Source organism: Actinoallomurus sp. NPDC052308, from assembly GCF_040679195.1.
Lineage (GTDB): Bacteria > Actinomycetota > Actinomycetes > Streptosporangiales > Streptosporangiaceae > Actinoallomurus > Actinoallomurus liliacearum.
In genome coordinates this window covers 55,748-113,418 of sequence record NZ_JBFAUM010000008.1, presented here as the reverse complement: position 1 = coordinate 113,418, position 57,671 = coordinate 55,748, and the positions used below count along the sequence as shown (strand labels likewise).

Genomic DNA, 57,671 nt, shown 5'->3' with positions numbered 1-57,671 from the left:
CGCCCCGCCGACGACCTCGGCGTCCATCTTCGCCCAGGGCCGGTAGAGGGTGACCAGCCAGTCGAAGAGCGTGTCGTCCGCGGCCATGCCCTGCGAGGCCCACTGGTAGAGGTGGTGATGGGTGTTCACCAGGCCCGGCGTGACCAGGCAGCCGCGCGCGTCGATCCGCTCCACCCGCTCCGTGCCGGGGAGTGCGGGCGCCGGACCGGGGCCGATCGCGGTGATCCGGTCTCCGTCGATGACCACGTGGCCGTCCGGGATCTCCGCGCCGACCACCGGCGCGAGGTAGGCGTGGTCGATGACGATCATCGGGTCGCGGCCTTCAGCTCGGCCGCACGTCGTACGGCGTCCAGGATCTTCTCGTACCCCGTGCAGCGGCACAGGTTGCCCGCGAGCGCCTCGCGGATCTCCGCGTCGGAGGGCTCGGGCACCCGCGTGATCAGGTCGTCGGCCTGCACGAGCAGGCCGGGCGTGCAGAAGCCGCACTGCACGGCGCCGCACTCGGCGAACGCCCGCTGGACGGGCGCGAGCCCGTCCGGGCCGGCCAGGCCCTCGACCGTCCGGACCTCGCGGCCCTGGGCCTGCCCGGCCGCGACGAGGCACGCGCAGACCGGCAGGCCGTCGAGGTAGACCGTGCAGGAGCCGCACTCGCCCTGCTCGCAGGCGTTCTTCGCGCCGAGCAGGCCGAGGCGCTCGCGCAGGACGAACAGCAGGCTCTCGCCCTCCCACACGTCGTCGGCGACCTGTTCCCGGCCGTTGACGGTGAACGTCACGCGCATTCGCGGGCTCCTCTCCGATGGTCGTGCCACGCCCAGGTCAGCGCCCGGCGCGCCAGCACGCCGAGCGCGTGCCGGCGGTACTCGGCGGTGCCGCGCACGTCGTCGATCGGGCTCGCGGCCGTCCGGACCAGCTCGCCGAAGCGCTCGGCCACCGCGTCGTCCAGGTCGGCGTCCCAGTCCGCCTCGGCGGCCAGGAACTCCTCGGCCGCGTACGCGCGGCGCGGCGTCGGAGCGGCGGAGCCCAGCCCGGTGCCGACCCGCCGTTCGGCCGGGAACAGCGCGACGGCGAACGAGCAGACCGCGATCACCATGGCGTTGCGGGTGCCGATCTTGGAGAAGTACTGCGGGCCCACGGCCGGCGTCGTCCGGAAGGCGCGGATCAGCTCGTCGGGCTCGAGCGCGTTGCGCTTCACGCCGAGGTAGAACTCGGTGGCCGGGATCAGCCGGACGCCGCGCGCCGCCGACTCGACCTCGTAGACCGCGTCCGTCGCCAGCAGCGGCGGATGCGCGTCACCGGCCGGCGAGGCCGCGCCGAGGTTGCCGCCGGCCGTGCCCCGCGTCCGGATCTGCGGGGAGCCCACCGTACGGGCCGCCTGGGCCAGGCCGGGCAGCCGGTCGCCCAGCTCGGTGATCAGCCGGGCGTACGACACCCCCGCCCCGACGCGGACGGTCCCGTCGGGCAGCGTCTCCCAGCGGGCGAGCTCGCGGACCGGTCCCAGGTCCAGCAGCGCCGGCGGGCGGCGCAGGTCGAAGTTCAGCTCGACCATGACGTCGGTGCCGCCCTGGATCGGCAGGGCGTCCGGGTGCTCGGCCTTGGCGGCGAGCGCCTCTTCCCAGGTCGTGGGGTGTAGGAAGTCCATCCGCTACTCCCAGGCGAATCCGGTGTCGGGGGCGTCCTCGGCGAGGACCGCGCCCTCGATCAGGCCGTACGGGCGGTCGGCGGCGAAGAACACCTCCTGCGGGTTGTCGAGGCCGAAAGGCGCCAGGTCGACCGTGAAGTGGTGCTTGTTCGGCATCGACAGGCGGATCTCGCAGATCTCCCCGCACTCCTCCAGTACCCGGCAGCCCATCGCGTACAGCGTCTGCTGCAGAGAAAGGCTGTGCGTCCCGGCGAAGGCCGCCAGCAGCGCCCGGCGCGCCCGCGCGTACGACGCGGCGTACCCGTCGTGCTCGGCTCGGTGCCGCCACGCGGCGCGGACCTCGGTGGCGAGGACGCGGTCGCGCGTCGGCGCGAGCGTCGTGAACTCGTCCTCGGCGAAGCCGTGGAACTCCGAGCCGGTGGAGTTCAGGACGGTCAGCCCCGTCAGGCCGGACACGACCGTGACCCGCCGCGACGGTCCGTCGTAGTGGACGACGCAGGTGCGGGTCTCGCGGCCGGAGCGGACGAAGGAGTGTCCCGTACCGGCGGTGCCGTCCTCGCCCGGGATCCGGTCCCAGAAGTACTCCTCGACCGCGACCCGCGCGCGGTGGACGCTCGGCCGCGAGTCGACGAAGTGCCGCGCCAGCAGCAGCGCGAACTCCTCGATCTCGGCGATGCCGTACTTGCGGGCGAAGGCGAAGACGGTGTTCTTCTGGCTGTCCGTCGGCAGCACCGCCGCGTTGTCGCCGGCCAGGTGGGCCGCCGCCATGTCGCCGGACAGGGCGACGCCGACGTTGCAGTCCTTGATGCCGTGCAGATCGCCGTCCCTGGTGATCCGCACGACGCGGGTCTCGGCCTTGCCGTACCGGTTCGGGCCCAGCAGCATCGTCAGCTCCCCCGGTACGTGGAGTAGGCGAACGGGCTGAGCAGGAGAGGGATGTGGTGGTGCCGCTCAGGCTCGGTGATCCGGAACGCCACCGTCACCTCGGGATAGAACGCGGAGATCTCCTCGGTCTCGAAGATCAGCCGGTGGACGCCCGCGCCCGGGGCCGGCCAGTCCCCGAGCCGGCCGTCGGCGTCCGTACGGCCCGCGGCCACCGGCTGCCAGGACCCGTCGGGCGCGCGGCTCTCCAGCCGCACCGGCACGCCCGCGGCCGGCCGTCCGACCTGGGCGTCGAGTACGTGAGTGGACAGGGACATCCCTCAGCGCCCTTCTTCCGTGACCAACCTGGCGAGGCGGAGATCGACGATCTTCGACAGTTCGGCGCGGACGACCCGGCGTTCGGTCCCGATGTCGTTGCCCAGGCGGGCCCGCAGGGCGGCGAGCAGTTCGGCGGCGCGGCACCCGGTGGCGCAGGCCAGGAAGACGTGGCCGAAGCGCTTCTCGTACGCGAGGTTGCCTTCGGCCAGTGCCCGCCGGACGTCCTCGGCCGCGGTGTCCATCCCGGACTGCTCGTCGCGGGACCACCGGGCCTCCTGCCCGGACCCGGCCACGCGGTCCCCGATCCGGGGGTGGGCGGCCAGTGCCTCCATGACGTCCTCCCAGTCCAGCTCGGCCAGGGCACGGGCGGAGGCGGCGCGCAGCGCGGCCGGATCGCCGTGCCGTCCGGCCGCGACCGTACGGGCCCAACGGCGGGAGGCGCAGCAGGTCAGCAGGTCCGCCTCCCGGGGGATCCATCGCTCCGCTCCCACCATGTCTCCTCTCCCGTTCCGGCCAGTACACACACCGCGGTCTGGGTAGGTCGAGACGCAGGACCTCCGAAGCAGAATCGTCCGGTTTCATGGTCTTCTGTAGGTTCCTCCAGTCTCGGCCGCCGGCGTTCCCGCCGGGTGCCCAGCGATCGACGATGAAGGGAGCCGGGTCGTGCGGCTGCGAACCTTGCTGGCCATCCCGGATCTGCGGCTGGAACTGATCACCGGGCACGACGAGCTGGACCGGACGATCCGCTGGGTGGTCACGACCGACCTGAAGGACCCCGGCCGCTACCTGCGCGGCGGCGAGCTGGTCCTGTCCGGGCTCGTGTGGCGCACGCGGCCCGCCGACACCGAGATCTTCGTCCGGGCCCTGACCCGGGCCCGGGTCTCCGCGCTCGCCGCCTGGGACGCCGAGGCCGCCACCATCCCCGCCGACCTCGTCGAGGCCTGCGACCGGCACGGCCTGCCGCTGTTCCGCGTGCCGGAGGACGTCGCCTTCGCCAGCGTGACCGAACAGGTCATGCGGCGCCTGTCCACCGCCCGCGCCGCCGACCTGACCGCCGTGCTGGGCCGCCACCGCACCCTGGTGGCGGGCGTCACCGAGGGCGCCGGCCTCGGCCCCCTCCTCGACCTGGTCGGCCGCGACCTCGGCATGCGGTGCTGGGTGCTGGCGCCGCCCGGCCGGCTGATCGCCGGCCCCGGTGAGCTGCCGGGCTCGCTGTCCCCCGCCGACCTGACCCGCGGCTTCCTCACGGCGCCCCGGCTGCCGGCCGTGCTGCCCGGCCCCGGCCTCTCGATTTTCGCCGTGTCCCCGGACGGCACCGCGCGGGTCGCCGACTGGATCCTCGTCTGCGAGGGCGACTGCACCGAATGGCCCGCCGAGCGCCGGGCCCTGGCCGCCGAACTGACCGCCATCGTCGCCATCGAACGGACCCGCTCCGGCGAACGCTCGAACGCCGCCAGCCGGCTGGCCCGGGAGCTGGTCCGCCTCGTCCTGGCCGGCGCCCCCGCCGCCGAGATCCTCCCCCGGCTCGAACTCGCCGGGCTGGACACCGCCGCCACGCTCGTCGCCGTCGTCGCGGGCACCCGGGACACGGTGCGCCCGGCCGAGCTGCACCGGCTGTTCCGCGAGATCCTGCCCGCCGGGTCCGCCGTGGGCCTGCTCGAGGACGAGGTCGTCGCCCTGGTCCCGGCCGCCGGGCCCGACCACGACCTCGCCGCGCAGGTCCGGCGGGCCCTCTCGGTCCTGGCCCCGGGCCTCACCGGCGGGGGCATCGCGGTCGGCGTCGGCGAGCCGGCCACCGTGGAGGGGCTGCGCGGCGCCGTCACCGAGGCCCGCCACGCCCGCAGGCTGGCCGCCGACGGCACCGGCCCGGTCCGCGTCGTCGGCCCGGACGCGCTGGCCACGCACGCGCTGCTGCTCGCGAGCGTCCCCGACGACGCCCGCATCACGTTCCGCGACCGCCTGCTCGGACCGCTGCACGCCTACGACGAGGCCCACCACGCCGACCTGATCCCCACCTTGGAGACCTTCCTGCAGATGTCGGGCTCCTGGACCAGGTGCGCCGCCCGGTTGCACCTGCACGTCAACTCGGTCCGCTACCGCATCCAGCGCGTCGAGGAGCTCACCGGCCGCGACCTCGCCCGCCTGGAGGACCGCGTCGACTTCTTCCTCGCCCTCCGTCTGCGCTGACGCGACCTACGCTGGAGTGATTTCGCGGGCGAGGGCGACCGCGGCCTGACCGAGGCTGATGCCGCCGTCGTTCGGCGGCACACGGTGGTGGACCAGCACGGCGAAGCCCGCGGCCTCCAGGCCGGTGACCGCGCGCTCCAGCAGCAGAAGGTTCTGGAACACCCCGCCGGACAGGGCGACCGTGGTCAGGCCGGTCGCCTCACGCAGCCGTACGGCTCCGGCCACCACCAGGTCGCCGACCGCGTTGTGGAACCGCCCGGCGATGGCCGGGACGAGCGTGCCGGCGAGCAGGTCGTCGACGACCGCCTGGACGAGTTCGGCCCCCGGCACGACGAACGACGGACCGCCGTCTCCGGCGTCGTCGAGCCGGACCGGGTAGGCCGAGCGCTCCCGTGGGTCGGCGCGCTGCTCGAGTTCGACGGCGGCCTGGCCCTCGTAGTTGATCCGATCGCGCACGCCGAGCACGGCGGCGACCGCGTCGAAGAGCCGGCCCACGCTGGACGTCGGCGGCGCGCCCAGGCCGGCCCGGCCGACCGCGACGACCTGATCCCACGTGGCGGCGTTGCGCCGGGCGACGTCCAGCGTGGCCGGCACGCCGTACGCGGCGGCCATCCGCCACGGCTCCCTGATCGCCGTCGCGCCGCCCGGCAGCGGCACCGGCCGCAGGTGCCCGGCCCGCTGGAAACCGGTCAGGTCGGCGAGGAGGAACTCCCCGCCCCACAGCGTGCCGTCCGCGCCGTACCCGGTGCCGTCGAAGGCGACCCCGATCACCGGTCCAGGGTGCTCGTTGTCGGCCAGGCAGGCGGCGATGTGCGCGTGGTGGTGCTGCACACCGATCAGCGGCAGTTCCCGCTCCTCGGCCCGTTCCACGGCGTACTTGGTGGACAGGTACTCCGGGTGCAGATCGTGTGCGAGCACGGCGGGCGCGATGTCGAAGAGGCGCTCGAAGTGCCCGACGCCCTCGCGGAACGCTCGCAGCGTCTCATAGTTCTCGAGGTCGCCGATGTGGTGCGAGACGAAGGCGCGCCCGCCCTCGGCGAGGCAGAAGGTGTTCTTCAGCTCCGCCCCGCAGGCCAGCACCGCCGGACCGCCCGCGGGCACCGGCAGCGGCCGCGGCACGTAGCCGCGGGACCGGCGCACCGGCAGTTCCCTCCCCCGGAAGACCCGGACCACCGAGTCGTCGGTGCGCACGTGGATCGGCCGGTCGTGGGTCAGAAAGGCGTCGGCGATGTCCCGCAGGCGGGTGAGGGCGTCCTCGTCACGGTAGGCGATCGGCTCGTCGGAGACGTTCCCGCTCGTCAGCACCAACGGCTCCGACACCAGCAGGTGATGCAGCGGCGTGTACGGCAACATCACGCCGATCGACCGGTTGCCGGGAGCGACGGCCTCGGCCAGCGGCGCGCCGGCCCTCCGCCGCAGCAGCACGATCGGCCGGGCGGCGCTCGTCAGCAACGTCTCCTCGGCGGGCTCCAGGTCCGCGAGGAGGCGCACCGACGGCAGGTCGGGGGCCATCACCGCGAACGGCTTGTCCTCCCGGTGCTTGCGGGCCCGCAGGGCCGCGACCGCGGTCCGGTCCGCGGCCGTGGCGGCGAGGTGGTAGCCGCCCAGGCCCTTCACCGCGACGATCCCGCCGCGCCGGAGCAGCCCGTGTGCCTCCTCGATCGGATCGCCCGCCCGCTCGCGCCCCTCGCGGTCCCGCAGGACGAGCCGCGGCCCGCAGGCCGGGCAGCACACCGGCTGGGCGTGGAACCGGCGGTCGGCCGGGTCGTGGTACTCGGCGGCGCAGTCGGCGCACATGGCGAACCCGGCCATCGTGGTGTTCGGCCGGTCGTACGGCACGTCCGTCACGATCGTGAACCGCGGCCCGCAGCCGGTGCAGTTGACGAACGGGTAGCCGTGGCGCCGGTCCGCGGGGTCCCGCAGCTCCCGCAGGCACGCGGGGCAGGTCGCGGAGTCGAAGGACACCAGCGCGCTGCGCCGGCCGCCCGTGTCGCTCCCGACGATCGCGAATCCGCCGCCGCCCTCCGCCGGGAGCGGCCGGGTCGTGATCCGCTCGATCACGGCCAGCGGCGGCGGGGCGCGCAGCCCGCGAAGGAACCGATCGACGGCGTCGTCCTCCCCCTCGACCTCGATGAACACGCCGCCCGCGTCGTTTCCCACGAGCCCGGCCAGACCGAGAGTCGTGGCCAGACCGTGCACGAACGGCCGGAACCCGACCCCCTGCACGACGCCCTCGACCCTGACACCGGTCCGAACCCGCACTCCTCCGATTCTCCCATCCGGGGCCGGCGAGTCCCCTCTCCTACGGGAAGGCGGGTCGCCCGGCAGATCGCCCGGTGTCGTCTGCGACGATCTACGAATGCCGCCGATGAAGAGGACGGAGCCGTTGCCGCACCACACTCGATCCCGTACCGGCCGGCTGGTGTGCGTCGGCTCGTACACGAAGGAGGCCGGCGGGCGCGGGATCGGCATCACGACGTTCTGGCAGGACCCCCGGGACGGGACTCTCGAGCCGACGGGCTCGGTCGCCGTGCCGGCGCCGTCCTACCTGGTATGGCATCCCACTCTGCCCGTGCTCTACGCCGCCAACGAGCTCACCGAGGGCGCGGTCACCGCGCTGCGCGCCGAGCCGGACGGCCGGTTGCGGCCGATGGGCGTCCTGCCGAGCGGCGGCGCGACGCCGTGTCATCTGGCGCTGACGCCGGACCGGCGGTTCCTGTTGTGCGCCAACTACGGCGGGGGCAGCCTCGCCGTCTTCGGACTGAACGACGCGGGCCGGCTGGTCGAGCGGGTGGACCTGGTGCGCCACCGCGGTCACGGACCGGACCTGGAGCGCCAGGAGGCCCCGCACGTGCACATGGCCGTGCCGCATCGGGCCGGCGACTCGGTGAGCGCGGTGGATCTGGGCACCGACGAGGTCCGCACCTACCGGCTGTCGGCCGCCGACCGGCTCGAACAGGTCGGGTGCCTGTCGCTGCCGCCGGGGTTCGGACCACGCCAGCTGATCCACCACCCGTCGCTGCCGTGCGCGTACGTGGTGGGCGAACTGGCGTCGGCGCTGATCACTCTGAGTGAGACGGCGGACGGCCCGCGTGTCATCGGCACCGTGCCCGCGACGATCGCCGCGGCCGACGGCAACCTCCCCTCGCATCTCGGCCTGTCGGACGACGGTCGTTTCCTGTACCTGGCGAACCGGGGCACCGACCGGATCAGCGTGTTCGCCACGAAGCCGGACGGCCTGCGCCCGGTGGGCGAGTGGCCGAGCGGTGGAGCGTGGCCACGGCAGTTCGCGCTGGCCGGACGGTGGCTCTATGTGGCCAACCAGAACAGCGATCTCGTGACCGCGTTCACCGTCGACCCGGCGAGCGGCGCGCCGTCACTCGCGGCGCACTACCCGGTGTCCACGCCCACCTGTGTCGCGGTCGCGCCCCGGGAGCTCGAAGGTCACTGATCCCGGGGCGCCTGGCACGAGCCGATCACGTGGCGGAGCTGAACGCGGCGTCGAACGATGCGGCAGGAGGCTCGATCGCGGTGAGTGCGCGAACGTAGGCGAGGGCGTCGGCGGCCCCGACCAGGCGGTCCATGCCCGCGTCCTCCCATTCGACGGAGATCGGGCCGTCGTAGCCGATGCTGTTGAGCATGCGGAAACAGGCCTCCCACGGGACGTCGCCGTGGCCGGTGGAGACGAAGTCCCAGCCGCGGCGGGGGTCGCCCCAGGGCAGATGGGAGGCGAGGCGTCCGTTGCGCCCGTCGAACCGTTTCACGGACTCCTTGCAGTCGACGTGGTAGACGCGGTCACGGAAGTCGTAGAGGAAGCCGACGGGGTCCAGGTCCTGCCACACGAAGTGGCTGGGGTCGAAGTTCAGGCCGAACGCCGGCCGGCGGCCGACCGCGTCGAGCGCGCGTACGGTGGTCCAGTAGTCGTAGGCGATCTCGCCAGGGTGCACCTCGTGCGCGTAGCGGACGCCGACCTCGTCGAAGACGTCGAGGATCGGGTTCCAGCGCTCGGCGAAGTCGGCGAATCCGCGCTCGACCATCTCGGCGGGCACCGGCGGGAACATCGCCACCGTGTGCCAGATCGACGAACCGGTGAATCCAACGACGGTACGCACCCCGAGCCGGGCCGCGGCGCGGGCGGTGTTCTTGATCTCCTCGGCTGCGCGCTGCCGCACGCCTTCCGGCCGCCCGTCGCCCCACACGCGATCGGGCAGGATGCGCCGGTGGCGCTCGTCGATGATCGAGTCGCACACCGCCTGGCTCGTGAGATGGCAGGATATCGTCCAGACACGCAGGCCGTGCCGGTCGAGGGTCTCCCGTAGCCGGGAGATGTACTCGTCGTCGCGAAGTGCCGCTTCGACGTCGAAGTGGTCGCCCCAGCAGGCGATCTCCAGCCCGTCATACCCCCACTGGGCGGCGAGCCGGCAGACTTCGGCGAACGGCAGATCGGCGAACTGACCGGTGAACAGGGTGATCGGTCGGGGCATGGCAGCCTCCTGAGGTGCGTCAGCGGGACTCGGTGACGGGGGTGTGAACGCCGGATGCCTCCGCGCTCGCCTTGACGGCCGCGAGGACGCGCTGCACCTGGAGGCCGTCGGCGAACGACGGCCGCGGATCGGTTCCGGTGGCGACCGCCGTCACGAAGTCCCGGACCTGATGGGTGAAGGTGTGCTCGTAGCCGATGAGGTGGCCGGGAGGCCACCAGGCGTCCATGTACGGGTGGGTGGGCTCGGTCACCAGGACGCGCCGGAACCCGGCGGTGCCGGCGTCCTCGGTACCGTCGTAGAACGCCAGCTCGTTCATCGACTCGACGTCGAAGGCGATGCTTCCGGTGGATCCGTTGACCTCGATCCGCATGGCGTTCTTACGGCCGCCCGCGAAGCGCGTCGCCTCGAACACGCCGACCACACCGCCGCCGAAACGCGCCGTGAACAGCGCCGCGTCGTCCACGGTGACCTCGCCGCGTCCGGCGCCGCCCGTCGCCGACAGCCCGCTCGACCCGGCCGGCAGCGGACGCTCGGCGACGAACGTCGTCAGCAACGCGCCGACGCTGGTGATGGGCCGGCCGGTGAGGTACTGGGCGAGGTCGATGCTGTGCGCGCCCAGATCGCCCAGCGCCCCGGAGCCCGCATGCTCCTCGCGCAGCCGCCAGACGAGCGGGAAGTCCGGGTCGACCAGCCAGTCCTGGAGGTACTGGGTGCGCACCTGGCGGATGTCGCCGAGTCGCCCGGCGGCGATCAGCCGCCGCGCCAGCGCCAGGGCGGGGACCCGCCGATAGTTGAACCCGACCATCGAGCTCCCGGTGGCGTTCTCGGCCGCGGCCGCCATCGCCTCCGCTTCGGCCACCGTGTTGGCGAGCGGCTTCTCGCAGAGGACGTGCTTGCCCGCTTCCAGGGCGGCGATGGCGATCGGGGCGTGACTGTCGCCGGGGGTGCAGATGTCCACGACGTCGATGTCCTCGCGGGCCACGAGCGCCCGCCAGTCGGTCTCGTAGGACGCCCAGCCGTAGCGCTCCGCCGCGGCGCGCACGCGTTCCTCGGACCTGCCGCAGAGAGCGGTCATCTCGACGGCGGCGGGAAGATCGAAGAAGCGGCCGGCGGTGCGCCAGGCATGAGAGTGCGCCGCGCCCATGAAGGCGTACCCGACCATGCCGACTCTCAGTGGAGGTTTCACGATATTCCCCTCACGCCTGTTCGGGACGGACACCTGCGGCGACCGGCGCCGGGCGGGCGCACGTGCTGCCCACCTCGACGGCGGCACCGGCGTCGGCCGATGCGAGGAGCGACTCGATGACGTCGAGGACGTGGTAGGCGAGCTCGCCGTTGGCCCGGTGGGGGGTGCCCTCGGCGATGGCACGCGCCATGTCGGCCAGGCCGTAGCCGCGGGCCGCGCCGCGGTAGCCGCCGTTCTCGGGTACGTCGGTCCATTCCGACCGGCCCGCCTCGAAGATCCGCACCGTACCGTCGAAGCCGTTCGGGTCGGGCACCGACAGGCTTCCCCCGGTGCCGTAGACCTCGATCCGCGGCAGCTGCGCGCCCCAGACGTCGAAGCTCATCATCAGCGTCGACAGGACGCCGTCGTCGTGCTCGAGGACACCGGTGACGTGGGTGGCCACCTGGACGGGAAAGCGGGTGCCCTCGCGGGGTCCGCTGCCGATGACGCGCGTCGCACGCGGGGTGGCGGACATGCCGACGACCCGCCGTACCGGGCCGAGCAGGCTGACCAGCGCCGTGAGGTAGTACGGCCCCATGTCCAGGAGAGGACCGCCGCCCGGCTCGTAGTAGAACTCCGGGGCGGGATGCCAGCGTTCGTGCCCGGGAGTGACCATGAAGGCGGTCGCCGCGACGGCTCTGCCTATGTCGCCGGCGTCGAGGCTCGCCCGCGCGGTCTGGACGCCGGTGCCCAGCACCGTGTCGGGCGCGCAGCCGACGGCGACGCCCGCCTCGGCCGCGGCCGTGAGGATCGTGCGTGCCTCCTCGGTGGTCGCGGCCAGGGGCTTCTCGCCGTAGACATGCTTGCCCGCGGCGATCGCCGCGTGGGCGACCTCTGCGTGCGCCCGCGGGATCGTCAGGTTGAGGACGAGATCGACGTCGTCCGCCGCGTAGAGCTCTTCCGGGGTGACAGCCCGGACGTCGGGCAGCCGCGCGGCCACGGCCGCGGCACGGGAACCGTCGAGATCGGCGACCGTCGTCAGCGTGACGTTGGTCAGGCGCGGCAGCGTCTTCAGGTACGCACCGCTGATCTGGCCGACTCCGACCAGCCCCAGCCTCAGCGAGTCGCCCACGTCAGCCCCCTGGTGACCATCGCGTGGGTCTGCCGCACCTCGAGATCGGCCGGCGCGTGGCCGAGCGTGGTGACGAATACCCGCCCCGCTCCCCACCGCCTGGTCCAGGCGACCGGCACCGTGGTGCCCGCCGCGCCGGGCAGGTCCGGGTCGTCGACGAAGTCGGTGACCGCGAGCACGTCGATCGTGGGATCGGTATGGACGTAGTACTGCTCGGTGCACACCGTGAAGGCTTCGAGTCCGGCGGTGACGGGGTGCTCCTCCTTCCCCGGAACCGGGCGCACCTCGTATTCGACGAAACCCCTCGGATGGTGAACGAACTGCCCGCCGGTGATGAGCTGGTAGGCGGTCGAGTCACGGAAGGCGTCGATGACGCCCCCGTGCCAGCCGGCGAATCCGGTGCCGGCGCGGACCGCGGCGGACAGCCCGGCGACCTGCTCGCCGGTGATCGTGCCCATCGTCCAGCACTGGACGATCAGGTCGGTGTTCCGCAGCAGGTCGGCGTCGAGATAGCTGTCGAGGGTCTCGGACGTTGTCACGTCGTATCCCTCTCGCTCGAGTACCTTCGCGTACCGGTCGCTCGCCTCGACGGGGAAGTGGCCGTCCCAGCCGCCTCGCACCACGAGCGCCGTCTTGTCGGTGGATGGGGTCATGCTGTGCCTTTCGTCGTACGCCAGGCGTGGACCGGTGTGAAGCCGAGCAGTTCACGGCTGCGCCGGGTGGAGAAGGGAACCTCGAAACCGTCGAGCGGGGCGTCGACCCGCGTGGCCGGGTGGTAGCGGCGCAGCAGTTCGGCGGTCGGGACGAGCGCGGTGGTGTCCGGAGCGGCGACGTTGATCAGGACATGACCGTGCAACGGGCGGGTCAGCGCCGCGGCCACCGCACCGGCCGCGTCGCGGGTGTCCAGCCAGCCCCAGAGCGTGGCGGCGTCGGCGCCGGGATCGGCGTGCACCCGCGCGAGGTGATGCCGAAGCCGCTCGCCCGTACCCAGAAAAGGGAAACGCAGGCTCGCCACCGTGGTCCCCCAGCGCCGGCTCACCGTCGCGGCAATGAGCTCACCCACGTATTTGGACAGGCCGTAGACGTCTTCGCCGACGTACTGATGGGCCTCGGTGACCGGCGCGGACTCCGGCGAGACGGGACGCCGCGCCCACGCCAGCCCGATCGCGGACAGGCTGGAGACGTTGACGATCCGGCCGATCCTGGAACGGCCGGCCGCATCGAGCACGTGGTAGGCCGACTCGACGTTGTTGGTGAAGACGCGGTCTTCCGTGTCGCTCAACGGCGATGGCAGCGCCGCGGCGTGGACCACGGCGTCCACCCCGCTCAACACCTCCGCTAGATGCGCGTCGTCCCGCAGGTCGCCGACGATCACCTCGTCGGCCTCCTCGGCCTGATCCGTCACCGCCACGCGGTCGTGCGCACGGACGCTGTGCCCGTCGGCGACCAGCCGGACCACCACCTCGCGCCCGAGCATTCCGGCGGCACCGGTTACCAAGATCTTCAACTGGACTCTCTCCCCGATTGAGAACCGCCCCGACGCGCGGGATTCACCCCTTCACCGCGCCCTGCAGCCCGTTGACGAAGTACCGCTGGAGCAGGACGAAGAGGATGATGACCGGCACCACGATGATCAGTGACGCGGCCATGAGCACGTTCTGCTGCGGAGACGTGGTCGAATTCAGACTCTGCAGGGCGATCGGCAAGGTGTAGGTGGACGGGTTGTTGAGGGAGACGCGGGTCAGGACGTACTCGTTCCAGGTGGGGATCGCTGTCAGCACCGCGATGGTGATCAGCGCCGGCCGGCAGCACGGCAGGTAGATCGACCAGAACGTGCGCAACTCCCCCGCGCCGTCGCACCGCGCCGACTCCCTCAGTTCCCGCGGCACACCGCGGAAGCTGTTGGTCAGCAGGAGGATCGACAGCGGCGCCGTACCGTTGATGAACGGCAGGATGATCCCGAGGTGGGTGCCGAGCAGGCCGAGCTTGCTCTGCAGGAGGACGATCGGCAACTGCACGGTGACGCCGGGCACGAACAACAGCGCGATGAAGAGGCCGTAGAGGGCTCTGCGGCCGGGAAATCGCAGCACGCCGAAGGCGTAGCCGGCCAGGGAGTAGATCACCAGCACCCCGATCGTGGTGAAGGCGGTCACCTCCAGGCTGTTGCCGAAGTACCGGAGGAAGTGCAGCTCGGTCCAGGTGTGGCCGAGCGTCGACAGCGACGGGTGGTGCGGGACCAGATGGCCGCTGAGGCGGATCTCCTTGCCGTTCTTGAACGCCGCGGAGGCCATCCAGAGGAACGGGTACACGCTGACGACCGCGTACACCAGCAACAGCAGGTACGTCACCGTCCGAGCGGAGAAGCGCACACCGCGGCGGGTGGACGAGGTCCGGACCGCGTCGGCCGAGGGAGCGGTCCGGTCGGCGGAGAGGGTGGGGGCGGTCATGTGCGCCTCCGTAGTACGCGAACATTGATCCCCGCCAGCAACAGGGCCGCGACGAACAGCATCCAGCCCAAGGCACTGGACAGGCCGAGCGTGGGGGTCAGGTTGGAGAAGAAGGCGAGTTTGTACGTCTCCAGACCCAGCACGTTGGTGTGCCCGCCGGGCCCGCCGAAGGTCATGACGAGGAAGATCTGGAAGCCCTGCAGCGCGTCGCGCATGTTGAGCATCACCACTGCCGCCGTGATGGGACGCAGCAGTGGCCAGATGATCGCCGTCGCGGTGCGGAGGTTCCCGGCACCGTCCGTGTGCGCCGCGTCGATGATCGAGGGGTCGATCGCCTGCAGGCCGGTCAGGTACAGGAGCATCGCGACCGGGATCGCCCCCCACGACATCACCACGATCAGGGTGGGCAGGGCCGTCGTCGGGTTTCCGAGGAATCCCTGGGGCTGTGAAAGGGTGCCCAGCCCCAGGTGCCTGAGGATGTAGTTGAGCGACCCGTCCGGCTGCAGCACGTACGTCCAGGCGTAGTACACCGCGATGCCGGTCGTGACGTAGGGCAGGAAGAAGACGGTGCGGAACGCCGATCGCAGGAACGTGATGCGGTTGAGCGCGACCGCCAGCGAGAAACCGACGGCGACCGTCAGCAGCGGTACCGCGATGACCACGACGAGGGTGTGGACCGCGGCGCTGTGGACCGCCGGGGCATGGGCGGGATCGCGGTAGAGCAGGTCGAGGTAGTTGCCGAAGCCGACCCAGGTCCAGGTCGGGCTGAATCCGTTCCAGCGGGCGAAGCTGAGCGCGAGGCCGTAGCCGACCGTGTAGACGCCCATGAGGGCGAACAGGGCCAGGGCCGGCAGCACGAACGCGTAGCCGGTGACGGCTTCCCGTACGCGGCGCCCCCGGATGAGGGCGGCGGACGAGGCCGGCCGGTTTCCGCCGGAGGTCTTGCGCGGCGTCACAGTGTCACTTCCACGTGCTGGCGGCGTACGTGCCCAGTTGGGTGTTGAGCGTGGCCGGGCTGAGTTCCTTCAGCGGTGACATCTTGACCAGCAGGTCGCCGGCCTTCTCGATGTCCCAGGACGAGCTCGAGAAGGTGCTGTCACTCGCGTCGTAGGCGTTGTCACCGGTGCCGAACACGGCCTCCAGCGAGCTCAGATCCTTGCCGACGAGCCTGCTCGCGTCGGCTCCCAGGTCCGTGGCGGGCAGGTCGAGCGAGGCCTGCGCGAACGCCCCGGCCTGCTCCTTGCCGGCCAGATACCTGACCCACTGCAGCGCGGCCTTCTGGTTCTTGCTCTGCGCGGAGATCCCCAGGCCGGTCAGCGCGATGGGGGCGAGCTTGAAATCCTTCACCGTGCTGTCCTGCGCGGCGGGCAGCCCGAAGGACACGATGTTGCCGGGGTCCATGCCGTCCTGCTTGATCGAGGCCAGGGTGAAGGTGCCGCCGATGTCGAAGGCCGACTTGCCCTGGGCGAAGGCCTGGTCGGCGTCATCGATCCCGAGTGTCTGGCTGCCGGCCGTCCAGTACGGCGTGATCTCGTCGTACAAGGTGAGCGCGCGCTGCCCGTTCGGACTCCCCCACGCCTTGGAGCGGTCCTGGCCGAACAGCGCCTGGTACGCGGGCTTGCCCAAATAGGCGTAGGTGAGCGGCTGCAGTGCCCAGTCGAATCCGGTGGAGGTGGACTTCAGGCCCAGGGTGATTCCGCCGGCGGCCGGGTCCTTGTCGTGGGTCGCCTTGATCCAGGAGATCAGCTCCTCCCAGGTCTTCGGCGGCTTCGTCGGATCGATCCCGGCCGCTCGCAGCTTGCTCTTGTTGGCAAAGACGATCCCGAACGTGCCCGCAGTGAACGGGACGTCGAACACCTGGCCCTTCTTGATGCCCTTCCAGGGCGACTTCGGCTTCTGGGAGGCCTGATAGACCGAGTCGGTGATGAGACCGGCGTCGGCCGTGCCGTTGAGGTACTGGCCCTTCCAGCCGGCGTCCACGCTCGGCGCGAGGTCGGTCAGGATTCCGGCGGCGCCGAAGACGCGGTCCTCACCGGCAGCATGCACTTCCAGCACGTCCGCGAGGTTGTGGGCGGCCGCCGCGCTCTGCACCTTGCTGGTGAACGTGTCGTCCGGCGTGTACGCGGTGATCTTGACCGTGATGCCGGTATTCGCCTTGAAGCCCGCGGCGGCGGCCTCCAGTGCCTTGACGTGAGTCTGCTTGAACGTCCACATCGTCAACGTCTTGCCGCCGCCGGTGCCGCCGCCACCGCCGCAGCCGGCGGTGGCCGCCAGCAGCGTCGCGACCGCCGCGACCGCGTGTACGACTCGTCTTCTGCTTGTACGCAGCCCTGTGCCCACGCGTCCTCCTTGCATCACTGCCGTACGAAGGTCGCCCCGAAAGTCCCTCGCTGGCCAGGCCGATCTCGGATCGAGTGCGTTGACCATAGGTGCGCAAGATTTAACATGTCAATAGCTCAAAGTTAACCAGCGTCTACGAGGGGTACCGCCTCTTTTGACATGCTAAAGTCGGTTTCATAGCCGCGCGGGTCCGATATCGCGGTGCGCCCGGGCAAGGAGATCGATTGACGTCAACCAGCAACGCCGACGGCCCCCTGTATCAGCAGGTCAAGCGAGACCTGCTGGCGGCGATCGCAGCCGGTGAGTATGCCCCGGGGCGCCCGTTCGTGACCCAGCGGGAGATCTGCGAGCGCTTCAACGTCAGCCACGCGACGGCCGTGCGGGCCCTCAACGAGCTCGCCGCCGAGGGGCACGTCGTGCGCCGCAGAGGCCAGGGCACCTTCGTCGCCGAGCGCCCGCCGGAGCCGGCCGCCGACGCGGCGGACCGCACGATCGCGTGTGTGCTGCAGTTTCAGGGCCCGCACGTCGGCCAGATCCTGGCGGGCATCGAGGAGGTCTGCGCCGAGCTCGGCTACCGACTCTTCCTCTCCCACAGCGAAGGCGACCCCGGCCGCGAGGAGAAGGCCCTGCTTCAGGCGCTGGACCACCAGGTCCACGGGATCATCGTCTACCCCGCCGACGGCACCGACGTCCTGTCCCCCTACGCCGAGGTACGCCGACGCGGCGTACCGCTGGTCATGGTCGACCGCTATCGCCTCGACCTGGCCAACGACGCCGTGGTCGCCGACAACTTCGCCGCAGGCCGCGACCTGACGACCGCCCTGATCGACGCCGGCCACCGGACCATCGCCACGCTGTGGGACGAGACCGACGTCACCAGCGTCCGCGACCGTCTCGCCGGACACATCCAGGCACTGCGCGAGCATGACATCCCGGTCCGGCAGGATCTGACGGTGCTGCGCCGCTACCACGGCCAGTCCGATGAGACGCGCCGTACGCTCCTCGCCGAGCTGCTCGAGGGGCCGCAGCCGCCGACGGTGCTGCTGTGCGCCAACGGTTACACGCTGGCGACCGCCGCGGAGGACCTCATCGCACTCGGCCGGGAGATCCCGGGCGACGTCGACCTCGCCGGGATGGACACCGCCGGCCCGTTCAACGTGCTGCCGCTGACGGCTGCGGCGGTATCGCTGCCGTCGCGGGAGATGGGCGGACGCGCCATGCGCCTGCTGCACGAGCGGATCAGCGAGCCCGGCGGCGCGGCCGGACCCGAGCTGGTCGTGCTGCCGGTGACCGTCCAGACCCGCCAGTCCGCCATGGGCCACCTCCAGGTCATCGGAACCGGGCGGTCCGCCGGCCGCCGTACGGAACGGCGGGCCAAGTGACGGCGGCGCCGAAGCACGACGCCGACCGCCTGCTCGGCCCGTCCGGCGGGCTGCCGCAGGCGCTGCCACCGTGGCCGGCCCGCGACGGCCTGCGGGTCACCGCCGTCCGCGCGATCGTGACCGCGCCGGAGGGCACTCCGCTGGTCGTCGTACGTGTCGACACTTCCGAGCCGGGTCTGTACGGACTCGGCTGCGCGACGTTCACGCAGCGGTACGCCGCCGTGGCGGCGGCGGTCGACGATCATCTCGCCCCGCTCGTCATCGGCCGGCACCCGGCGGACATCGAGGACATCACGCGGCTGATCCACTACTCGTCCTACTGGCGAGGCGGCCCGGTGCTGAACAACGCCCTGTCCGGAGTCGACCAGGCTCTGTGGGACATCGCCGGCAAACGAGCCGGCATGCCCGTCTACGAACTTCTCGGGGGTCGCAGCCGAGCCGCCGTCGAGGTCTACTCCCACGCGGCCGGGGCGACGATCGACGAAACCCTCGAACAGGCCGAGGCGCTCATCGACCAGGGCTACCGCAACGTCCGGCTCCAGGTCGGCGGCCCCGGCCTCGGCACGTACGGAGCCCCGGGCACCCCCGGAGGTTATCCGCGGTCGCCGCATCCGGACGGCTGGGACGCCGAACGCTATCTGCGCGCGACACCCGGCCTGTTCGCGGCGGCACGCGACCGCCTCGGCGACCGCGTGAACCTCATGCACGATGTGCACAGCCGGCTGACTCCCAAGCAGGCCGTGGTGCTCGCCCGCGCGTTGGAGCCCTATCGGCTGTCGTTCCTCGAAGACGTCGTCGCCCCGGAGTACTACGACCGGCTCCCGGAGGTACGCGCCACCTCTCCGGTGCCGATCGCGGTCGGCGAGCAGATCGGCGCGGTGACCGACGCGGCGCGGTTGATCCGCGACGGCGGCGTCGACCTGCTGCGCCTGCACACCTCCGCCATCGGCGGGTTGACTCCGACGCGCAAGCTCGTCGCGCTGGCGGAGCTGTTCGGCGTGCGTACGGCGTTCCACTCCCCGGGCGACATCTCCCCCGTCGGCGTCGCCGCCAACATGGCGGTCGACATCTCGACCCCCGCCTTCGGCTATCAGGAATCGCACGACTACAACGACGCGACCCATGAGGTCTTCCCCGGGACACCGGTCGTCCGCGACGGCCACCTGTACCCATCGAACGCTCCGGGCTGGGGTGTCGATCTCGACGAGAAGGCGGCGCTCAGGTACCCGCCGACCAGATTCCTCCACGAGCGATGGGCGGCCCAGGTCCGCCGTCCCGACGGCGGCCTGGAACCTCCGTGATCGGGGCCGGCCCCCGCGACCCGCTCAGGTGGCGCGGACCGGATCGTTACGGTCCCCGCCGCGTTCCGCGGAGACGAGCCGGTCGGCGAGTATCCGGGGGGCGTGGGCGAGGACCATCCCGGCGGCACCGCGCACCTCGGCCTGGTCGCCGAGTTCTCCCGGTACGACGGTGACGGCCTCCGCGGCGGGCGCTAGGGCGTAACGCCGGATCGCCCGCTCCATCGGCTCGAACAGCTTTGGACCGACGGCCGCGAGCTCACCGCCGACGACGATGAACTCGGGATTCAGCAGGGTGACGAGGTCGGCCAGGACACGGCCGACGTGTTCGGCCGCGTCTTCCAGGGCGCGGACGGCGCCCCGATCGTCCTCGTCGATCAGCCGCAGGAGATCGGGGACGGTGACGCGGTGGCCCCGGCTGTGCTCCAGGAGCTCGGCGACGGCGGCCGGGCCTGCCACGGTCTCCAGGCATCCGCGATTTCCGCATCGGCAGATACGGCCGCGCGGGTCGACCGCGATGTGGCCGAATTCGCCGGCCAGGCCCCCCGCGCCGGTCAGCGGCCGACCGCCGCTGACGATGCCCGCGCCGACGCCGGTGGAGAGCCTGATGTAGATCATGTCGGCCGTGCCGCGCCCGGCGCCGTACAGGCGCTCGGCGAGGGCGCCGGCGTCGGCGTTGTTGGCGACCCAGGTGGTCAGGCCGGTCCGCTGCTCCAGCTCACGACCCGGCCGAAGTCCCACCCAACCGGGCATGATGCCGCGCGCTTCCAGGGCTCCGTCGGCGGTGCGGACCGGAGCGGCGATGTCGACCCCCAACCCCAGGACGTCGCCGATGGGGATGTCCTTCTCCCGGAGGGCTTGCTGGATCAGGTCGGCGGTGCGGTCGAGGGTCTCGTGAGGTGCCCGGTCGGTGTCGTTGGCCACGACGGTGTCCCAGATCGGGTGTCCGTGAAGGTCGCATACGGCGACCCGGACGTGCTGGTGGCCGATGTCGGCGGCGACAGCGTAGGCGGCGGAGGAGATGAGCGTCAGGGGCTGCGCCGGCCGGCCCGTCGGCCGGTCCCGGGAACCCGACGTGTCGGTCTCCTCCCTGATCAGGCCCGCGGTCAGCAGGTCGCTGACGATCGAGGAAACGGTAGCCCTGGACAGCCCGGTGAGCCTGGTGAGCTGCGAACGGCTCGTATGGCCCACGTGGTGCAGCGCCTCGAGAACCCGGAGCCGCCCCACCTCTCGAAGGTTCAGCGGGGTATCGATCACTGGCTCCTCGGCGTCGGCATGTCTCCCTCAGGTTAGCAACCATGGTCGGCGGAATCGCCCGCCAATCGTGCGCCAGGACTTGATTCAAGGCTCAAAATCGGAGAAATTCGTCCCGAGAGCCGCCACCCACCCCCTGCCGATCCCGCATTTCGTCCGACATCGATCAATACCGCGGTCTACGTGGTGACGCCTGCCGGCTGGGCGGTGGCCCGCTCTCGGGAACCGCACCGGCGCGTGCGGTGGCGCCTGCCCGACGGATCGTGACCGTGGAGGTCGACAGTGGCGAGATGGAACTTCGTACGTCGCCGGACACCCGCTCGGATGGCCTCCGGGACGGTGACCGAACGCGACACACCACCGAGACGCCCGCTCCGCGGCGCCCTGGCGGTGCTCTCGCTGATCGCCGCCGCCGCCGGCGTGGCGATGCCGACCCCGACCCGGGCCGCGACGGGTCCGACGACGGCATGGCGCCATGGTTCCTTCGCCGTCGACACCGCGAACGTGGTGCGCCGATCCGACGTCGTCCTCACCAGGGCCAACACCGACCCCACGCAGTTCGTGCCGGTGGGAAACGGGACCTTGGGCGCCGCGGTCTGGGCCGCGAACGGCTTCACCGCCCAGCTCAACCGCTCCGACACCTTTCCCGACCGCAAATCGCCGGGGCAGCTGGTCATCCCCGGATTGGCGAAGCTGACCGGCGCACCGGACTTCACCGGGTACCTCGACCCGTACGACGGGATGTTGCACGAGTCCGGCGGCGGGATGTCCCTCACCGCGTACGTGCGCGCCCGTACCGCCCAGCTGGTCGTCGACGTCACCGGCGCCGACCCGAACGGCACGCAGACCGCCGCGGTGAAGCTGTGGAGCGGCCGGAATCCGTCGGTGCGGGCGTCCGGTAAGGTCGCGACACTCGCCGAGACCTGGGTGGACGACACCGCGACCGGCGCGTCCGGCAGGACCTTCGGCTCGCTCGCCGGGGTGAGCGCCGGTGGGCGTGACGTCACCGCGTCGAACCCGGACGACCGCACCGCGCAGGTGTCCTTCACCCCCCACGCCGACGGATCCTTCCGAGTGATCGTCGCGGTGCCCGCCTGGACCGGGGGCGACGCGCTCGCCACCGCCGAGTCGCTGATCAGGCACGACACCACGAAGCCCGCCGCCGCGCTGACCGGCGCCCATCTGGCATGGTGGCACGACTACTGGAGAACCGCCGGGCTGATCAAGATCACGTCGTCGGACGGTTCCGGAGAGTACGTGGAGAACCTGCGCACCCTCTACCTCTATGACGCCGCGGCGGAGCGCGGCGGGCCACTGCCCGGTTCGCAGGCGGGTCTGGCGGACCTCTTCGACTTCTCGCAGGACCGGCAGGACTGGTACCCGGCCGGGTACTGGTTCTGGAACCTGCGGATGCAGGTCCAGGCGAACCTGTCGGCCGGCGAGTCGTTCCTCAACGACCCCGTCTTCCGCCTCTACCGGAGCAACGTCGCCGCGATCTCGGCCTGGACCGCAGCCCACATGCCGGGCAGGAAGGGCCTCTGCGTTCCCGAGACCATGCGGTTCAACGGCAACGGGTACTACGCGGGCGACGCCGCCGCGAGTAACGCCTCGTGCGACTCGACCATCGCCCCGAGCTGGAACTCGCTCACCATCACCAGCGGCGCCGAGATCGCGCTGTGGATCTGGCAGGAGTACCTGACCACCGACGACAGGTCGACGCTCAAGGCGAACTACCCGTTGATGAGCGGCGCCGCCCGGTTCCTGCTCTCCGCGGCGACCACGGGATCCGACGGATACCTGCACACCCGGGCCAACGCCCATGAGACGCAGTGGAACGTCAACGATCCGACGACCGACATCGTCGCGATGCAGGCGCTCTTCCCCGCCGTGGTGAAGGCGGCCCAGACCCTGGGCGTCGACGGTGGTCTGGTCGCCGAGCTCAAGGCCGCGATCCCGAAGATCCCGCCGTTCCCGCGCACCGACACCGCGACGAAGACCGAACTGCTGCCTCCCTCCACGGACGCCGACGGGGCGGACATGATCGGCCCATCCGCGGAGCCGGCCGCGCCCAAGCACAACTCGGAGAACCTCGGCCTCGAAGCGGTCTGGCCGTACGACCTGATCGGTGACAGCGGAGCCTTCACCGACCTGGCGAAGCGCACGTACGCCGCGCGCAGCTACGTCAACGCCAACGACTGGAACTTCGACTCGCTCCAGGCCGCCCGGCTCGGGCTTGCGAGCGAGGTGAAGGCCGATCTGCTCGCGGCGACCAAGTCGTACCAGATCTATCCGTCGGGACTGGCCAGCCTCAGCGGGTCCAAAGGCGGCGAACCGTACGTCGAGCAGGCGGGCGTGGTCGCGGCGACGGTGAGCGAAGCGCTCGTGCAGGACTATGACGGGCTGCTGCGCATCGCGCCGGCCTGGCCCGCCGGCTGGACCGGCGAGGGCACCGTGTACGTCCAGCACGGCACGAAGGTCGACGTGCAGATCACCGACGGCACGCCGAGCACAGTGGCGATCGTGGCCGGAACCGATCACCCGATCTCCATGCGGAACCCGTGGCCCGGCAAGGCGGTGACCGTCGCCGACGGCAGGACCGGTGCGAAGGTGGCGGCACCGGGAAGCGACGCGACGTTCAGCATCCCCGCCCACGCGGGCAGGACGTACCTGGTCGAACTCGCCTCTTCGCCCACCACGTTGCTTCCGTTCGCCCCGGTCGGCGGCAGCCCCGCCACCGCCGTGAAGCACGTGGGCGCCCGGAGCATCGGTGTCGACTCGGCCATCCCACAGGTGATCAGTCTACGGGCGCACGCCAACGGCGAGTACGTGACGGCGGAGAGCGCGGGCGCGTCGCCGTTGATCGCCAACCGGACGGCCATCGGCCCGTGGGAGCAGTTCGACGAGTTCGACCTGGGCAACGGCGGCATCGCGCTCCTCGCCCACGCGAACGGCGAGTACGTGACCGCGGACGACGGTGGCGCCGCTCCGCTGATCGCCGACGGCACCTCGGTCGGCCTGGGGCAGACGTTCACCTTGGTCCACAATTCCGACGGCAGCGTCAGCCTGCGGGCGAAGGTGAACAACGCCTATGTCACCGCAGGCGACGCTCCCCTGATCGCCGACAAGACGACCGTCGGCCCGTCCGAAGAGTTCGACCTGATCAACGACTAGAGGCCCGGCCCGCCGCGCCACGACGCGGCGGGCCGGCGCACCGACTTCTTCAGCAGGGCGGTCGCGGTCAGCCGACCGACCCGTCAGTCCGTGATCAGGTCGAACTCCTCCCAGGGGCCGATGGCGGTGCGGTCGGCGATCAACGGCTGGGCACCGGCGTTCTCGGCGGTGACGTACTCGTTGTCGGCCTGGGCGCGCAGGCTGATGCTGCCGTCGCTGTTGTGGATCAGCTGGAACGTCTCCCAGGGGCCGATCGCGGTGCGGTTGGCGATCAACGGCTGGGCGCCCGCGGCCTCGGCGGTGACGTACTCGCCGTTGGCGTGGGCGCGGAGGGCGATGTCGCCGTTGCCCCGGTCGATCTCGTCGAACTGCTCCCAGGAGCCGATCGCGGTGCGGTTGGCGATCAACGGCTGGGCACCGGCGTTCTCGGCGGTGACGTACTCGTTGTTCGCGTGCGCGCGCAGGCTGATCACCGGCCCGGATGACGGTGCCTGACCGAAGGTGCCGAGGTCGACGGCGTCGGCGATGGCCTGCAGGCCGGCCTCATTCGGGTGCAGATGGTCGCCGCTGTCGTAGGCGGGCAGGTAGCGGGTGGGATTGGCGGGGTCGTGGGTGGCCGTGTCCTGATCGACGACGGCGTCGCAGCCGCTGTTCGCGCCGCGGATGAAGGAGTTGATCGCCTCCCGACCGTTCTCGCCGGTCTGCGTCCAGTACGACGCGCCTTGGTAGGGCGTGAGAGTGGAGCAGATGAAGGAGATGCCCTTCTGATGGGCGCGGGAGATCAGCTGCTTGATGCCGTTGATGAGGTCGTCGGCGTTGGCCTGGCTGGATCCCAGGTCGTTGATCGGGTCGTCGGCGAAGATCACCCAGCGCACGCCGGGCTGGCCGAGCACGTCGCGGTCGAACCGGTTGAGCGCGCTCTGACCGGCTCCGTCCTTGAGCAGCTGGTTGCCGCTGATGCCCTGGTTGAGCACGCCGATCGTCCGTCCGCTGGCGTTCAGCCGCTGTGCCAGGTCGTTGGGCCAGCGCCGGTTGTCGTTCGTCCCGGAGGCGACGCCGTCGGTGATCGATGCGCCGAGCGTCACCACCGCCCCCTGGGCCGCCGAATTCTGCACATCCAGGTTGGCGAGGAAGGCATAGCTTCCGGTGGTCTGCGCGCCGCTCAGCGTCGCGGAGCCGCTGACATCACCGCCGGCGATGTAGTTGGTCTGGGTGCCCTGGGAGTGGCCGGTGGCCGGTCCGGTCGCCTGTGGCAGATAGACGCTGACGGCGACGTTGGACAGGGCGGTGACGGCGAAGGGGATGGAGTCGCTGACCGCGGTAACGCCGGCCGGGATCGTGACCGAGCTCTGACCGCCGAAGGTGACCTGCTTGTCGGTATTCGTCGAGATGCTAGAGCCCGACGTGGACTGGGCGATGTGCACGTCCGAGATCACCAGTGGCTTGCTGCCGAAGACGTTGGACAGTTGCACCCGGGCCGCGGTGCCGCCGATGCTGGTGTGCACGATCTGGCGCAGCGTCTGCTGGTTGAACGAAGCGCCGGTGCTCTGCGGCGAGGCGGACCAGGTTCCGGTCCAGGAGACGGCCGCGGGCTGAGCGGCGGGCGCCCGTACCGGAGCCGCTACCGCCGGCGCGGTGAACGTTCCGGCGACGAGTACTGCGGCCGCGACCCATACCGCCGACCGGTTCTTGTCGAGATTGATGTGCATCTTGATGGAATCTCCTCTGGCCAGGGGCGGCTGTGAGCGGTCAAGTGATCGTTTTCTCATCGCGATGCCCCGCTGCCGGACGTGGGTGATCCGGGGCAGAGATCGACCGGGAGGACGTTCGGGCCGCTGATCTTGGTCCGGACGCTGTGGATGGTGATCGGCGCGGATGAGCCGATGCGGAAGTCGGTGCTGCCGTTCTCGCGCCCGGCGAAGCCGGCGTCCTGCACCGTGACCGTCGCGGTCTTCCAGGTACCGGTGTTCTGGTTCGTGACGGACAGCGCGCGGGTGAACGCGCCGCCGCCGTCCGCGTCGTACTGCAGCGACCAGGATTCGGTTCCGGAGTCGTAGTAGGTGATCGTGAATGTGGCGGTGGTGTGCTGGTGGGACGCGATGCGGGGATCGACCCGGAAGTACATGTACTGGCCGCTGGTCACCGGGACGGTGGTGCGTCCGCTCATGCCGCCGACCGTGACCGGGCTCGTCACCCCGTCGCCGTTCTCCTCGATCTGGGAGAGCCCGCAGTCGGTTTTGGTCGTTCCCAATGTGGTGCAGGTCGTGGCCGTGTCGCCGGGACCGATGACGGTGACGGGCAGGGACAGCCGGGGCAATGCCACGGACGGGCCGGCGGTCACCGTGATCGGGATCGTCTCGAATCCCTGAGTGACGTTCGCCGCCGCGGAGATCGTGACGGTCGTCGTCGCCGTGCCGTCGGCGGACACCGGCAGCGTCCCGGACGCCGGGCTGATGGTGACGCCGCTGGGAGGCGAGGCCTTCCAGGTGATGGAGCCGACCCTGGGCGCCCGCGCGGGCCGCGCGCCGGCCCCGATCGTGAAGGTCAGCGTGCTCTTGGTCGTCGCCCCGGCGGTCACCGTCGTGGTGGCCGGGTCGGTCTCGATCTCGGTGGGCGTGAGGCCTGGCGGGAACCTCAGCGCACCGGCGGAGTAGGACGGCGGTTCGTCGCCGGGTGCCGCCCCCCAGCGGGTGTCGGGCTTGTCGGCGAGCCGGAAGTCGAGGGCGACATGCCCGGGGCCGCCGCCCGCGAGCAGTGATCCTGGCAGCCAGGCCCGGGACCACGGACGCCCGTTGACCGACAGTGCGTGCACATAGGTCGTTGAAGAGGCACCCGGCGCGGAGATCGTGACGGTCCGGCCGCCGAGGTTCATCCGTACGGTGGAGAACAGCGGCGCGCCGAGGGCCAGCACCGACGTGCCCGGCGTCTGCGGGTACATGCCGAGCGCGGCCCAGACGAACCAGGAGCTCATGGCGCCCAGGTCGTCGTTGCCCGGCTCACCGCCGGGGGTGTTGGAGTAGACGGTGGTTAGCAGCCGGTGCACGAGGTCCTGCGTCTTGTACGGCTTGCCGGTGTAGTCGTAGAGCCACGGCGCGAGGATGTCGACCTCGTTGCCGGCCCAGTAGTACGGCTGGTTCGGGCCGACGTTGAGCCGGGTGAAGAACTCGTCCAGGCGCCGGTCCACCTTGCCCTTCCCGCCCATGGCCGTGATCAGCCCGTGCGGGTTCTGCGGGACCATCCAGGCGTACTGGGCGGCGTTGCCCTCCTGGAACCCGGACTGACCGAAGTTGAGCATGCCCGCCGTGACCGGATTGCCGCCGGGGAAGGCACCATCGGAGTCGCGCGGCTGGAAGTAGCCGGAGTCGACGTTGAAGATGTTCGTCCAGTTCTGGGAGCGGTCGAGGAAGCGCCGGGCGGTGGCGTGGTCGCCGATGGCGTCGGCGAACCGGGCGATGGAGAAGTCGGCGGTCGCGTACTCCAGCGTGATGGAGGCGCCGTTGTTCGCGAGGTTGTTGTCGCCGACCGGTGTGTTGGGCACGTAGCCGCGCTTGAGGTAGTCGGCGAGCCCCGGGCGCTCTTCGTAGTAGCCCTGGCCGTACTGTTCCTTGCTCTGGGGAACTGTGGCGCCCTTGATCATGGCCGCCAGCGCCGCCTTGGTGTCGAAGTCCCGGGCGCCGAACGCGTAGGCCTCGGCGATCATCGCGTCGGCGGGGTCACCGCTCATTACGCCCGTATAGGCGCCGGCCACCGGCCACTTGGGCAGCCAACCGCCCTCCGCCGCGTCGTTGACCAGCGACTGCATCATCTGGCTCGTCTGATCGGGGGCCAGCATGGCCAGCAGGGGCACCTCCGAACGGTAGATGTCCCATCCGGAGTAGTTCGCGTACTGCGCCCTGCCCGGCGCGACGTTGTGCACCTTGCCGTCGAAGCCGAGGTACTGGCCGTTGGCGTCGCTGAACACGCTGGGCACGAGCAGGGCGTGGTACAGCGCGGTGTAGAACTCCACCTGCTGGTCGTGGGTGCCCCCGCCGACCTGTATGCGGGAAAGGAGCCGCCGCCACGCCGTCTCGGCCTGGTTCGCCACGGCCGTCACGTCCCACCCGGGGTTCTCCGCCTTCAGGTTGGCCAGGGCGTTCGCGGCGCTCACGTAGCTGATCGCCACTTTCATGCCTACCTGGCCGTTCTGGGTCGTGTCGAACCCGACCCAGGCGCCGGCTTTCGGGCCGCTGCTCCCCGCGGCCTGTGTGCGGTTCTGCGGCCCCTTGGCCTCCACGCCGGCGGGGGCGTTGGTGGCACCCGACGGCGTCTGCGGGGCGCGCTGCGCGCCGCGGACCGCGGCGGTCCTGGCGCCGGGGGTGACCGTCGTGCCGTTCCACGTCCCGTACGAGGTGAACGGGCGGTCGAACGTGGCCGCGAAGTAGACGATGTGCGTGTCCTGATGGCCGCAGAAGTGGCCGCCGCTGACCGACCCGGATATCTGGTCGTCGCCGGTGATGTCGACCGTCGCCGCGGTGTTCCCGCCCTGCGAGTCACCGACCTTGAACAGCAGGTCGGCCTGCGTGGTGGCGGGGTAGTCGAACCGGCCGATCCCGGTCCTCGTGGTGACGGCGAGCTTCGCGCCGATGGCCCCGTCCGTGCCGAGCCGCGTCGCGTAGTAGCCGGGCCTGGCCTGCTCGTCGGAATGGCGGAAGGGCTCGGTGGTCTTGGCCGGATCGGAGCCGATGGCACCCGTCGTCGGCAGGATCGGCAGGTCACCGAAGATGTTGCAGCCCGCGCCGGACGCGTGGGTCAGGCTGAAGCCCAGGGTGGAGGAGTCGTCGTAGTCGTAGCCGCCTCCGGCGGGGCGGGTGGGGGTGTCCGGGCTCCATGTCAGCATGCCGAACGGCATCGAAGCGCCGGGGAACATGTCCACCGGGCCCACGACCTCGCCGCCTTTGCCGGTGCCGAGAAACGGGTTCACGAGACCGACCGGGTCGTCCACCAGGCCGGCCGGGGCTTCGGCGGCACGTGCGGGGGACATGAGGGAGCCGGCCACAAAGAGCCCGATGATGATGGCGGATCCTCGCCGCCGTTGTCCTGCCACTGTCGACCTCCAGGGTCACAGGCCCATTGACTTCGGCACATGGACCTGCCACACGGCGAGATCGCCCCCGAGCATGTGCCACTACCGGCGCGACGCCTCACGCGCGCCGTTCGCGCTCCTCCTTCCTGCCTGCGGCCGGTCTCCGAAGGAACCGGCGCGTCTCCCCCGCGCCGCCACGCGGCGTCATGCCTTCGTGCCGTAGAGGTAGAGCTCGTGGACCGAGAGGTAGTTGCCCGTCGTCGACTTGGTGTCGACGAACTTGATGTAGCGGGCCGACACCGAGTTCAGGGACACGGTCAGCACGCCCCCGGCGATGTACGAGGACGTGTCCGGGATGCTCAGGACCGTGGCGTAGGTGGTGCCGTCGCCCGAGACCTGCACGTCCAGGCCGCGCGGGCAGTCCCCCGGCGACAGCGACGAGTCCCAGATGACCCGCTGCAGCGAGTACGCGGCGCCGAGGTCGAGACCGTAGTACATGCCCGCCTGCTGCAGTGCGTCGCTGCTCCACCGGGTGGACGGGTTGCGGTCGTACGCGTTGGCCGCCCCGCCGGTACCCGGGTTCGTGAACGGTCTCCAGTCGGTCGTCGGGATCAGCCCGGATCCGCTGCCGGCCGTGAACGCCGCGCCCAGTCCGGCCGCGAGCGCGGCGGCGATGCCGGTCTGGGACGGCAGCGCCAGGTCGGCGGGCCAGCCGAGCTGGTCGATGACGACCCGCCCCTTGCCGACCGTCCCGACCCACAGCGCGCAGCCCGCGACGAATCCCCGGGTGCTCTCCGCCGCGATTCCGTACTTGTTCTGCTCGACGCCCTTGGTGAACGCCGTCCAGTCCACCGCGTGGCTGCGCGCCGCCTCGACGCCGCCGTCGCCCCGCACCGTGTACTGCAGCAGGTCCAGGTTCGATCCCGGCCAGTCGAGGTCCGCGTTGTTCAGGCCGTCGGTGACGGGCGACGTTCCGGTGACGACGGCGCCCCGCCTGTGCGCGGCGTCGACCGGGTTCAGGGTGAGGCCCGAGGGCAGCACCTTCGACAGTGTGGTCAGAGACGAGGGCTGCAGGCCGTTGACCCAGAGCGTGCCGCCCTGCCGTACCCAGTCCCGCACCACCCCGGCGGCCGCCGCGACGTCGGCCAGGGCCGGCTCGTTGCCCGCGGACGCGTCAACGACCGCGATGTCCACCGCGGCGAGGGCCGCCGCGTCGACCGTGGTGATGGCGGTGGAGGTCACCTGCGCCGCGGTCAGGGTCGCGGGAATCCGGCCGGCCTTGGCGATGACCCCGACTCGCGCGCGCGGCGCGGCCGCCCGGCCGACCAGGTGGTCGACGATGTTGCGCAGCAGGATCGCCGCGATCGGCTCGTTCGCGGCCGCGGCGATGACCGGAAACTGGCAGAGCAGATAGGTGCCCTTGCCGTACGGCGCCTCGGCCAGTGCGCTGAGCGCCAGGGCCGGCCCGACGTCGGCCAGTGAGGTCAGGCTGCCGAAGCGCGGCTTGACGATGGCGGCCGCCACGACCTGGTCCCCCGCGGTCTGCCACCACCGCAGGTCGTCGCGGGAGATGTCGGCCAGCACGGGGTGATGGGGCGCGGCGACGTGCGCCACCGTCTGCGCGGAGGCCGCCACCGTGGTCGGCCACGGCAGCAGTTGCGGCATGGTCTGCCGGGCCAGCACCAGTACCCGGCCGCCGTCCTCGACGAACTTGGTCACCGCGGCCGACTGGTCCGCCGTCGCCGACAGCACGGCGCCCTCCCCGATGACGAGGATCTCGTCCGCGGCGGGCAGGGCGCTCAGGTCGGTAATGGACCGTACCGTCACGCCGAGGGCGGACAGTGCGGCGCCGGTCGCGCCGCCGCTCGGTTCGAGGACCGTGGCGGCGATCCGGCCTCGCGCGGTGGGCTTGGCGACCGTAGCCGGATACAGCGTCAGATCGGAGCTGTCGGCGTACCGCTCCTTGCCGTCGACCGACACGCTCACCCGCCAGGTGGCCCGCACGGTGCGGGTCACTTTCGGCGCCGTCAGCGTCGCGGCCAGGTCGACCGGGCCGCCGGCAGCCGGTACCGTCACCTCCTTCGACGACTTCCGCACCTTGCCCCGGGTCCGCAGCGACCAGGTCACGGTCACCGTCGCGCCGTCGGCCGACGGGTGGTAGACGGCGAGGTTCTTGCTGATCGTCGACCCGGACCAGTAGTGGGCCCGGTAGTCGCGGGCCAGCGCCGCGGTGGGCTGCAACGCCCGGGCCGCGGCGTCGTGGATCGCGTTGGCCTGCCAGCGTGGCAGGTCCTCTTCGAAGCCGGGGTTGAGCGTCGCGGCGTACCGGCCGACCTGGGCGAGTTTCGGGCCCTCCGACTCGTCGGGTGGCAGCGACTCGCGGGACGGGTCGAACGGCAGCGGCCGCATTCCGTACCACACGATGTTCCACGGCGAGATGCCCGAGATCCCGGCGTAGCGGAAGCCCTCGATCTGCGCGCGAACGATCAAGGCGTGCGCCCGCCACAGGCCGTCCAGATCGGCATAGGTCTCCGGCCCGCCGATCGCGCTGACGTCCGATGGGTTCGCGTAGTACATCGAGCTGAACTCGCCGAACAGGAAGGGCTTCTTGTGGTCCCAGTCGCCCGCTCGGGACCGGCCGGGCGCGAAGGCGTACGCCGACTCGGGGATCGCCGTGTTGCTCTTGGTGATCTCCAGTGGGTAGTGGGTACTACGGAGATCGCCGGCACCCTGAGGGTCTTCGTCGCCCTCGAAGTAGATCGGTCGTGTCGTGTCGAGCGCGGCGACCACCGGCTTGAAGGCCGCCACTTGGGCCGACCATGACTGCCCGAAGGCGGCCAGCATCTCGTTCTCCGCACTCCACGCGATCACCGAGGGATGGTTGCGGTCACGCCGCACCCGCCGGGTCAGGTGCGTCGCGCAATTGGTCCAGAAGTCGTCGGCATGGAGCGCGTAGTTGCCCGAGGACCCGTAGATCCCGGACTCGGCGACCAGCAGCATGCCCATCTCGTCCGCCACGTCGTAGAAGACCGGCGGGTACGGCATCGCGTGCAGGCGCACGTAGTTCACCCCGGCGGCCTTGGCCATCGTGAACCACGTCTTGGCGTAGGCCCGGCTGTTCTCGATCGAGCCCATGTAGTGCCAGGAGTCGCCGCGCAGGAGGCACGGGGCGCCGTTGAGATAGAGGGTCTGGCCGTCGACCCACACCTCGCGGAAGCCGAACCGCACCGTTTTGGTGTCGATCACCGGCCCGTCCTGCGCGCTGCGGACGTTGATGGTAAGGGTGTAGAGGTGCGGGTCGTCGGGGCTCCACAGCCACGGCGAGTCCCACTTCCGGGTGAGCCGGACGACGGCCGAGCCGCCCCTCGCGACCTGGGCGGGCAGTTGGGAGCGCACGATCGTGCGGTGCCCGTCGGGGACCAGGTGCTCGACCCAGACCTGTGCCGCCTGCGGACCGGCGTTGGCCACGGTGGTCTCGATCCGGATCTCACCGTCGCGGACCGACGTCACGACGAAGGTGTCATCGACGTGGACCGGCGCGCGGGCGAGCAGCCAGACGTCCTGCCAGATTCCGGCGCAGGTCTGGCCCCACCAGGAACCGGCCGGGAAGTGGTACCCGTCGGACTGCCGCGCTCCCGCGTTCGGCGAGCGCACGAGGACGTGGATCGTGTCGGTACCGCCCCAGGTGACCGCGTCGGTGACGTCCGCCTCGAACGGCAGCAGCCCGTCGGTGTTCTGCGCGACCTGCGTGCCGTTCCAGTACACGGCCGACTCGAAGTTGACCGCCTCGAACCGCAGGATGATGCGCTTGCCGCGGGCGCTTGACGGCACCCTGACCGTGCGGCGGTACCAGGCGACGTCGACCTTGTCCCAGTCGGCCGGCGTCTTGAACAGGTCGTAGGCGCCCCAGGACGTGTTGAACGAACCCGAGGTCATGTTCCACTCGGCCGGAACGGGAATCGTCGCCCAGCCCGAGTCCGGTGGCGGGTAGGCGGGGGTGCCGGTGGCCGGCAGGAAGTCCCACGTACCGTTCAGCGACTCGAGGACCCGGCCCTCGTCGGGGCGGCTCTGGGGTTCCAATGCGCTGTCCGCCAGTGCCCTTCCGGACCGGGGAATGCTCCAGAGGGCGATCGTGGCGGCACCGGCGGTCAGCAGGTGCCGCCGGGTCGGCCCCGCGGGCGAGTGCGCCGATGCTCCGCGGGTATGTGCGGCATGCTTGTCCATCCGGGCTTCTCTCCTTGTGGTCGCCGCCTACGCGGGTCGCCGGGTGCCCATCGGGACGCCCGGCGACCCGGCAGGTCGGGTCCGGTATCTCGGTCGCCGCCGGCGTACGGGGACGGTTTGCCAGGTGGTGGGCCGCGACCCGCGCCGCCTCGGCCGTCAGGACACGACGAGGTCGAACTGCTCCCACTGGCCGATCGACGTGCGGTTCGCGATGAGCGCGGAGGCGCCCGCGTTCTCCGCGGTGACGTACATGTTGTCGGCCAGCGCGAACAGGCTGACGGTGCCGCCCGCATTGCGGATCAGGCGGAACGTCTCCCACTGGCCGATCGCCGTACGATTGGCGATCAGCGGGGACGCCCCCGCGTTGTCGGCGCAGACGTACTCGTTGTCGGCGTGGGCGCGCAGCGCGATGTCGCCGCCGCCCGCGTCCACCATGTCGAACTGCTCCCACGGGCCGATCGACGTGCGGTTCGCGATCAGCGGGGAGGTCCCCGCGTTGTCGGCGGTGACGTAGTCGTCGTCGGCGCGGGAGCGCAGGCTGATGACCTTGAGGGTGCCGCCGGTGACGACGGGCTGGGTGGGCCGGGTGGCCGTCAGGCCGATCTGGCCCTTGAGCATCCGGCCGCCGTCACCGGTGAGCCGCAGGTAGTAGTCCGACGAGCAGGCCGTACCGTCCTCGTCCAGCGCCCGCAGGCCGGAACCGGACGGGACCATGGCGGCGTTCTCGGCGGTCTTGGCGATCTGGTTGCCCTCGCCGTACTCATCGAACATGGAGATGTAGACGCCCTGCACCCCCGCCCGGACCATGTTGTAGAACTGGCGCCACATGAAGTCACCGTGCGCGCGCTGCTGCGGCACCGACACGTCGCCGGGCAGCACGCACGGCTGGTAGTCGATGCCGTGGGCGTTGCAGTACGCCTGGTCGGGCACGGTGTAGGTGGTGTAGGCGTTATCGGAGTCGGCGGCACTGCCGATCGCGCCGACCATCCAGGGGCTGATCATGTTCATCGCCAGGTAGACACTGTCGTACCCCGAGCGGCCACCGCTGCCGCCGACGTGCCATTCGCGCGGCACCCCGCCGATGACGTAACAGCCTTGGCCCTTGAACCAGTTGACGACGTCGAGGCAGGCCGACGCGCTCCAGGGATGGTTGGAGTCGTTGAAACCGAAGCCCCAGATGCACACGACCGGCTTGCCGTTCTGGCGCGCGTACGCCGACGAGGCCGTGTACGCGGACATCTTGTTCGTCCAGTCGGTCTTGATCTCCGACTGCATGTTCGTCCAGCCGGTGACGTCGTACATGATGTAGAACTTCACGCCGTTCGACTCGGCGGCGCTGCGCACCTTCTGCGCCATCGCGTCGCGCGTGGCGCCCTCGCCGCCGTTGGGGTTGAAGCGCTGCAGGGCGGCGGTGTCGCAGCCGTACTGCTTCATCCACGCGAAGTGGGTGTCGACGGTCTGCTGGTCGTAGGAGGAGAACAGCGTCGCGGCCCCGCCGCCGTTCAGGTCGGCGTACGCGGTCGGGTACGCCTTGGCGTACTCGCGCATGTCCGGCCAGGCCTTGATGTTGTTGTTGGACGGCGAGGGCGCCTGGCTCCAGTTCTGGCTCCAGTGCCACCAGCCGTTGATCGGCGCACCGTCCCCGGCGCAGGCGAACCACCCCTGGTAGCCGACGGTGATCTTGCCGACCACGTCGCCGGCCGGGCTGGCGGCGGCCGAACCCGCGGCGGCGGGTCTCACATCGATGCCGAGTGCGGCCAGGCCGACGGCGGCCGACCCGCCGGCGGCGAAGCCGCGGATGAACGCGCGGCGTGACATTCCCATGGCGACTCCGTTCATGTCACTTGTCGTCGGGGCAGAGGTGGAGGGCGAGGACGTTGTCGCCGGACACGGTCACGTGGACGCGCCCGATGGTGCCGGTGTCGCCGCCGTTGGCCAGGCGGAAGTCGGTCCCGGCGTTCTCGCGGTTGCCGAAGGCCGCGTCGTCGACGGTGAACGTCGCGGTCTTCCACGTGTCGGTACCGGTCTTGGCGACCGGCGGGCTCTGCTTGTAGGCCCCGTCGGTGGAGTCGTATTGCAGGCTCCAGCTGCCGGCGCCATGGTCGTAGTAGTCGATCGTCACGGTCGCCGTGTAATGGCCGCCGGGGACGATGGTGTTGTCGACGTCGAAGTACTCGTAGGGTGAGCCGTCCGTGGTGGAGCGCCCGGAGCGTCCGCCGACGGTGACGGGCGTGGTGTGGCCGTCACCGTTGTCGCGCAGCCGCAGCCCGCACTCGGTGTCGGTGGCACCGAGTGTGTCGCAGGCGGTGGCGGCGCCGTCGGCCGCCGGTACGGTCACCACGACCGTGCCGCCCGGCAGCGTCGTCCCGTCGGCGGCGTGGAACATCACCTTGACCGGGTGGTAGCCCGACGCCGTGCCTTGCGCGACGGCGATCGTCGCCGGCACGTGGGCGGTGCCGGCGTGCGTGAGGTCCAGGGTGCCGGACGAGGGGGTCACACTGACCCCGGCGACATCGGAGGTGGCCGTCCAGCGGACCTTGCCGGCGTGCCCGGCGAGCGCGGAGACGCCGACCGTGGCCGGCAGGCTGGTGCCGCCGCGGGTCACCTGGGTTCCGGTCGGGGTGATGTAGCCGATCGCCGGCACCTCGTGGGCCCGGTAGGACGGGGGCGCGGCCTTGTCGCCGGTGGCCCAGTGGGTGTCGGGCCGGGTGGACAGGTCGATGTCCAGCGCGCCGCCGCTCGTGGCGAACGACGCGGGCAGGGCGGTGGACTCATGCGGCCGGCCGTTCAGCCGCATCGCGGTGACGTACGGCGCGTCGTCGGCGGCCCGCGGCGCGTTGATGGTGATCTTCCGGCCGGTGCCCAGGCTGATCACCGCGCGTTTCACCAGCGGGCTGTTCAACGCCAGGGTCGGGGTGCCGGGGGTGGCCGGCATCATGCCGAGGGCCGCCCACACGTACACCGAGGACAGTGCGCCGAGGTCGTCGTTGCCGGGGAGCCCGTCCGGCGCGTTCGTGAACAGATCCGTCTCGATGCGCCGGGTGACCTCCTGGGTCTTCCACGGCTGCCCGACGTAGTCGTACACCCACGGCGCGGCGGTGTCGATCTCGTTGCCCGCCCAGTCGTACGGGTCGTTGCCACCGACGTTCAGCTCGCTGAAGAAGTCGTCCAGCCGCGGGATCACCTTGTCCCTGCCGCCCATTGCGGTGACGAGACCCGCGAGGTCCTGCGGGACCAGCCAGTTGTACTGCGCAGCGTTGCCTTCGTCGTAGCCGTCCTGGCCGAAGACCCCGGCCGGCGGTCTCTGGAAGCCGGGACCGGCGGGGAAGGCGCCGTAGTCGTCGCGCGGCCGCAGGTAGCCCGTGCTCGGGTCGAAGATGTGCTGCCAGTTCTGGCCGCGCTCGGCGTACTCGGTGGCGGTGGCGCGGTCGCCGATCGCCGCGGCGAGCCGGGAGATGGCGAAGTCGTCGATCGCCCACTCGAGGGTCTCCGACGCGCCCTGCAACCCGTGGTCGCCCTGGGAGTCGGCGTTGTTCGGCGCGTACCCGAGCCGGACGTAGTCCTCCACGCCCGGCCGTTCCACCCAGCCCCAGCCGATCTTCTGCGACCGGGTGGCGCCCTTCTTCATGATGGGCAGCGCGCCGGCGATGTCCACTCCCCTGGCGCCGAACGCGACGTACTGGGCGAACAGTGGCACGCCGTTGTCGCCGTTCATCACGTTGCCGGTCATGTTCTGCGCCGGCCACTTCGGCCACCAGCCGCCCTGCTGCTCGGCGTCGCGCAGCAGCGAGTTCGCCATGTCCCCGGCGCGGTCCGGGTACAGCATGGCCTGCAGCGGCGCCAGCGACCGGTAGATGTCCCAGTCGGAGAACATCTCGTACTGCGTGTGCCCGGCGGGCACCCGGTGGACGGCGTCGTCGAAGCCGATGTACCGGCCGTCCACATCGTTGAAGACGCTCGGCGCCTGGAAGCACCGGTAGAGCGAGGTGTAGAAGAGGGTGAGCTCGTCGGCGGACGCGCCGCCGACGGCGACCTTGCGCAGCAGGGTGCGCCACGCCGCGCGCGTGTCGTTCTGGACGCGCGCGGCGTTCCAGCCGGGGATCTCGGCCGCCGCGTTCTTCGCCGCGCCGGCGGTGCTGACGTACGACAGGCCGATCCTGGCGGTCACCGTGCTGTCGGCGGACGTGTCGAAGGTCAGGTAGGCGCCGGAGCCGGAGCCGGTCGCGCTCGACGAGCCGGGCGTGACCGTGCCGCCCTGCCAGGTGCCGTGCGCGGTGAACGGCCGGTCGAAGGCGACGTCGAAGTAGACCGTGTACTTGGAGTTGTTGCACAGCCCGTGGGCCGTCGCGGTGCCGGTCAGTTCACGGTCGCCGACCACCTTGACATCGGCGGCCAGGTCGCCGCCGAGGCTGGTGCCCGACTTGACGAGCACCTGGGCCTGGCTGCCGGCCGGGTAGCGGAACGACGCGATCCCCGTCCGTTCGGTGGCGCCCAGCTCGACCTGGACGTTGGAGTCGGTGAGCCGCACGGAGTACGAACCGGGCGCGGCGTGCTCCTCGTCGTGCGAGAAATGCTCGGTGCGCCCGGCCGGGCTCGTTCCGATCGCGCCGGTCACCGGCAGGATCGGGAGGTCGCCGAACGACGAGCAGCCACCCGAGAAGTGGGTGAGGCTGAAGCCCTTGATGGCGTCATCGGTGTAGGAGTAGCCGGTCGGCCCGGACGGCGTGTCGGGACTGAACTGCACCATCCCGAACGGCGCCGTCGCGCCGGGGAACGTGTTCTCCCAGTCAACGCCCTTCTTGGTGCCGATGAACGGATTGACGTAGTCGGTCGGATCGGGCACCGGCGTGGCCGGACCCGGTCGTACGGGCGTGACGGCGACCGCGGACGGGGCGCCCAGTACGCACACCGCCAGTCCCATCGCCGCGATCCCGAGCCCTCTCCATCTGCCGCTTCGTGGACGCACCACGAGCCTCCTGGTCTTTCGGCCGCGTCGCTCGCCGGGGGAGCACGCGAGGTGGTTCCAAAGAAAATGACAACGTTGTCACCGACGTGTTCGCTGAGACCGCGGTGACCGCGACGGGAACGATGGGGCCGGGCGGTCGGCGGTGACGCCGCCGACCGCCCGCCCGCCTTCAACCGCTATCAGTCGGTCGCGACGGCGAAGACGTGCATCGCGTTGGCGCCGCTTCCGCCCGTGCTGACGTTGGGCAGGGTGATGAACTGCACCTTCTTGCCCGCCTGCAACTTGACGGTGGACATGTAGAGGTGGACGGTCTGGTTCACCTTTCCGCTGTTCTTGCTGTTGATGTAGGGAAGGGTGGCGACGGTGTCCCCGCCGCTGGACCACCAGTCGGGGAAGGCGATCGAGAACGGCTGAGTGGTGCCGTCGGTGTAGGTGATCAGCCCGCTGCCCGAGGCGGTGCCGTTGTTGGCCGTCCCCAGGAAGGCGAGGTTGGAGCCCGCCCCGGAGAAGTCGAACGCCTGCCCGCCGGCAAGGACGTTCTCCGGCTTGCCCGCCGGGACGTCCGGCCAGGTGAAGGTGAACCCGCCGTGGGCGACCTTGCCGCCCGGCGTGATGCCCACGCCGGCGAGGGCCTGGGCCGACAGGCTGAACTCGCCGCCGTCGAGAGTGCCCGCCGACGGGTCGGCGTCGTCGGTGATCCCGACGTTGTCGTAGGCGGCGGCCAGGGACGCGTACGGGATTCCGACGTTGGTGGTCGCGGCGCCGCTTCCCTCGCCGCCCTGGGCGGCGTAGGTGACCTTGGCCTGCAGGTCGTAGCCGTTGCGCGGTGCGTCGGCCGGGACCTTGACCGTCCAGGTGGTCTTCACCGTCTGACCGGCGGCGACCTGGGCGAACGTGGCCGGGGAGGTGGCCTCCGCGGTCCAGCCGTCCGGCGTGGTGAGCGACATCGTCACGTCGCTCAGCGCGTTCGGGCCGGAGTTGGTGAACGTCGTCGTGGCGGTGAGGGTGTCGCCGGGTTCGACGGTCGAGGGTGCGGTGACCGAGTAGGGGTACTTGGCGGTGATGACCGCCGAACCGGTGACCCCGCCCACCTTCGCGGTGAGGGTCGTGACGCCGGAGCCGACCACCTTGACGTGCCCGCCGGCGTCGACCGTGGCCACGTGCGGGTCGCTGCTGCCGTAGTGGACCTTCGCGTGGGTGAGGTCGACGAAGGACTGGTCGTTGTTGACGGCCTCGACGATGTTGTCGGCCGTCACGTTGAGGTTGCGCTGCTCCTTGCTGTGGTCGGTGTCGTCCTTGATCCACTGGTTCTTGCCGGTCAGGTCGATGGTGTCACCGACCTTGTACTGCACCGATTCGGGCTGCACGGTGACGTACTGGACCTTCGGGGTGATCTGCCCGGTGACCTTCACCTCCGGCGCGGCGGTGATGTCGGCCGCGTCGGCCCCGACCTGGAACCGGTAGGTGCCATCCGGCACGAACGAGCGCATCGCCTTGGCGTCCCAGACGGCCAGGTCGGCGACGTTGACGGTGAGGGAGACGCGCTCGGTCGCGCCGGGCCGCAGCACCGCGGTCTTCTTGAAGCCCACGAGACGTTTCTTCGGCATCTCGAGGCCGGGGACGCCGAACGGGGTCGCGGCGTACAACTGGGCGACCGTGGCGCCGGCGACATGGCCGGTGTTGGTGACGTCGAACCGGACGGTGACCTTGCCGTTCGCGGTCACCGAGGCGCCGTTCGCCCGGATGTGGGAGTAGGCGAAGCTCGTGTAGCTCTTGCCGTAGCCGAAGGGGTAGGTCGGGGTGCCGGTGAAGTACTGGTAGGTCCGGCCGATCCCATCGGTGCCCGCCGTGGTGATGTTGTAGTTGGACATCGCCGGCAGCTGGGAGTCGTCCTTGTACCAGGTGAAGTTCAGGTGCCCGGCCGGGTTCTGCCTGCCCGTCAGCACGTCGGCCAGCGCGGTGCCCTGGCTCTCGCCGTTGAAACCGCTGAAGACGATCGCGGGGAACTTCGCCTGGACGTCGTCGATCTTGACCGGGCCGCCCGTCTGCATCACCAGGGCCATCTTGTCGTTGCCCAGGGCGGTGGCCTGGTCGATCAGCGAGTGGTAGTTGCCGGGGATCGCGAGGGTGGTCCGGTCCTTGCCCTCGTCGGCGACGCCGTGGTCGGTGCCGACGAACACGATGACCAGGTCCGCGGACTTGATGTCGGCCTTGGTCTGGTCGCTGAGCACCGCGGGCGTGGTGGCCGTGGTCGAGGTCTTGGCGTCGTCGAAGACGATCGAGGCGTCCGGGTTGGCGGCCTTGACCGCCTCGGTGATGCCCTTGACCGCGCTGACCTGCAGCGTCGGCTCACCCGAGTAGTTGCCCAGGTTCACCGTGTTCGCCTGGTCTCCCAGGATCACGACCTTGTTCAGCTTCGCGGCGTTCAGCGGCAGAAGGGGGCTCTTCGTCCCTGGCACATCGTCGTTCTTCAGCAGCACGAGCGAGTTGTCGGCGACCTTGGTGGCCAGGGACTGGTGCTCGGGGCTCTGGATGACATCCTTGGTGATCTTGGTGTACTTCACCCGGCTCGGCGGATCGAACTCCCCGGTCTGCATCCGGACGGTGAACAGATGCACCAGCGCGGTATCCACGACGCCCTCGCTCAGCACACCGGCGTCGATCGCGTCCCGGATGTTCTGCGCGGTGGCCTCGTCACCGGTGCAGTTGACGTCGGTGCCGGCGCGCAGCGCGTACGCCTGCCCGCCCGCCTGGCCCGACAGCTTCGCACCGGTCGCGGTGTTGGTCCAGGTGGGGTTGCCCTGGTGGTCGGTGGTCCAGCCGGGCGGCGCCCAGTCATGCCCGCCCGGTGGGAGACGCCACGTCGTGCCGACCGCGCCGCAGTCGGAGGTGATGTAGCCGTCGAACCCGTACGTCCGCTGGGCGAGCTGGTTGACGGTGTAGGTGTCGGCGACCGCCGGCGTGCCGTTGATGGCGTTGTAGGACGTCATCAGCCCGGACACGTGGTCCTTCTCGATCAGGTGCCGGAACTGGGCGGTGTAGTACTCCCGCAGCGTCCGGTCATCGGTGTCCGAGCTGATCCCCGTGCGGTCCTTCTCGGTGTCGTTCAGCGCGTAGTGCTTGGCGGTGGCGGCGACCTTCAGGTAAGGCGTGGTGGGCTTCCCGGTCTGCGTCTGGCCCTGGTAGCCGTTGACGAACGCGCCGGCCATCTGCCCGGCGAAGTACGGATCCTCCCCGAAGGCCTCATCGGTCCGGCCCCACCGCGGGTCCCGGTCCAGGTTGACGGTCGGCGCCCAGTACGTCAGCGAGCCGTAGTCGCTCTTGTCCGGGCCGAGGTTGTTCTGTCCTATACCCCACAGCGACTTGTCCAGGAAACCACGCGCCTCATCGGAGATGGCCGTGGTCTCGTCATAGATCAGCTGGGGGTCCCACGACATCGACGAGGCGAAGTTGGTCGGGAAGCTGGTGGCGTGCACGCCACCGGAGGCCGAACCGTGGTTGCTGTTCGCCCCGAGCGAGTTGACGCCGTGCTGGCCCTCGCTCCAGTAGGTATAGCGCTGGACGCCCAGCCGCGGGATCGCCGGCGCGTCGTTGGTGTGCAGCTGGGCGGCCTTCTCGTCCAGCGTCATCCGCGAGACCAGGTCCGCGGCTCGCTCCGCGAAGGAGTAATGGGTGTCCAAGTAGATCGGCGTCGTGTCCGCCAGCGCCGGCGGCGCCGAGATACCGGCCAGACCGATCGCGCAGGCGAGCGAAGACGCGGCGGCCACAAGGGTGCGCCGCCACGAGGACTTGGGTTGTGCCATCAGGGTGACTCCTGATCATGAAGCTGGCGGAGGTGAACCATGCGCCGTCGCCGACGGCGCTACCGTCCTCCCTTCGTGGGTCGAGCCCCGACCGGACCGGAGCGACTCCCGCGTACGGTTGCACGACAGCGCAGCATTGCCAGGTTTAGGCGTACATTGCGGGGTTGTTACCTGACCGAGGACATAGTTACGATGACATTACGCACAAGTCAACCGAATGTCCGCGTGCGGACAGCTTCATTAGCCTGAATCCGAATGAAGTGCGAGGGTCAGCGATCGATACCCCACTGAACCTGCGTGAGGTGGGCCGGCTCCGGGTCCTACGGGCGCTCTTCGACACCGACAGCACGAGCCGTACCGAACTGGTCCAGGTCACCGGCCTGTCCCGGGCCACCGTCTCCTCGCTCGTCGCGGACCTGCTGGCGGCCGGTCTGGTCGAGGAGAGCGAGCCGGACGACCAGGCCCGGCCCACCGGCCGGCCCGCACAGATCATCACCGTCCGGGCCTCGGCGGCGTACGCCGTCGGAGCCGACATCGGTCACCAACATGTCCGGGTGGCGCTGTGTGACCTGAGCGGGACACCCATCTGGAACGACGCCGTCGCCACGGAAGTGGACCGGGCGCCCGGCAAGACGCTCGACCTGGCCGCCGACCTCATCCACCGCGCGCTGCGGGAACGGAACGTCGACGCGCGACGGGTGCTCGGCCTCGGCGTCGACATCGCCGCCCCGGTGCGCGACCCCGATGGAGTCCTGGAGGCGCACGGGATCATGCCCGGCTGGGTCGGCGTCCAGCCCGGCGCCGAGCTCGAGCGGCGCACCGGCCTGCCGACACGGCTGGCCAACGACGCCAACGCGGGAGCCCTCGCCGAGCGCATGTACGGCGCGGCCCGCGACGTCGACGACATGATCTACATCCGGCTGTCGGCCGGGATCGGCGCCGGGATCATCTCCGGCGGCCGCCACCTGCGCGGCTCCGGCGGCCTCGCCGGCGAGATCGGCCACATCCGGGCGACGCCGGACGGGCGGGTCTGCCGGTGCGGCAACCGCGGTTGCCTGGAGACCGTGGCCAGCCCGATCGCCATCGCCCGTCTCCTGGAAACGAGCTGGGGGTATCCGGTGGCCGTCTCCGACCTGCTCCCGCTCATCAAGAGTGGCGACCGGGGCGCCGTCCGCGCGCTGGAGGACGCCGCCGAGGAGATCGGCCGGGTCCTCGCGAACCTCGTCACCATGCTCGATCCGGAGCTCATCGTGGTCGGCGGCGACCTGGCGGCCGCGGGTGACCGCCTGTTCCAGCCGATGACCCGCGCCATCCGCCGCTACGCGCTGGCGCCCGCCGCCGAATCCGTCCGGGTCACAGGCGGGCGTCTTGGCGACCACGCGGAGGTCCGCGGCGCCGCCGGCATGGTCCTCGCCGACGCCCCCCGTGTCCTCACCGCCACCCTCGCCCGCTGACCGGGAGCAGGGACGCGGACCACGTCCCGGAGCGACTGTCGGCCGGACGTGGGCCGGTGCCGGCGTGGCCGAATGGGGGCCCGGCGACGTAGCGTCGAAACCATGAGCGTCGACGAGGTCCTCATCGAGACGGACGGTCCCTTCGGGATCATCACCATGAACCGCCCGGAGCGGCGCAACGCCCTGTCCCTGTCGCACATGCGGGGGCTGACGGCGGCGTTCCGCCGGGTCGGGGAGACCGACGCGCGCGGGATCGTGCTGGCCGGCAACGGCCCGGTGTTCTCCGCCGGGCACGACTTCGCCGATCTGGCCGGTGCCGACCTCGCCACCACCCGGGAGATCCTGCTCGCGTGCCGGGAGCTGATGGACACGATCCACGCGGTGCCCCAGGTGGTGATCGCCCAGGTGCACGGCGTGGCGACGGCGGCCGGCTGCCAGCTCGTGGCCGCCTCCGACCTGGCGGTCGCCGAGCGGACCGCGCGGTTCGCCGCCCCCGGCGGGAAGGGCGGCTGGTTCTGCCACACGCCGATGGTGCCGATCGCGCGCAACATCGGGCGCAAGCGGGCCATGGAGATGGCCCTCACCGGAGACGCCATCGACGCCGCGACCGCCCTCGAGTGGGGTCTGATCAACCGAGCCGTGCCCGGGGAGGAGCTGGAGAAGGCCACCCGTGAGCTGCTCGAGCGCGCCACGCAGGGCAGCCCGCGCAGCAAGGCGCTCGGCAAACAGGCGATGTACGCCCAGCTCGACCGGCCGGAGGCGGACGCGTACACGTACGCGATCGAGGTGATGGCCGCCGCGAGCCAGACGCCCGAGGCGCGGGAGGGCATGCGCGCTTTCCTGGACAAGCGCACCCCCGAGTGGCCGGCCTAGGGTCCAGGTGGACGGCTGACGCGGTGGTCCCGTTCTCTCCCGGTCACATGAGGACGACGTGGAGCCGAGCGAGCCGGCCGCGTGACCGCCACGGTCTTGCTCGGCCGGGGGCTGCCGGGAAGCGGTTTCCTTCCGTCCGGGCTCCCCGCCCTGTCGCCTCTGAGAGCGAGGAGCCCGGACCGGCCTTCGGTCAGCAGGTGAGCGTGGCGCCCGCCCAGTCGGCGTGGTCGTAGGTGTTGCCGTCGCCTCCGTCACCGGTGACCAGGTGCAGGGTGGAGCGGCCGGTGACGTCCACGTCGATCGTCGTGGCGGCTCCCGAGGTGAGCGTGCCGGTCGAGGCCAGGGTCACGCCGTCGCCGACCACGGAGAACGTGACGCTGCCCCGCCCGCCGGTCTCCGCGTCCACGCCGACCGCCGCGGTGAAGCGGGTGCAACCGGACGCGTTGACGGTGATGTCCCCGGCCGCGTGGGCGCCGACGCCCTTCGGGTACGACGCACCGCCGACGGTCAGGACGCCGCCGTCACCGGCGGCCTGCTCGCCGTTGGACTGGTCGTGTTCGGCCGGGCCCCAGCCGTTGGTCGCGGTGGTCCACGAGAGGTTCCGGGCGGTGCCCGGCGTACCGCAGGTGATCTGGGCGCCGCCCCAGTCCGCGTGGTCGTAGTCGACGCCGTCACGGGCGTCGGTGACGCGCAGCTCGAGCGTCCGGGCACCGCCGGTCGGCACGACGAGCCGGGTCGCGGCGCCGTACGACTTCACGTCGCTGTAGCCCAGCAGCCGGCCGTCGCCGTACACCGCGAACCGGACGCTGCCGTGGCCCGATCCCGCCTCCGAGTCGATGCCGACGTCGGCGCTGAACCGGCTGCAGGATCCGCCCAGCCACAGGTGGACGGCCGAGTCGGCGTGCGCGCCGATGCCCTTCGCGTACGTGGTGGAGCCGATCGTCAGCGTGTGCCCGTCACCGGCGGCCTGCTCGCCGTTCGAGGCGTCCCGCTCGACCGGGCCCCAGCCGTTACTGGACGTCAGCCAGGTGAGGTCGCTCACCTGGTAGGTGCCGGCGGGGCGGGCGGCCTGCGGGGTCCCGGCCCGGGTGACGCGGTACATCACCACGCCGTGGCTCGGCACGCTCGCCGCGACGCTCCCCGTACTGGTCGAGGTGGCCCCGCTCCACAGGTCCTTCAGAGCGTACGAACTCGACCCGCCCAGCCCGAGTTCCGCCGCGCTCGTGGTGATGGTCGCGGTCGAGCCGGACCGGTTGAGGAGTACGGCCGCGACCGAGCCGTCCGACATCGGCTTGGCCCACACCTGCAGGCCGCCGCCGAGGTCGCGCATCCGGCGGCCCTGGGAACCGCCCCAGTCCTGGTCGACCGCGATCACGTCGGTATTCGTGATGACGGCCTTGGTGGCGGCGCTCATCGAGCGCAGGTCGTTGCCGAGGATCAGCGGCGCGTTGAGCAGCGCCCAGAGCGAGAAGTGGGCACGGTACTCGGTGTCGGTCATGCCGCCGTTGCCGACCTCCAGCATGTCCGGGTCGTTCCACGCGCCCGGGTGGGAGAACGGCTCGAGTCCTGCCTGCTGGTCGAGGATCGAGGTCATGCTCGCCCAGGAGTCGCTGATGTCGCCGGTCGTCCGCCAGAGGCTGCCGCCGGTGGCCGGGCCGAAGATCCACGGCTGGTCCTGACCCCAGTTGCAGAGGCTGTACACGATGGGCCGGCCGGTGGCCTTGAGCGCGTCGCCCATCGTCTTGTAGCGCTGCGCGCCGGGCCGGCCCTGGTTGTTGCAGTTGTCGTACTTGAGGTAGTCGACGCCCCAGGTGGCGAAACTGGCGGCGTCCGTGGTCTCGTGGTCGAGGCTGCCGGGCAGTCCCTGGCAGGTGGCGATACCGGCCGACTCGTAGATGCCGAGCTTCAGGCCCTTGCCGTGGACGTAGTCGGCCACCGCCTTGATCCCCGACGGGAAGCGGGTCGGATCCGCTTGGAGACGACCGGCGGAATCCCGGGTGCCGGCCATCCAGCAGTCGTCGATGTTGACGTACTTGTAGCCGAGCCGGTCCAGGCCGGCCGCGACCATGGAGTCGGCGATCCCCTCGATCAGGGATTCGTTGATGTTGCAGCCGAACTTGTTCCAGCTGTTCCAGCCCATCGGCGGGGTCTGGGTGGCGACGACCGGCGTCGCGGCGGTGGCAGGGGGCGGGTTCAGGCCGACCGTGCCGACGGCCAGCACGAGAAGAGCACGGAGGATTCGACGCATGGCGGGGCTCCAGCGTGACGGGGGCTGCTGAGCGAACGCGTTCGAAATCGGGGCGCCGCCTTGTTTGTACCTGGTCGGCTTTGTTCGAACAAGAGCTGATCGCGGCCGGACAAGGCCGTCCGCGACGACAGCGCCCGCCGGACGCGACACCCCGGCGCGCGCCCCCTGCCCGGCCGCTCCGGAGGCGGCCGTCAGCCGATGCGGACCGGGAGCGTACGGGGACCGCGGACCTGACCCGCCGCCCACGTGACCGCGTCCGGGTCCTCCAGGGTGAACGCCGGGATCCGCTCCAGCCAGACCTCGAGGGCGACCCGTAGCTCCATGCGCGCCAGGTGCGAACCCACGCATCGGTGGACGCCCAGGCCGAACGCGGCGTGCCGGTTGACCTCCCGGTCGATGACGACCTCGTCCGGCCGGTCGAACTGCGCGGGGTCGCGGTTGGCCGCGGGGAAGGACAGCAGCACCCAGTCCTCGGCCTTCATGTCCACGCCGTGCCAGTGCATGTCCTCTTTCACCAGCCGCGCCATCGTGACCGGAGCGTACGCCCGCAGGAACTCCTCCATCGCCGTCGGCAGCAGCCCGCGTTCGGCGACGAGACGCTCGCGGTCCGCGGGCGTCTTGGCCAGGTGCCACAACGAGGCGCCGATCGCGCTCCAGGTCGTGTCGATCCCGGCGATCAGCAGCAGCGCCATCGTGCCCGCCACGTGCGACGGCTCCAGCTTCCGGCCACCGAGTTCGGCGTTCAGCAGGTGAGTCGTCAGGTCGTCGCGGGGGGACTCGACGTGGTCGCGGATCTGGAGGAGCAGGTAGTCGAACAGCCGGTCCAGCCGCGCGATCCGCTCCTCCGGCGGCAGGTTGACGCCTTCGAGCGTGTTCTCGACGAACTCCCGGAAGCGCGGCCCCTCCTCCTCGGGGAAGCCCAGCAGGTCGGCGATGACGCGCACGGGGATGTGCTGGGCGTAGTCGCGTGCGGCGTCGACGACGTCCCGGCCTTCGAACGCATCGATGAGCGAGTGGCAGAACGCGCGGGTCGCCGGCTCGAGCTTGGCGACGGCGGTCTTGGTGAACGCCGGGAGCAGCAGCTTGCGCGCGTGCTGGTGGAACGGCGGGTCGGAGGAGATCGGCGGCACGGCGCCCATCGGGGCGATCTCTCGCGGCGGCCGGAAGTTGCTCACGACGACCGACCGGGAGGAGAAGCGCTCGGTGTCGTAGGCGATCGCCGCGACCTCCTCGTAGCGCGTCGGCAGCCATCCGCCGCCGAACCGCTCCGTGCGGGCGATCGGGCAGCGCTGCCGCAGGTCCTCCTGGATCGGGTACGGGTCCGCGGCCCACTCCGGTTCCACGTGGGAGAAGTCGGTCGCCCAGTCCGCGACCGGGCCGGTGACGATCTCGTTCCGGATGCCGAGAGGCTGGTCCCCACCCGCGTCCCGGTAGTCCTCGGTGAACCGGTCGTCTGCCGTCATGTCAGTCCCCTTCGACCAGACCGATCGCGCGTTCGGGACAGTTGACGGCCGCGCGCCGCGCGTCCTCCGCCTCGTCCGGCGGCACGGTGCCGTCGCCGAGGACCGTCCCGAAGCCCTCATCGTCGTCCCCGAACAGGCCGGGGGCGAGGTCGTAGCAGCGGCCGTGCCCCTGGCAGCGACCGGAGTCGATCCGTACCTTCACTGTGCTTCTCCCTCTCACCGCTGACGACGGCGCTGAGCCCGGACCCTCCCAGCATGCCGTGCCCGCCGTCGCGCTCGCTCACGACCCCGTTCGGGCCGCCGCACCCGGAGCGGACGGAACGGCGTGGGGGTTCCGGCGGCGCACGACGGCCCGGCCGCCCTTGGCCGGGGCGTTGGCGATGCCCCGCGAGTGCCATCGCTCGTCCGGCTCGGCGGTCGGTGTCAGCGTGAAGTCGCGCAGCACGGTGCGCAGGACGACGTTCATCTCCATGCTCGCGAACGCCGCGCCGATGCAACGCCGCCGGCCGCCGCCGAACGGGATCCACTCGTAGAGGTCCGGCCTGGCGTCGAGGAAGCGGGAGGGGTCGAAGGCGCGCGGGTTCGGGAACACTGACTCGTCGGTGTGCAACAGGGTGATGCCGACCAGCACGGTGCACCCCTTCGGCAGCGTCCACCGGCCGAGCCGGTAGCCGTCGACCTTGACGTGGCGCCCGACGAGGTCGATGACGGGGCGCGTGCGCTGCACCTCGGTGATCGTCGCCTCGCGCAGCGCGCCGCCGCCCGCGTCGGCCTCCTCTGCGAGGTCCCGCAGGATCGCGGGATGGCGGCGGAGCCGTTCGACCGCCCAGGCGAGGGTCGTCGCGGTCGTCTCGTGCCCGGCGACGAGCAGGGTGAGCAGCTCATCGGCGATCTGGGCGCGGCTCATCGGCGAGCCGTCGTCGTACCGGCTCTGCAGCAGCAGCGCGAGGACGTCGTCGCGTCCGTCGAGGTCCTTCCCCGCCGTCCGGTCGATCAGCCGGTCGACGATCGCGTCGTACCGGCGGCGCGCGATCCGGAACCGGCCCCACGGGCTCCACCGCCCGAGGTCGGTCTTCGGAATCGGCAGCACGGCCAGCCGGGAACCGTAGGCGACCCACGGCGGCAGCATCTCCCGCAGCTCGGCGAGCTCGGCGCCGTCGGCGCCGAAGACCGCGCGCAGGATGGCGTTGAGGGTGATCCGCATCATCGAGGGCAGGGTCGCGAACGCCCGGTCCTCCGGCCAGGACGCCGCCTCCCGTACGGTCTCCTCCTCGATGATCTTCTCGTAGACCGCCAGCCGGCGCCCGTGGAACGGCGGGACCAGCAGCTTGCGCTGCTTGCGGTGCTCCTCCCCGGTGAGGGCGAAGAGCGAGCCGGGACCGAGCACCCGCCCGAGGTTGGGCTGCAGGTTCTCGATGAGATCGGGACCTTCGGTGAACAGCTGCCGGATCTCGGCGGGATCGCTGATGACCACCGCGCGGCCGAAGATCGGCACGTTGACGGTGAAGGCGTCACCGTAACGGGCGCGCAGCCGTTGCATTCCGCGCGCCCGAGCGGTCGCCGCGAACGCGCCCTGCACGAACCGCGGGGACGACGGGCCCGGCGGGAGCGTCACGGTCGTCATGGAGAAGCACCCCTCTCGCGTGGTACGCGGTCGTACCAAACGGTACGCCGATGTACCATCCGGTTCAAGGGCTCGCCCCGACGAGAGGTGACAGCGTGACGACCGTATGGCGACCGCGCGCGCAGGCGGGGGGGACCACCGCCTCCGACGACCCCGGCGGGTTCCGCCGGCGACTGCTCGACGGGCTCGCCGCGTCGATCGTGGAGAAGGGATACCGCAACACCACGGTCGCCGACGTCGTGCGCCGCGCGCGGACCTCACGGCGCACCTTCTACGAGCACTTCGCCGACAAGGAGGAGTGCTTCATCGCGCTGCTCACCGCCGCCAACGCCGAGATGATCCGGCAGATCTCGGCCGCCGTCGACCAGACCGCCCCCTGGCCCACCCAGGTCCGGCAGGCGGTCGAGACGTGGATCGCGTGCGCCGAGTCCGAGCCCGCCATCATGCTGAGCTGGATCCGTGACGTGCCGTCCCTCGGCGACGCGGCGCGCCGCCTGCAGCGCGAGGTGATGGAGGCGTTCATCACGGTGATCCAGACGTTCTGCGACACCGAGGAGTGGCGCGCCGCGGGGGCCGGGCCGGCGTCGCGGCAGGTCGTGGTCATGCTGCTCGGCGGGCTGCGCGAACTCACCGCGACCACCGTCGAGGACGGCGGCCGGATCGGCGACATCACCGAGGTGGCGGTGCGGTCCTCGATCGCCCTGCTCGCGCCGCGCACCTCGGTGTGACCGGCCGCCGGCCCTCGGACGGAATCGTCACCAGGCCGACGGCGCCGGCGGCGCGATGACCGGCGGGTGGTCGTCGCAGGTGATGGTGTTCGGCAGTTCCCACGGCGCGAGCCAGGGGCCGGTCGTGCCGCCGCCGGAGTTGCCGCCCAGATCCGTCAGCGTGAACTCCGAGCCGGTGGACGGGAAGTTGAACGACCCGCAGTTGTTGACGCCGACCGCGCCGACGTTGCGGGCGACGACGTTCTGGAACGACGCGGACCCGGCCGCCCGCGCGCTGACCACCGAGGTGCCCGTGCCGTCGATCCGGAGGTCCTTGAAGTGGACGTTGGTGATCGAGTACCGGTCCTTGACCGGCCAGTCGCTGACGAACATGATCGCGTTGTAGGTGCTGTCGAGGAAGTGGTCCCCGGCCACCTCGATGTCCGCGTCGATGCTCTTCTCGAGCGCGTAGAACCAGACGGCGCCCAGGCCGATCTTCCAGTTCAGGTCGTACGTGCCGGAGCGGACCGTCGTGTTGTCCGTGATCGACAGGCGCCCGGTGAAGGCCTCCGCGCCGAAGCGGGACCCGGCGTGGATGGCGCTGCCCTCCCGGATCGGGTCGGCGACGAGGTTGTCCGAGACGGTGTTGTCGGCGCCGCCGTAGATCGCGACACCGTTCGCCAGGACCGGTGTCTGCACCGTGTTGTGGTCGAACGTGTTCCGGGCGTCGGCGGTCTTCTCGGACCACATGGCGAGGCCGTCGTCACCGGTGTTGCGCAGGAAGTTGCCGGCCACGACCGAGTTCGTGACACCGGTGTGGAAGTTGAGACCGTCGGCGATCTGGTCGGCGATGACGTTGTTCGTGACCCGCAGGTTCGTCATCGGCCCGTCGAACCACATGCCCACCTTCGTGTGGTGGACGTACAGGCCGTCGATCGTCGAGTCGCTCATGGCCCCGCCGACGCCGTTCACCTGGTCGGTGTCGACGCGCTCGCGGACGTCGCCCTCGATCGTGAAGCCGGACAGGTGGACGTCGTGGCTGCCGCCCGCCGACGCGTCCTTGCCGTAGAAGCCGACGCCGGTGTGGACGGAGCCGTCGGGGGCCGGGGAGCCGAGGGCGACCTCGTGCCCCTTGATGATCGTGTACCAGTTTCCGGCGCCCTCGATCGTCACGTCGTCGACGACGATGTGCCGGTTCACCTGGTACGTGCCCGGGGGAACGTAGACCTTGAGCCGTGCCCGCTCGGCGACGGCGATCGCCTTGTCGAACGCCGCCGCGGAGTCCCGCCGGCCGAGCGGGTCGGCGCCGAACGCCAGCACGTTCGCCGCGCCGGGCACGACGTGCGGCGCCCCGACGAACTGGGAGTCCAGCAGGTCGATGACCGTCCACGCCGCGTTGCTCCCGGCCGGGACCGTCAGCCGCACCTTGTCGCCCGCGTGGTACGTGCGGCCGAGCAGGAGCCGCTGCTCGTCGTAGAAGTGGCTGGGGCGGAACGGTTTGGTGATCGTCGGGGCCGGCGTCGTGGCGTTGGGCACGCAGGAGCACTCGGTGATCCACCAGTCGGGGTGGAGCAGGCCGGCGTTCGGGTCGTTCGAGAACGGATACTGGTTGTACAGCCACGCGTACTGGGAGGTCAGCGTCATGGCCTTCCGCTTCGCGCCGTTCACCGAGACGTCGAGCGGCGCGGTGATGCCGCCGCCCTGCGGCGCGTCCGGGATGCTGTAGCGGACGGTGAGGGCGTTCGCCCGAGCGGGCAGCGTGAACTCGACGTACTGCCCCGGCGTCAGCTTGACGGCCTTCCGGCCGGACGCCTCCGAGGGCAGCGTGTACGGGGTACGGTCCGGGCCGATCACCGTGCCGTTCGTGCGGGCGTTCTCCGCCTCCTGTTCAGCGAAGTCGACGTTCGCGCCCCGGCCCGCGACGAGGGACGGGTCGAGGGCGGCGCGTGTCACGACCGGGGCGGCGGCGTCGCGCGGTACGGCGTCGGCGTCGGCGAACGCCGTACCGCTGAGCCCGACGGTGGCCGCGGTCACCACCGCGACCGCGGCCGCGATGGACCGCGACGGCCGGCCGTACCACCTCATGACAGGGCCTGGAATGCTCCGTGACATCGAGTGCTCGCTTCTCTCGGAGGGCTGAAGAAACGGTCGAGACGGGTGGACGGCCACCATTCGGGTGAGGCGACACTAAACCGCCGTTGCCCCCTCCACAAGGTTCTTCGGACGACTTTTCGGCGTCTTGTCCACTAGAACCGATCTTCTGCTTCTTTCTTGCATTCATTTGCGACGGCGCGGCCGCCGTACGGCCGCGCGCACGGGTCCGGTGCAGGGCGCGCCGGTAGCATCCGTAGGTAAGGCCGATCCCGACGACAGATGCGGTGGCATGTCCGTTTTCAGAATCGATGAGCTCGCCCATGCCGCCGGTTCGACGGTGCGCAACATCCGGGCGTACCAGGATCGCGGGCTGCTTCCGCCGCCCCGGCTGCAAGGTCGGGTCGGGCTGTACGACGAGTCTCATCTGGCCCGGCTGCGGTTGATCGGCCAGCTCCTGGGCCGGGGGTACACCCTCGCCACCATCGCCGAGCTGATCTCGGCCTGGGAGCGCGGCCGGAACCTCAGCGACCTGCTCGGCCTCGAGAAGGTGCTCACCGACCCCTGGTCGGACGAGATCCCCGGGCACCTGGACGCCGCCGAGCTCGTCAAGCTGTTCGCCGTCGATCCGGAGAGCGCGGACGCCCCGGCGCTTCTGCGGCTCGCGGAGGAGCACGGCTTCCTCGAGGCCGAGGGCGACGACCGCTACAAGGTGCCCAGTCCGCGGTTGCTGCACGTCGGCACCGAACTGGTGGCAGCGGGGATTCCGCTGCCCGCGGTGTTCGAGATCGCCGGACGGATCCGGGAGGACTGCGCGGTGATCGCCCGGCGCTTCGTCGACCTGGCGCGCGCCCACGGCGACCTCAGCGCCGAGCGCCTGGTCAGCGGTGAGCAGATCGCCGAGGCCGCGGCGTTCGTCCAGCGGCTCCGGCCCCTCGCGCAGCTGGCGGTCGAGGGGCTGCTGGCCCGCTGCATGGAGGCCGAGGTGCGCGCGGCACTGGGCGACGAGCTCGCCGCCGCCGTGGCCCGCGACACCCGCCGGACGCCGGAGGCCGCCGAGGGCGACAAGGGCTGAGGCCCTACCCCGCCGGTGGCCCGTCCCGCCCGGTCCCGGAGCCCGCCGCCTCATCCTCGCCGGGCCGCGGGCGACGATCGTCCTCGCCGGAGTGCGGGCGACCGTCATCCCCGTCGGGGTGCGGGCGACGATCGTCCTCGCCGGGCTGCGGGCGATGGCCGTCCTCGTCGGGGTGCCGGCGACGGTCCCGCCAGACGACCACGACGATGATCGCAACGACGACGATCGTCGGCACGAAGAAGGGGATCGCGGTGACCGCCGAGTGCGTCGCGAGCGGCGTCCCGGCCCCGGCCGCCGCCCCGCCCACGGCCCCGTTCACCGGTGCGCCTCCGGCACGGCGGGGAGCCGGCGGGACACCCGGGCGACGCCCCAGCCGAGCGCGATGATCAGGATCAGCGAGCAGCACAGGACGACCGCGGAGGCGGCGGTCCACAGCCAGCCGGGGACGCCGCTCTTGAGCTCGCGCTGCAGGACCCGGCGCTCGTTCTGGACCGGCCGGGTGGACTGCGGCTGGGCCGGCAGGCGCTTGGCGCCGATCGCGGGGTCGTCGGGCAGGTAGATGGGCACCGCGCCCATCGACCGCCCGTCGTGCAGCCGTACCAGTGTCTTCCACTGCCCGTACAGCGGCATCGGGCCGGTCGTCCGGTAGGCGCCGCCGCCGAGGGCGGTCAGCCGGTCGACGTGCAGGCCGCGGCCCTGCCAGGCGGTCACGGTCACCCAGGCCGGGTCCCGGACGGCGCCGGCGGGGGCGATCGTGATCCGGGCGCCGGCGGTACGGTGCGCGGCGTCGCCGCGGAGGTCGGTGAGCGTGACGGACACCCGTACGTCCTTGGACACGGTGACGAGCAGCCCGTTCGTCACGGCGGCGGCGATCGCGAGGAGCGACGCGGCGAAGACGGTACGGGCGACGGCCGGGCGGGGCAGCCGTCCCTGCAGGCCGAGGAACAGCAGGGCGCCGAGCAGGCCGCCGGCGAAACCGCCGACGACCGCCATGATCATGCCTTCCGGGATGATGTCGCCGGTCCAGGGCAGGCGCATCACGGCGTGGCTCCAGGCGTACTCCGCACCGAATCCGGCCGTGCCGATCAGCACGCCGCTGCCCGCGCCGAACGCCAGCGGCCGGCGGGCCAGCGCCGGCGCGGCGAGCTCGACGCACACGGCCTCGGCGAAGTAGAGGGGCACCGCGGCCCACAGCTGGCCGATGACCCCGGCGACGACGAGCGAGACCCCGCCGCGTACGAGCATGTAGAAGACGACCGACGACAGGGCCCCGCCCCGGCCGATCCACAGCCGCGCCACCACGAGCGCGCACCCGGCGGCGACCGCGATCATGAACGGCTGGTGCACCAGCCGGAACTGCGGAACGCCGAAGTCGTACTCGGCCTGGAAGACCGACAGCCCGATCAGCAGCCCGCCGGCCATGGCCGCACGCCGCGCGTGGCGGGCCCAGGGGCGGACGGCCACGTCGCCGCGATGCGCGCGCCCCTCCCGTTCGAGGATCATGAGGGCGACCAGGGACAGCCCGGCGCCGCCGATGAGCATCAGGTGGGTCGGGCCCCACAGCGTGACGTCCTGGCCGAAGATCCGGTGCCACATGTCGTCGAGCGGGAACCCGAGCAGGGCGTAGAAGCCGGCGCCGGCCAGCAGCACTCCCCCGGCCGGCGCGTACCAGTCGCGGGTGATGCGCACCGCGCCGGCTCCGGGCCGCTCCCCCAGGGGCAGCACCACCGCCAGGACACCCGCGGTGAAGATGCCGAACAGGCCGATCAGGATCGGATAGTGGGCGATGTTGGCCAGCGGCCCGACGTCGCGACCGCGCGAGATGTGCAGCGAGATGTCCCAGCACATCCCTAGCAGCGCGGTCACCAGCGACACGAGCGACACCAGCGAGGGCAGGGCGGCCCAGCCCGGCAGTCCCCGGCCGGGCCCGCGTTCGGACCAGGAGGCCAGGCGGCTCAGCAGCCGGATCCGGCCGCTTCGATGACCGATGCCGAGGACGAGCAGCGCGGCGGTCAGCACGGCGGCCGCGCCGCTCGCGATCAGCACCTGGCCGAGGGCGGCTCCCCCGGCCGGTTTCGACTGGACGGCGAGGAGGCCCATCGCCGTTTCGCGGGCCGGCTGGATCAGCTGCTGCACCACACGCCCTCCTCAGGCCGCTGGTATGCGTCCACGAACTATGACATCTACTACTGTTACATTGATCGATGTCACGTTGGGCGGAAGGAGAGTCATGTCACGTCGGCGGGTTCTGGCCACGACGGCGGCCGCAGCGCTCCTCACCACGGTCGGGTGCGGGAGCAAGGCCCCGGCCCCGCAGGCCACCGCGACCGCCGCGCCCGCGGTCAAGGTCACCATGACCGTGACCGGCGGAAAGGTGCGGACGGCGAGCCCGCGGGTCACCGTACGCCGCGGCCGGACGGTGGAGATCGACGTCACCAGTGACGCCGCCGACGAGTTCCACCTCCACGGCTACGACCGCGAACTGGAGCTGAAGCCCGGCGTACCGGGCGTCCTGCGGTTCGTCGCGGACCAGCCGGGAGTGTTCGAGGCGGAGCTGCACCGGTCGGGTGCGCGGGTCTTCGAGCTCCAGGTCGACTGACCGTGCACGCCACCGTCCTCGCGCACGGGCTCGGCGGCCGCACCGACCTGCCGATGGACGGGCTCACGGCCATCCTCGGCGGCGGAGCCGCGATCGCCGCGTCGTTCCTCGCTCTCACCATCGCGTGGCGGCGGCCGCGCCTCTTCCCCGACGACGGCCGGCCACTGCCCACCCGTATCGCCCACGCGCTCGACGCCCGAGCCCTGACGGCCGCCGGGCGCGTCATCGCACTCCTGGCCACGGCCGCGGTCGTCGTGGTGGCCCTGACCGGGCCGGCGACCGACCAGCGCAACTTCGCGCCGTGGGCGCTGTTCGTGACGTTCTGGGTGGGTCTGGCGCCGGCCAGCGTGCTGTGCGGCCCGGTCTGGCGGCGGGTGAACCCGCTGCGGACCCTGCACGCGGCACTGTGCCGGCTCACGGGCGCGTCCGGCCGCGCCTATCCCCGGCGCCTGGGCTACTGGCCGGCCGCCGCCTGGCTCACCGGGTTCGTCTGGTTCGAGCTGGTCGCGCCCGACCGGTCCGACCCGCGCCTGGTCGGCCTCCTCATCCTCGGGTACGCGCTGGTCAACCTCATCCTGGCGACGGTGTACGGCGCGTCCTGGTTCGCGTTCGGCGACGGCTTCGAGGCGTACTCCACGCTGCTGGCCCGGATCTGCCCGATCGGCCGGCGCGGCGACGGCACCCTCGTCCTGCGGACGCCGCTGACCGGGCTGATGCGCGGCGACCCCGAACCCGGCCTGGTCGCCGTGGCCTGCGTGCTGATCGGATCCACCGGATTCGACGGCATCACCCGTACGACCTACTGGCGGGACAACGTCGACCCCCGCAGCCTGACGGCGGGCACCCTGGGGCTGGCCGCCGCGATCGGCGTCGTCACCGCGCTGTACCTGGGCGCGATGCGCGTCACCGCCGCCGTGACCGGCGAGCCCCCGGGCGCGCCGCCCGTACGGTTCGCCGCGACGCTACTGCCCATCGCGCTCGGGTACACCGTCGCGCACTACTTCTCCTTCTTCCTGCTCGAGGGCCAGATGACGGTCATCCTGGCCAGCGACCCGTACGGCACCGGGCTGAACCTGCTCGGCTCCACCGGACGCCGCGTCGACTACGCCGCAGTGCCGTCCTGGCTCACCGCGCTCGTCCAGGTGAACGCCATCGTGCTCGGCCACATCGCCGCCACCATCGCAGCGCACGACCTGGCCCTGCGCACCCATCCCCCGGCCCGCGCGGGCCGGGGCCAGATTCCGCTCGCCGTGACCATGATCGCCCTGACCTGTGCGGGCCTGCTCGCCCTCCTCAGCGGATGAGCGCGCGGTAGGACACCCCGGTCGCGGAGGCGGGCAGCCGAGCCGGGGTGGTCGCGTCGATCGCTGGGGCGGGGGTCAGCCGAGCCGGGCGGTCGCGTCGCCGATGGCCTCGTCCAGGATGGCCAGACCTCGCGAGAGCTCCTCCTCGGTGGCGGTCAGCGGGGGCGCGATCCGGAAGGTCCCGCCCATGCCGGGGAGCTGCACGATGTTCATGTGCAGGCCGAGTTCGAGGCAGCGCCGGGTGACCAGCGCGCCGAGCTCGTCCGACCCCTGCTTGGTCTCCCGGTCCAGGACGAGCTCCAGGCCGACCAGCAGGCCGCGGCCACGGATATCCCCGACGACCGGGTGCCGCTCGGCGGTCGCTTCGAGGCCCCGGCGCAGGAATCCGCCGAGCTCCGCCGCCCTCTCGTCGAGCCGGTCCCGGGCCAGAATGTCGAGGACGGTGTCGCCGACGGCCGCCACCAGGGGGTCCGCCACGT

Annotated in this window: 41 protein-coding genes (2 of these 41 running past the window's edge); 11 read left to right on the top strand and 30 right to left on the bottom strand. The window is 71.2% G+C overall.

The features are described 5' to 3' along the window. The 6 genes in view from AB0L00_RS21900 to uraD are tightly spaced (at most 3 nt apart) and all read right to left on the bottom strand, a layout consistent with a single transcriptional unit that may run on beyond the window. On the bottom strand, positions 1–309 hold the 5' end (the start) of the coding sequence (locus AB0L00_RS21900) for an 8-oxoguanine deaminase (RefSeq protein WP_364437012.1). 1,050 nt of this gene lie to the left of the window's left edge; the window shows 309 of its 1,359 coding nt (coding positions 1–309); its start codon is at positions 307–309; the stop codon falls past the left edge of the window. After that, positions 306–779: a (2Fe-2S)-binding protein gene (locus AB0L00_RS21895; protein ID WP_364437010.1), complete on the bottom strand. Its 474-nt coding sequence runs from the start codon at positions 777–779 to the stop codon at positions 306–308. Before AB0L00_RS21895 ends, AB0L00_RS21900 begins: the two co-directional genes overlap by 4 nt. Next, complete coding sequence (locus AB0L00_RS21890; RefSeq protein ID WP_364437007.1) at positions 770–1,639, bottom strand: FAD binding domain-containing protein; 870 nt, start codon at positions 1,637–1,639, stop codon at positions 770–772. The genes AB0L00_RS21895 and AB0L00_RS21890 overlap by 10 nt, the downstream gene beginning before the upstream one ends. 3 nt (positions 1,640–1,642) lie before the next feature. Continuing rightward, complete coding sequence (pucL, locus tag AB0L00_RS21885; protein WP_364437338.1) at positions 1,643–2,530, bottom strand: factor-independent urate hydroxylase; 888 nt, start codon at positions 2,528–2,530, stop codon at positions 1,643–1,645. Next, positions 2,527–2,838, bottom strand: coding sequence for a hydroxyisourate hydrolase (gene uraH, locus AB0L00_RS21880; protein ID WP_364437004.1), 312 nt, complete (start codon positions 2,836–2,838; stop codon positions 2,527–2,529). Before uraH ends, pucL begins: the two co-directional genes overlap by 4 nt. A gap of 3 nt (positions 2,839–2,841) precedes the next feature. Next, entirely contained in the window at positions 2,842–3,330 is a 489-nt protein-coding gene (gene uraD, locus AB0L00_RS21875) for a 2-oxo-4-hydroxy-4-carboxy-5-ureidoimidazoline decarboxylase (RefSeq protein ID WP_364437002.1), read from the bottom strand. Positions 3,331–3,502: 172 nt separating this feature from the next. Between uraD and AB0L00_RS21870 the strand changes: the two genes are divergently transcribed. Further along, complete coding sequence (locus AB0L00_RS21870) at positions 3,503–5,026, top strand: PucR family transcriptional regulator ligand-binding domain-containing protein (protein WP_364436999.1); 1,524 nt, start codon at positions 3,503–3,505, stop codon at positions 5,024–5,026. Between the two features lie 6 nt (positions 5,027–5,032). Here the strand turns inward: AB0L00_RS21870 and hypF are convergent, their stop codons facing one another. Beyond that, positions 5,033–7,288, bottom strand: a complete 2,256-nt coding sequence (hypF, locus tag AB0L00_RS21865) for a carbamoyltransferase HypF (RefSeq protein ID WP_364436996.1) — start codon at positions 7,286–7,288, stop codon at positions 5,033–5,035. 106 nt (positions 7,289–7,394) lie between these two features. Between hypF and AB0L00_RS21860 the strand changes: the two genes are divergently transcribed. Beyond that, on the top strand, positions 7,395–8,477 hold the full coding sequence (locus tag AB0L00_RS21860) for a lactonase family protein (protein ID WP_364436993.1): 1,083 nt from the start codon (positions 7,395–7,397) through the stop codon (positions 8,475–8,477). A 25-nt stretch (positions 8,478–8,502) separates the two neighbouring features. On the opposite strand, the gene AB0L00_RS21855 is transcribed toward AB0L00_RS21860, so the two are convergent. The 8 genes from AB0L00_RS21855 to AB0L00_RS21820 are packed head-to-tail and all read right to left on the bottom strand — an operon-like array spanning position 8,503 to position 16,594. Continuing rightward, positions 8,503–9,510, bottom strand: coding sequence for a sugar phosphate isomerase/epimerase family protein (locus AB0L00_RS21855; RefSeq protein WP_364436990.1), 1,008 nt, complete (start codon positions 9,508–9,510; stop codon positions 8,503–8,505). A 19-nt stretch (positions 9,511–9,529) separates the two neighbouring features. Then, a complete protein-coding gene (locus AB0L00_RS21850; RefSeq protein WP_364436987.1) occupies positions 9,530–10,696 on the bottom strand; it encodes a Gfo/Idh/MocA family oxidoreductase in 1,167 nt (388 codons plus the stop codon). A 10-nt stretch (positions 10,697–10,706) separates the two neighbouring features. Further along, the gene (locus AB0L00_RS21845) at positions 10,707–11,807 is read right to left on the bottom strand and encodes a Gfo/Idh/MocA family oxidoreductase (RefSeq protein ID WP_364436984.1); all 1,101 of its coding nucleotides are present in this window, start codon (positions 11,805–11,807) and stop codon (positions 10,707–10,709) included. Next, positions 11,792–12,460, bottom strand: a complete 669-nt coding sequence (locus tag AB0L00_RS21840) for a ThuA domain-containing protein (protein ID WP_364436981.1) — start codon at positions 12,458–12,460, stop codon at positions 11,792–11,794. Before AB0L00_RS21840 ends, AB0L00_RS21845 begins: the two co-directional genes overlap by 16 nt. After that, positions 12,457–13,314 (bottom strand): NAD(P)-dependent oxidoreductase, encoded by an 858-nt coding sequence (locus AB0L00_RS21835; RefSeq protein WP_364436978.1) that lies wholly within the window; start codon positions 13,312–13,314, stop codon positions 12,457–12,459. The genes AB0L00_RS21840 and AB0L00_RS21835 overlap by 4 nt, the downstream gene beginning before the upstream one ends. Positions 13,315–13,357: 43 nt before the next feature. Next, positions 13,358–14,254, bottom strand: coding sequence for a carbohydrate ABC transporter permease (locus AB0L00_RS21830; protein ID WP_364436975.1), 897 nt, complete (start codon positions 14,252–14,254; stop codon positions 13,358–13,360). Beyond that, positions 14,251–15,210, bottom strand: a complete 960-nt coding sequence (locus AB0L00_RS21825) for a sugar ABC transporter permease (RefSeq protein WP_364436972.1) — start codon at positions 15,208–15,210, stop codon at positions 14,251–14,253. Before AB0L00_RS21825 ends, AB0L00_RS21830 begins: the two co-directional genes overlap by 4 nt. 4 nt (positions 15,211–15,214) lie before the next feature. After that, positions 15,215–16,594: an extracellular solute-binding protein gene (locus AB0L00_RS21820; RefSeq protein ID WP_364436969.1), complete on the bottom strand. Its 1,380-nt coding sequence runs from the start codon at positions 16,592–16,594 to the stop codon at positions 15,215–15,217. 224 nt (positions 16,595–16,818) lie between these two features. On the opposite strand from AB0L00_RS21820, the gene AB0L00_RS21815 reads away from it, so the two are divergent. Next, positions 16,819–17,976 carry a GntR family transcriptional regulator gene (locus AB0L00_RS21815; protein WP_364436966.1) on the top strand — a complete coding sequence of 386 codons (1,158 nt, stop codon included), beginning with the start codon at positions 16,819–16,821 and terminating at the stop codon, positions 17,974–17,976. Beyond that, the gene (locus AB0L00_RS21810) at positions 17,973–19,277 is read left to right on the top strand and encodes an enolase C-terminal domain-like protein (protein WP_364436963.1); all 1,305 of its coding nucleotides are present in this window, start codon (positions 17,973–17,975) and stop codon (positions 19,275–19,277) included. Before AB0L00_RS21815 ends, AB0L00_RS21810 begins: the two co-directional genes overlap by 4 nt. A gap of 24 nt (positions 19,278–19,301) precedes the next feature. On the opposite strand, the gene AB0L00_RS21805 is transcribed toward AB0L00_RS21810, so the two are convergent. Then, on the bottom strand, positions 19,302–20,531 hold the full coding sequence (locus AB0L00_RS21805) for an ROK family transcriptional regulator (protein WP_364436960.1): 1,230 nt from the start codon (positions 20,529–20,531) through the stop codon (positions 19,302–19,304). A 321-nt stretch (positions 20,532–20,852) separates the two neighbouring features. Between AB0L00_RS21805 and AB0L00_RS21800 the strand changes: the two genes are divergently transcribed. Continuing rightward, a complete protein-coding gene (locus AB0L00_RS21800) occupies positions 20,853–23,699 on the top strand; it encodes a hypothetical protein (RefSeq protein WP_364436957.1) in 2,847 nt (948 codons plus the stop codon). Positions 23,700–23,782: 83 nt separating this feature from the next. On the opposite strand, the gene AB0L00_RS21795 is transcribed toward AB0L00_RS21800, so the two are convergent. From AB0L00_RS21795 to AB0L00_RS21770, 6 genes are all read right to left on the bottom strand, one after another. Then, positions 23,783–25,408, bottom strand: coding sequence for an SGNH/GDSL hydrolase family protein (locus tag AB0L00_RS21795; protein ID WP_364436954.1), 1,626 nt, complete (start codon positions 25,406–25,408; stop codon positions 23,783–23,785). Between the two features lie 56 nt (positions 25,409–25,464). Beyond that, positions 25,465–28,719 carry a GH92 family glycosyl hydrolase gene (locus AB0L00_RS21790; RefSeq protein WP_364436951.1) on the bottom strand — a complete coding sequence of 1,085 codons (3,255 nt, stop codon included), beginning with the start codon at positions 28,717–28,719 and terminating at the stop codon, positions 25,465–25,467. 246 nt (positions 28,720–28,965) lie between these two features. Next, positions 28,966–32,985 carry a sugar-binding domain-containing protein gene (locus tag AB0L00_RS21785; RefSeq protein ID WP_364436949.1) on the bottom strand — a complete coding sequence of 1,340 codons (4,020 nt, stop codon included), beginning with the start codon at positions 32,983–32,985 and terminating at the stop codon, positions 28,966–28,968. Between the two features lie 156 nt (positions 32,986–33,141). Then, on the bottom strand, positions 33,142–34,809 hold the full coding sequence (locus AB0L00_RS21780; RefSeq protein WP_364436946.1) for a glycoside hydrolase family 71/99-like protein: 1,668 nt from the start codon (positions 34,807–34,809) through the stop codon (positions 33,142–33,144). Positions 34,810–34,825: 16 nt separating this feature from the next. Beyond that, positions 34,826–37,906, bottom strand: coding sequence for a GH92 family glycosyl hydrolase (locus AB0L00_RS21775; RefSeq protein ID WP_364436943.1), 3,081 nt, complete (start codon positions 37,904–37,906; stop codon positions 34,826–34,828). Positions 37,907–38,130: 224 nt separating this feature from the next. After that, positions 38,131–41,754: a glycoside hydrolase family 3 C-terminal domain-containing protein gene (locus AB0L00_RS21770; protein ID WP_364436940.1), complete on the bottom strand. Its 3,624-nt coding sequence runs from the start codon at positions 41,752–41,754 to the stop codon at positions 38,131–38,133. Positions 41,755–42,056: 302 nt separating this feature from the next. Between AB0L00_RS21770 and AB0L00_RS21765 the strand changes: the two genes are divergently transcribed. Together AB0L00_RS21765 and AB0L00_RS21760 are read left to right on the top strand one after the other, a co-directional pair. After that, a complete protein-coding gene (locus AB0L00_RS21765) occupies positions 42,057–43,208 on the top strand; it encodes an ROK family transcriptional regulator (protein ID WP_364436937.1) in 1,152 nt (383 codons plus the stop codon). A gap of 102 nt (positions 43,209–43,310) precedes the next feature. Beyond that, positions 43,311–44,081 (top strand): enoyl-CoA hydratase-related protein, encoded by a 771-nt coding sequence (locus AB0L00_RS21760; protein ID WP_364436934.1) that lies wholly within the window; start codon positions 43,311–43,313, stop codon positions 44,079–44,081. Between the two features lie 190 nt (positions 44,082–44,271). Here the strand turns inward: AB0L00_RS21760 and AB0L00_RS21755 are convergent, their stop codons facing one another. The 4 genes from AB0L00_RS21755 to AB0L00_RS21740 all read right to left on the bottom strand — a co-directional run bounded on the left by AB0L00_RS21755 (position 44,272) and on the right by AB0L00_RS21740 (position 49,416). Continuing rightward, positions 44,272–46,329 (bottom strand): NPCBM/NEW2 domain-containing protein, encoded by a 2,058-nt coding sequence (locus AB0L00_RS21755; protein WP_364436931.1) that lies wholly within the window; start codon positions 46,327–46,329, stop codon positions 44,272–44,274. Between the two features lie 191 nt (positions 46,330–46,520). Beyond that, complete coding sequence (locus AB0L00_RS21750; protein ID WP_364436928.1) at positions 46,521–47,792, bottom strand: cytochrome P450; 1,272 nt, start codon at positions 47,790–47,792, stop codon at positions 46,521–46,523. A 1-nt stretch (position 47,793) separates the two neighbouring features. After that, positions 47,794–47,994 carry a ferredoxin gene (locus AB0L00_RS21745; RefSeq protein WP_364436925.1) on the bottom strand — a complete coding sequence of 67 codons (201 nt, stop codon included), beginning with the start codon at positions 47,992–47,994 and terminating at the stop codon, positions 47,794–47,796. Between the two features lie 78 nt (positions 47,995–48,072). After that, positions 48,073–49,416 carry a cytochrome P450 gene (locus AB0L00_RS21740; protein ID WP_364436923.1) on the bottom strand — a complete coding sequence of 448 codons (1,344 nt, stop codon included), beginning with the start codon at positions 49,414–49,416 and terminating at the stop codon, positions 48,073–48,075. A gap of 95 nt (positions 49,417–49,511) precedes the next feature. Here AB0L00_RS21740 and AB0L00_RS21735 point away from each other — a divergent pair, with 95 nt between their 5' ends. Further along, a complete protein-coding gene (locus AB0L00_RS21735) occupies positions 49,512–50,144 on the top strand; it encodes a TetR/AcrR family transcriptional regulator (RefSeq protein ID WP_364436920.1) in 633 nt (210 codons plus the stop codon). 27 nt (positions 50,145–50,171) lie between these two features. Here the strand turns inward: AB0L00_RS21735 and AB0L00_RS21730 are convergent, their stop codons facing one another. Then, a complete protein-coding gene (locus tag AB0L00_RS21730; RefSeq protein WP_364436917.1) occupies positions 50,172–52,208 on the bottom strand; it encodes a glycosyl hydrolase family 28-related protein in 2,037 nt (678 codons plus the stop codon). A 298-nt stretch (positions 52,209–52,506) separates the two neighbouring features. Here AB0L00_RS21730 and AB0L00_RS21725 point away from each other — a divergent pair, with 298 nt between their 5' ends. Continuing rightward, complete coding sequence (locus tag AB0L00_RS21725; RefSeq protein ID WP_364436914.1) at positions 52,507–53,289, top strand: MerR family transcriptional regulator; 783 nt, start codon at positions 52,507–52,509, stop codon at positions 53,287–53,289. A 4-nt stretch (positions 53,290–53,293) separates the two neighbouring features. Here AB0L00_RS21725 and AB0L00_RS21720 read toward each other — a convergent pair whose 3' ends face one another. Next, a complete protein-coding gene (locus tag AB0L00_RS21720) occupies positions 53,294–53,608 on the bottom strand; it encodes a DUF6479 family protein (protein WP_364436911.1) in 315 nt (104 codons plus the stop codon). Continuing rightward, positions 53,605–55,428: a hypothetical protein gene (locus AB0L00_RS21715; RefSeq protein WP_364436908.1), complete on the bottom strand. Its 1,824-nt coding sequence runs from the start codon at positions 55,426–55,428 to the stop codon at positions 53,605–53,607. The genes AB0L00_RS21720 and AB0L00_RS21715 overlap by 4 nt, the downstream gene beginning before the upstream one ends. A gap of 91 nt (positions 55,429–55,519) precedes the next feature. On the opposite strand from AB0L00_RS21715, the gene AB0L00_RS21710 reads away from it, so the two are divergent. Then, the gene (locus AB0L00_RS21710; protein ID WP_364436906.1) at positions 55,520–55,888 is read left to right on the top strand and encodes a hypothetical protein; all 369 of its coding nucleotides are present in this window, start codon (positions 55,520–55,522) and stop codon (positions 55,886–55,888) included. Between the two features lie 2 nt (positions 55,889–55,890). Next, positions 55,891–57,192 carry a hypothetical protein gene (locus AB0L00_RS21705; protein ID WP_364436904.1) on the top strand — a complete coding sequence of 434 codons (1,302 nt, stop codon included), beginning with the start codon at positions 55,891–55,893 and terminating at the stop codon, positions 57,190–57,192. Between the two features lie 75 nt (positions 57,193–57,267). Here AB0L00_RS21705 and AB0L00_RS21700 read toward each other — a convergent pair whose 3' ends face one another. After that, positions 57,268–57,671, bottom strand: partial view of an aspartate aminotransferase family protein gene (locus AB0L00_RS21700; protein WP_364436901.1) — the 3' portion only. 943 nt of this gene lie beyond the right edge of the window; only the last 404 of its 1,347 coding nucleotides appear in the window; its start codon lies beyond the right edge, outside the window; its stop codon occupies positions 57,268–57,270.

Excerpts from the sequence above, each read along its gene's own strand:
- AB0L00_RS21895 (WP_364437010.1), bottom strand. The coding sequence starts at position 779 with ATGCGCGTGACGTTCACCGTCAACGGCCGGGAACAGGTCGCCGACGAC.
- AB0L00_RS21890 (WP_364437007.1), bottom strand. The coding sequence starts at position 1,639 with ATGGACTTCCTACACCCCACGACCTGGGAAGAGGCGCTCGCCGCCAAG.
- uraH (WP_364437004.1), bottom strand. The coding sequence starts at position 2,838 with ATGTCCCTGTCCACTCACGTACTCGACGCCCAGGTCGGACGGCCGGCC.
- AB0L00_RS21860 (WP_364436993.1), top strand. The coding sequence starts at position 7,395 with ATGAAGAGGACGGAGCCGTTGCCGCACCACACTCGATCCCGTACCGGC.
- AB0L00_RS21855 (WP_364436990.1), bottom strand. The coding sequence starts at position 9,510 with ATGCCCCGACCGATCACCCTGTTCACCGGTCAGTTCGCCGATCTGCCG.
- AB0L00_RS21840 (WP_364436981.1), bottom strand. The coding sequence starts at position 12,460 with ATGACCCCATCCACCGACAAGACGGCGCTCGTGGTGCGAGGCGGCTGG.
- AB0L00_RS21830 (WP_364436975.1), bottom strand. The coding sequence starts at position 14,254 with ATGACCGCCCCCACCCTCTCCGCCGACCGGACCGCTCCCTCGGCCGAC.
- AB0L00_RS21800 (WP_364436957.1), top strand. The coding sequence starts at position 20,853 with ATGGCCTCCGGGACGGTGACCGAACGCGACACACCACCGAGACGCCCG.
- AB0L00_RS21795 (WP_364436954.1), bottom strand. The coding sequence starts at position 25,408 with ATGCACATCAATCTCGACAAGAACCGGTCGGCGGTATGGGTCGCGGCC.
- AB0L00_RS21790 (WP_364436951.1), bottom strand. The coding sequence starts at position 28,719 with ATGTCCCCCGCACGTGCCGCCGAAGCCCCGGCCGGCCTGGTGGACGAC.
- AB0L00_RS21785 (WP_364436949.1), bottom strand. The coding sequence starts at position 32,985 with ATGGACAAGCATGCCGCACATACCCGCGGAGCATCGGCGCACTCGCCC.
- AB0L00_RS21780 (WP_364436946.1), bottom strand. The coding sequence starts at position 34,809 with ATGGGAATGTCACGCCGCGCGTTCATCCGCGGCTTCGCCGCCGGCGGG.
- AB0L00_RS21775 (WP_364436943.1), bottom strand. The coding sequence starts at position 37,906 with ATGGGACTGGCGGTGTGCGTACTGGGCGCCCCGTCCGCGGTCGCCGTC.
- AB0L00_RS21770 (WP_364436940.1), bottom strand. The coding sequence starts at position 41,754 with ATGGCACAACCCAAGTCCTCGTGGCGGCGCACCCTTGTGGCCGCCGCG.
- AB0L00_RS21760 (WP_364436934.1), top strand. The coding sequence starts at position 43,311 with ATGAGCGTCGACGAGGTCCTCATCGAGACGGACGGTCCCTTCGGGATC.
- AB0L00_RS21755 (WP_364436931.1), bottom strand. The coding sequence starts at position 46,329 with ATGCGTCGAATCCTCCGTGCTCTTCTCGTGCTGGCCGTCGGCACGGTC.
- AB0L00_RS21750 (WP_364436928.1), bottom strand. The coding sequence starts at position 47,792 with ATGACGGCAGACGACCGGTTCACCGAGGACTACCGGGACGCGGGTGGG.
- AB0L00_RS21740 (WP_364436923.1), bottom strand. The coding sequence starts at position 49,416 with ATGACGACCGTGACGCTCCCGCCGGGCCCGTCGTCCCCGCGGTTCGTG.
- AB0L00_RS21730 (WP_364436917.1), bottom strand. The coding sequence starts at position 52,208 with ATGAGGTGGTACGGCCGGCCGTCGCGGTCCATCGCGGCCGCGGTCGCG.
- AB0L00_RS21725 (WP_364436914.1), top strand. The coding sequence starts at position 52,507 with ATGTCCGTTTTCAGAATCGATGAGCTCGCCCATGCCGCCGGTTCGACG.
- AB0L00_RS21710 (WP_364436906.1), top strand. The coding sequence starts at position 55,520 with ATGTCACGTCGGCGGGTTCTGGCCACGACGGCGGCCGCAGCGCTCCTC.